55 protein-coding genes and 3 pseudogenes are annotated in these 54,378 nt (G+C 70.6%); 33 read left to right on the top strand and 25 right to left on the bottom strand.

Features of this window, described 5'->3' with window-relative positions; all coding sequences use genetic code 11:
- Window positions 1-91 precede the first annotated feature (91 nt).
- From AADR41_RS08620 to AADR41_RS08610, 3 genes are read left to right on the top strand one after another with little or no spacing between them, the layout of a single operon-like run.
- Window positions 92-1,084, top strand: a complete 993-nt coding sequence (locus AADR41_RS08620) for a carbohydrate ABC transporter permease (protein WP_342280717.1) — start codon at window positions 92-94, stop codon at window positions 1,082-1,084.
- A complete protein-coding gene (locus AADR41_RS08615; protein ID WP_342280716.1) occupies window positions 1,081-1,911 on the top strand; it encodes a carbohydrate ABC transporter permease in 831 nt (276 codons plus the stop codon). The genes AADR41_RS08620 and AADR41_RS08615 overlap by 4 nt, the downstream gene beginning before the upstream one ends.
- 8 nt (window positions 1,912-1,919) lie before the next feature.
- A complete protein-coding gene (locus tag AADR41_RS08610) occupies window positions 1,920-3,452 on the top strand; it encodes a glycoside hydrolase family 3 protein (RefSeq protein WP_342280715.1) in 1,533 nt (510 codons plus the stop codon).
- Between the two features lie 121 nt (window positions 3,453-3,573).
- Here AADR41_RS08610 and nagB read toward each other — a convergent pair whose 3' ends face one another.
- Window positions 3,574-4,359 carry a glucosamine-6-phosphate deaminase gene (gene nagB / locus AADR41_RS08605; RefSeq protein ID WP_342280714.1) on the bottom strand — a complete coding sequence of 262 codons (786 nt, stop codon included), beginning with the start codon at window positions 4,357-4,359 and terminating at the stop codon, window positions 3,574-3,576.
- Window positions 4,360-4,573: 214 nt separating this feature from the next.
- Here nagB and AADR41_RS08600 point away from each other — a divergent pair.
- Together AADR41_RS08600 and AADR41_RS08595 are read left to right on the top strand one after the other, a co-directional pair.
- Window positions 4,574-4,860, top strand: a pseudogene (locus AADR41_RS08600) (SIS domain-containing protein); the annotation flags it as partial.
- Window positions 4,861-5,215: 355 nt separating this feature from the next.
- On the top strand, window positions 5,216-6,682 hold the full coding sequence (locus AADR41_RS08595) for a PAS domain-containing sensor histidine kinase (protein ID WP_124717378.1): 1,467 nt from the start codon (window positions 5,216-5,218) through the stop codon (window positions 6,680-6,682).
- Window positions 6,683-6,870: 188 nt separating this feature from the next.
- Here the strand turns inward: AADR41_RS08595 and AADR41_RS08590 are convergent, their stop codons facing one another.
- Together AADR41_RS08590 and AADR41_RS08585 are read right to left on the bottom strand one after the other, a co-directional pair.
- Complete coding sequence (locus AADR41_RS08590) at window positions 6,871-7,128, bottom strand: WhiB family transcriptional regulator (protein WP_003953983.1); 258 nt, start codon at window positions 7,126-7,128, stop codon at window positions 6,871-6,873.
- A 319-nt stretch (window positions 7,129-7,447) separates the two neighbouring features.
- Entirely contained in the window at window positions 7,448-8,416 is a 969-nt protein-coding gene (locus AADR41_RS08585; protein WP_342280713.1) for a diacylglycerol/lipid kinase family protein, read from the bottom strand.
- A 130-nt stretch (window positions 8,417-8,546) separates the two neighbouring features.
- On the opposite strand from AADR41_RS08585, the gene AADR41_RS08580 reads away from it, so the two are divergent.
- On the top strand, window positions 8,547-9,002 hold the full coding sequence (locus tag AADR41_RS08580) for a hypothetical protein (RefSeq protein ID WP_342280712.1): 456 nt from the start codon (window positions 8,547-8,549) through the stop codon (window positions 9,000-9,002).
- A gap of 60 nt (window positions 9,003-9,062) precedes the next feature.
- Here the strand turns inward: AADR41_RS08580 and AADR41_RS08575 are convergent, their stop codons facing one another.
- The 3 genes from AADR41_RS08575 to AADR41_RS08565 form a co-directional block, all read right to left on the bottom strand.
- Window positions 9,063-10,016, bottom strand: coding sequence for an RNA polymerase sigma factor SigF (locus AADR41_RS08575; protein ID WP_392735056.1), 954 nt, complete (start codon window positions 10,014-10,016; stop codon window positions 9,063-9,065).
- Window positions 10,013-10,426, bottom strand: coding sequence for an anti-sigma regulatory factor (locus AADR41_RS08570; RefSeq protein WP_072483809.1), 414 nt, complete (start codon window positions 10,424-10,426; stop codon window positions 10,013-10,015). The genes AADR41_RS08575 and AADR41_RS08570 overlap by 4 nt, the downstream gene beginning before the upstream one ends.
- Before the next feature lie 230 nt (window positions 10,427-10,656).
- A complete protein-coding gene (locus AADR41_RS08565) occupies window positions 10,657-10,917 on the bottom strand; it encodes a UBP-type zinc finger domain-containing protein (RefSeq protein ID WP_342280710.1) in 261 nt (86 codons plus the stop codon).
- A gap of 57 nt (window positions 10,918-10,974) precedes the next feature.
- Between AADR41_RS08565 and AADR41_RS08560 the strand changes: the two genes are divergently transcribed.
- Entirely contained in the window at window positions 10,975-12,579 is a 1,605-nt protein-coding gene (locus tag AADR41_RS08560) for a Na+/H+ antiporter (protein ID WP_342280709.1), read from the top strand.
- Here the strand turns inward: AADR41_RS08560 and AADR41_RS08555 are convergent.
- The 4 genes from AADR41_RS08555 to AADR41_RS08540 all read right to left on the bottom strand — a co-directional run bounded on the left by AADR41_RS08555 (window position 12,552) and on the right by AADR41_RS08540 (window position 15,981).
- Complete coding sequence (locus AADR41_RS08555; RefSeq protein WP_342280707.1) at window positions 12,552-13,469, bottom strand: 1-aminocyclopropane-1-carboxylate deaminase/D-cysteine desulfhydrase; 918 nt, start codon at window positions 13,467-13,469, stop codon at window positions 12,552-12,554. The two genes, AADR41_RS08560 and AADR41_RS08555, sit on opposite strands and share 28 nt — an antisense overlap.
- A gap of 33 nt (window positions 13,470-13,502) precedes the next feature.
- Window positions 13,503-14,093 (bottom strand): N-acetylmuramoyl-L-alanine amidase, encoded by a 591-nt coding sequence (locus AADR41_RS08550; protein ID WP_342280705.1) that lies wholly within the window; start codon window positions 14,091-14,093, stop codon window positions 13,503-13,505.
- 136 nt (window positions 14,094-14,229) lie between these two features.
- Window positions 14,230-15,426: a globin domain-containing protein gene (locus AADR41_RS08545; RefSeq protein ID WP_342280704.1), complete on the bottom strand. Its 1,197-nt coding sequence runs from the start codon at window positions 15,424-15,426 to the stop codon at window positions 14,230-14,232.
- A 105-nt stretch (window positions 15,427-15,531) separates the two neighbouring features.
- Window positions 15,532-15,981, bottom strand: coding sequence for an RrF2 family transcriptional regulator (locus tag AADR41_RS08540; protein WP_342280703.1), 450 nt, complete (start codon window positions 15,979-15,981; stop codon window positions 15,532-15,534).
- A gap of 178 nt (window positions 15,982-16,159) precedes the next feature.
- Here AADR41_RS08540 and AADR41_RS08535 point away from each other — a divergent pair, with 178 nt between their 5' ends.
- From AADR41_RS08535 to AADR41_RS08525, 3 genes are all read left to right on the top strand, one after another.
- Window positions 16,160-17,566: a family 2B encapsulin nanocompartment shell protein gene (locus tag AADR41_RS08535; RefSeq protein WP_342280702.1), complete on the top strand. Its 1,407-nt coding sequence runs from the start codon at window positions 16,160-16,162 to the stop codon at window positions 17,564-17,566.
- 90 nt (window positions 17,567-17,656) lie between these two features.
- Window positions 17,657-18,796 carry a family 2 encapsulin nanocompartment cargo protein polyprenyl transferase gene (locus AADR41_RS08530; protein ID WP_342280701.1) on the top strand — a complete coding sequence of 380 codons (1,140 nt, stop codon included), beginning with the start codon at window positions 17,657-17,659 and terminating at the stop codon, window positions 18,794-18,796.
- A 199-nt stretch (window positions 18,797-18,995) separates the two neighbouring features.
- Window positions 18,996-19,670, top strand: coding sequence for a DUF6304 family protein (locus AADR41_RS08525; protein ID WP_342280700.1), 675 nt, complete (start codon window positions 18,996-18,998; stop codon window positions 19,668-19,670).
- Window positions 19,671-19,753: 83 nt separating this feature from the next.
- Here the strand turns inward: AADR41_RS08525 and AADR41_RS08520 are convergent, their stop codons facing one another.
- On the bottom strand, window positions 19,754-20,485 hold the full coding sequence (locus tag AADR41_RS08520; RefSeq protein WP_342280699.1) for a FadR/GntR family transcriptional regulator: 732 nt from the start codon (window positions 20,483-20,485) through the stop codon (window positions 19,754-19,756).
- Between the two features lie 205 nt (window positions 20,486-20,690).
- Between AADR41_RS08520 and AADR41_RS08515 the strand changes: the two genes are divergently transcribed.
- Complete coding sequence (locus AADR41_RS08515; protein ID WP_342280698.1) at window positions 20,691-21,869, top strand: MFS transporter; 1,179 nt, start codon at window positions 20,691-20,693, stop codon at window positions 21,867-21,869.
- Between the two features lie 151 nt (window positions 21,870-22,020).
- Here the strand turns inward: AADR41_RS08515 and snpA are convergent, their stop codons facing one another.
- A complete protein-coding gene (gene snpA, locus AADR41_RS08510) occupies window positions 22,021-22,701 on the bottom strand; it encodes a snapalysin (RefSeq protein ID WP_342280697.1) in 681 nt (226 codons plus the stop codon).
- A 245-nt stretch (window positions 22,702-22,946) separates the two neighbouring features.
- Here snpA and AADR41_RS08505 point away from each other — a divergent pair, with 245 nt between their 5' ends.
- The 6 genes from AADR41_RS08505 (at window position 22,947) to AADR41_RS08480 (ending at window position 28,546) form a co-directional block, all read left to right on the top strand.
- Window positions 22,947-23,900, top strand: a complete 954-nt coding sequence (locus AADR41_RS08505; protein ID WP_342280696.1) for a LysR family transcriptional regulator — start codon at window positions 22,947-22,949, stop codon at window positions 23,898-23,900.
- Between the two features lie 85 nt (window positions 23,901-23,985).
- The gene (locus AADR41_RS08500; protein ID WP_342280751.1) at window positions 23,986-24,993 is read left to right on the top strand and encodes an NAD-dependent epimerase/dehydratase family protein; all 1,008 of its coding nucleotides are present in this window, start codon (window positions 23,986-23,988) and stop codon (window positions 24,991-24,993) included.
- A 121-nt stretch (window positions 24,994-25,114) separates the two neighbouring features.
- Entirely contained in the window at window positions 25,115-26,503 is a 1,389-nt protein-coding gene (locus AADR41_RS08495; RefSeq protein WP_342280695.1) for a choice-of-anchor A family protein, read from the top strand.
- Between the two features lie 9 nt (window positions 26,504-26,512).
- Window positions 26,513-26,872 (top strand): DUF952 domain-containing protein, encoded by a 360-nt coding sequence (locus AADR41_RS08490; protein WP_342280694.1) that lies wholly within the window; start codon window positions 26,513-26,515, stop codon window positions 26,870-26,872.
- The gene (locus AADR41_RS08485; protein WP_342280693.1) at window positions 26,869-27,795 is read left to right on the top strand and encodes an NAD(P)H-binding protein; all 927 of its coding nucleotides are present in this window, start codon (window positions 26,869-26,871) and stop codon (window positions 27,793-27,795) included. The genes AADR41_RS08490 and AADR41_RS08485 overlap by 4 nt, the downstream gene beginning before the upstream one ends.
- A 127-nt stretch (window positions 27,796-27,922) precedes the next feature.
- Window positions 27,923-28,546: a nucleotidyltransferase domain-containing protein gene (locus tag AADR41_RS08480; protein ID WP_342280692.1), complete on the top strand. Its 624-nt coding sequence runs from the start codon at window positions 27,923-27,925 to the stop codon at window positions 28,544-28,546.
- A gap of 96 nt (window positions 28,547-28,642) precedes the next feature.
- Here AADR41_RS08480 and AADR41_RS08475 read toward each other — a convergent pair whose 3' ends face one another.
- On the bottom strand, window positions 28,643-29,368 hold the full coding sequence (locus AADR41_RS08475; RefSeq protein WP_446750995.1) for a TetR/AcrR family transcriptional regulator: 726 nt from the start codon (window positions 29,366-29,368) through the stop codon (window positions 28,643-28,645).
- A 100-nt stretch (window positions 29,369-29,468) separates the two neighbouring features.
- On the opposite strand from AADR41_RS08475, the gene AADR41_RS08470 reads away from it, so the two are divergent.
- Window positions 29,469-31,082 (top strand): MFS transporter, encoded by a 1,614-nt coding sequence (locus AADR41_RS08470; RefSeq protein ID WP_342280690.1) that lies wholly within the window; start codon window positions 29,469-29,471, stop codon window positions 31,080-31,082.
- Here AADR41_RS08470 and AADR41_RS08465 read toward each other — a convergent pair.
- Window positions 31,058-31,351 (bottom strand): annotated as a pseudogene (locus tag AADR41_RS08465) (VOC family protein); the annotation flags it as partial. The gene AADR41_RS08470 and the pseudogene AADR41_RS08465 sit on opposite strands and share 25 nt — an antisense overlap.
- A 277-nt stretch (window positions 31,352-31,628) precedes the next feature.
- Between AADR41_RS08465 and AADR41_RS08460 the strand changes: the two are divergent.
- Genes AADR41_RS08460 through AADR41_RS08450 form a run of 3 tightly spaced genes read left to right on the top strand, consistent with a single transcriptional unit; the run spans window position 31,629 to window position 34,384 of the window.
- Entirely contained in the window at window positions 31,629-32,417 is a 789-nt protein-coding gene (locus AADR41_RS08460) for a hypothetical protein (protein WP_342280689.1), read from the top strand.
- A 27-nt stretch (window positions 32,418-32,444) separates the two neighbouring features.
- A complete protein-coding gene (locus AADR41_RS08455) occupies window positions 32,445-33,668 on the top strand; it encodes a sensor histidine kinase (protein ID WP_342280688.1) in 1,224 nt (407 codons plus the stop codon).
- A complete protein-coding gene (locus AADR41_RS08450) occupies window positions 33,665-34,384 on the top strand; it encodes a response regulator transcription factor (protein WP_342280687.1) in 720 nt (239 codons plus the stop codon). The genes AADR41_RS08455 and AADR41_RS08450 overlap by 4 nt, the downstream gene beginning before the upstream one ends.
- A gap of 77 nt (window positions 34,385-34,461) precedes the next feature.
- On the opposite strand, the gene AADR41_RS08445 is transcribed toward AADR41_RS08450, so the two are convergent.
- Window positions 34,462-35,169, bottom strand: coding sequence for a B3/B4 domain-containing protein (locus AADR41_RS08445; RefSeq protein ID WP_342280686.1), 708 nt, complete (start codon window positions 35,167-35,169; stop codon window positions 34,462-34,464).
- 41 nt (window positions 35,170-35,210) lie between these two features.
- Window positions 35,211-36,047, bottom strand: a complete 837-nt coding sequence (locus tag AADR41_RS08440; protein ID WP_342280685.1) for an EamA family transporter — start codon at window positions 36,045-36,047, stop codon at window positions 35,211-35,213.
- A 115-nt stretch (window positions 36,048-36,162) separates the two neighbouring features.
- Here AADR41_RS08440 and AADR41_RS08435 point away from each other — a divergent pair, with 115 nt between their 5' ends.
- On the top strand, window positions 36,163-36,747 hold the full coding sequence (locus tag AADR41_RS08435) for a helix-turn-helix domain-containing protein (RefSeq protein WP_342280684.1): 585 nt from the start codon (window positions 36,163-36,165) through the stop codon (window positions 36,745-36,747).
- Between the two features lie 156 nt (window positions 36,748-36,903).
- Here the strand turns inward: AADR41_RS08435 and AADR41_RS08430 are convergent, their stop codons facing one another.
- The 4 genes from AADR41_RS08430 to AADR41_RS08415 form a co-directional block, all read right to left on the bottom strand.
- A complete protein-coding gene (locus tag AADR41_RS08430; protein ID WP_342280683.1) occupies window positions 36,904-37,428 on the bottom strand; it encodes a hypothetical protein in 525 nt (174 codons plus the stop codon).
- Between the two features lie 224 nt (window positions 37,429-37,652).
- Complete coding sequence (locus AADR41_RS08425) at window positions 37,653-38,756, bottom strand: hypothetical protein (RefSeq protein WP_342280682.1); 1,104 nt, start codon at window positions 38,754-38,756, stop codon at window positions 37,653-37,655.
- Between the two features lie 249 nt (window positions 38,757-39,005).
- Window positions 39,006-39,536 (bottom strand): NUDIX domain-containing protein, encoded by a 531-nt coding sequence (locus tag AADR41_RS08420; protein WP_342280681.1) that lies wholly within the window; start codon window positions 39,534-39,536, stop codon window positions 39,006-39,008.
- Window position 39,537: 1 nt separating this feature from the next.
- A complete protein-coding gene (locus AADR41_RS08415) occupies window positions 39,538-40,893 on the bottom strand; it encodes a tetratricopeptide repeat protein (RefSeq protein WP_342280680.1) in 1,356 nt (451 codons plus the stop codon).
- A gap of 202 nt (window positions 40,894-41,095) precedes the next feature.
- Here AADR41_RS08415 and AADR41_RS08410 point away from each other — a divergent pair, with 202 nt between their 5' ends.
- The 6 genes and pseudogenes from AADR41_RS08410 to AADR41_RS08385 form a co-directional block, all read left to right on the top strand.
- Window positions 41,096-41,845 carry a hypothetical protein gene (locus tag AADR41_RS08410; protein ID WP_342280679.1) on the top strand — a complete coding sequence of 250 codons (750 nt, stop codon included), beginning with the start codon at window positions 41,096-41,098 and terminating at the stop codon, window positions 41,843-41,845.
- Between the two features lie 77 nt (window positions 41,846-41,922).
- Window positions 41,923-42,834, top strand: a complete 912-nt coding sequence (locus AADR41_RS08405; protein ID WP_342280678.1) for an aminoglycoside phosphotransferase family protein — start codon at window positions 41,923-41,925, stop codon at window positions 42,832-42,834.
- Window position 42,835: 1 nt separating this feature from the next.
- Window positions 42,836-43,528: a class I SAM-dependent methyltransferase gene (locus AADR41_RS08400; protein WP_342280677.1), complete on the top strand. Its 693-nt coding sequence runs from the start codon at window positions 42,836-42,838 to the stop codon at window positions 43,526-43,528.
- A 35-nt stretch (window positions 43,529-43,563) separates the two neighbouring features.
- The gene (locus AADR41_RS08395) at window positions 43,564-44,109 is read left to right on the top strand and encodes an HAD domain-containing protein (protein WP_342280676.1); all 546 of its coding nucleotides are present in this window, start codon (window positions 43,564-43,566) and stop codon (window positions 44,107-44,109) included.
- A 254-nt stretch (window positions 44,110-44,363) separates the two neighbouring features.
- Window positions 44,364-45,665: a hypothetical protein gene (locus tag AADR41_RS08390; RefSeq protein WP_342280675.1), complete on the top strand. Its 1,302-nt coding sequence runs from the start codon at window positions 44,364-44,366 to the stop codon at window positions 45,663-45,665.
- Between the two features lie 166 nt (window positions 45,666-45,831).
- Window positions 45,832-45,975, top strand: a pseudogene (locus tag AADR41_RS08385) (tyrosine-type recombinase/integrase); the annotation flags it as partial.
- Between the two features lie 7 nt (window positions 45,976-45,982).
- Here the strand turns inward: AADR41_RS08385 and sodN are convergent.
- Window positions 45,983-46,378 (bottom strand): superoxide dismutase, Ni, encoded by a 396-nt coding sequence (sodN, locus tag AADR41_RS08380; protein WP_093899557.1) that lies wholly within the window; start codon window positions 46,376-46,378, stop codon window positions 45,983-45,985.
- A 179-nt stretch (window positions 46,379-46,557) separates the two neighbouring features.
- On the opposite strand from sodN, the gene sodX reads away from it, so the two are divergent.
- Window positions 46,558-47,016 carry a nickel-type superoxide dismutase maturation protease gene (sodX, locus tag AADR41_RS08375; RefSeq protein WP_342280674.1) on the top strand — a complete coding sequence of 153 codons (459 nt, stop codon included), beginning with the start codon at window positions 46,558-46,560 and terminating at the stop codon, window positions 47,014-47,016.
- Here the strand turns inward: sodX and AADR41_RS08370 are convergent.
- Window positions 46,920-47,549: a CGNR zinc finger domain-containing protein gene (locus tag AADR41_RS08370; protein WP_342280673.1), complete on the bottom strand. Its 630-nt coding sequence runs from the start codon at window positions 47,547-47,549 to the stop codon at window positions 46,920-46,922. The two genes, sodX and AADR41_RS08370, sit on opposite strands and share 97 nt — an antisense overlap.
- 89 nt (window positions 47,550-47,638) lie before the next feature.
- On the opposite strand from AADR41_RS08370, the gene AADR41_RS08365 reads away from it, so the two are divergent.
- From AADR41_RS08365 to AADR41_RS08355, 3 genes are all read left to right on the top strand, one after another.
- Window positions 47,639-48,400, top strand: coding sequence for a class I SAM-dependent methyltransferase (locus tag AADR41_RS08365; RefSeq protein ID WP_342280672.1), 762 nt, complete (start codon window positions 47,639-47,641; stop codon window positions 48,398-48,400).
- A gap of 216 nt (window positions 48,401-48,616) precedes the next feature.
- Window positions 48,617-49,105: a SigE family RNA polymerase sigma factor gene (locus AADR41_RS08360; RefSeq protein ID WP_342280671.1), complete on the top strand. Its 489-nt coding sequence runs from the start codon at window positions 48,617-48,619 to the stop codon at window positions 49,103-49,105.
- Window positions 49,102-49,863 carry a hypothetical protein gene (locus AADR41_RS08355; RefSeq protein ID WP_342280670.1) on the top strand — a complete coding sequence of 254 codons (762 nt, stop codon included), beginning with the start codon at window positions 49,102-49,104 and terminating at the stop codon, window positions 49,861-49,863. The genes AADR41_RS08360 and AADR41_RS08355 overlap by 4 nt, the downstream gene beginning before the upstream one ends.
- Window positions 49,864-49,951: 88 nt before the next feature.
- Here the strand turns inward: AADR41_RS08355 and AADR41_RS08350 are convergent, their stop codons facing one another.
- From AADR41_RS08350 to AADR41_RS08340, 3 genes are read right to left on the bottom strand one after another with little or no spacing between them, the layout of a single operon-like run.
- Entirely contained in the window at window positions 49,952-50,713 is a 762-nt protein-coding gene (locus AADR41_RS08350; protein ID WP_342280669.1) for an amino acid ABC transporter ATP-binding protein, read from the bottom strand.
- The gene (locus AADR41_RS08345) at window positions 50,710-51,660 is read right to left on the bottom strand and encodes an amino acid ABC transporter permease (protein ID WP_342280668.1); all 951 of its coding nucleotides are present in this window, start codon (window positions 51,658-51,660) and stop codon (window positions 50,710-50,712) included. Before AADR41_RS08345 ends, AADR41_RS08350 begins: the two co-directional genes overlap by 4 nt.
- Before the next feature lie 29 nt (window positions 51,661-51,689).
- Window positions 51,690-52,637, bottom strand: a complete 948-nt coding sequence (locus tag AADR41_RS08340; RefSeq protein WP_342280667.1) for an ABC transporter substrate-binding protein — start codon at window positions 52,635-52,637, stop codon at window positions 51,690-51,692.
- Window positions 52,638-53,159: 522 nt separating this feature from the next.
- Between AADR41_RS08340 and AADR41_RS08335 the strand changes: the two genes are divergently transcribed.
- Entirely contained in the window at window positions 53,160-54,371 is a 1,212-nt protein-coding gene (locus AADR41_RS08335) for an NAD(P)-dependent malic enzyme (RefSeq protein ID WP_259928693.1), read from the top strand.
- Window positions 54,372-54,378 lie beyond the last annotated feature (7 nt).

Genomic DNA, 54,378 nt, shown 5'->3' with positions numbered 1-54,378 from the left:
CGCGTCCCGCGCCGGGGGGGGGGGGCCCCACCCCCCCCCCCGGCTGTACGCACCCGTTCCGTGTAGGGCTTTGTTGGAAGAGATGGCGAGCATGGCAGTGCAGACCGAACCCTCGGATGTGGCCAAGACGGCCGCAGCCCGCGGGCAGGACGGGAAACCACCCGTCGGGCAGCACGGGGGCAGCAAGCGGAAACCGGGCATCGGCGCAGCGCCGTACCTGTTGATGGTCCCCGCACTCGCGGTGACGGCGCTCTTCCTCGGGTATCCCCTGGTGAAGAACGTCATGCTGTCGTTCCAGAACCTCAATATGGGACAGCTGATCCAGCATGTCACCGAGTGGAACGGCTTCAAGAACTACCAGGAGATCCTCACCGGTGAGGACTTCTGGAGAGTCACGCTCCGCACGATCGTGTTCACCGGCGTCAACGTCGTCCTGATCATGGTCTTCGGCACACTGATCGGTCTGCTGCTCGCCCGCCTCGGCAAGCGGATGCGGTTCACGCTGATGATCGGCCTGGTGCTCGCCTGGGCGATGCCGGTCGTGGCCGCCTCCACCGTGTTCCAGTGGCTGTTCGCCTCGCGCTTCGGCGTGGTCAACTACGTGCTGGACCACCTCGGCTGGCACTCGATGGCCGATTACAACTGGACCGGATCGCAGTTCTCCACGTTCTTCGTGGTCACCCTGCTGATCGTCTGGCAGTCCATCCCGTTCGTGGCGATCAACCTGTACGCGGCGACCACGACGATCGCCAAGGAGCTCTACGAGGCCGCCTCGCTCGACGGCGCCGGCGTCTGGAAGAGCTTCACCTCGGTGACGTTCCCGTTCCTGCGGCCCTTCCTCTACGCCACGACCTTCCTCGAAGTCATCTGGGTCTTCAAGGCGTTCCCGCAGATCTTCACCATCAGTGAGGGCGGCCCCAACCGCCTCACCGAGACGCTGCCGGTCTACGCCTTCGTCGAGGGCGTCGGCAACCAGCACTACGGCATGGGCGCGGCGATCTCGCTGCTGACCATCCTGATCATGCTGGGGCTCACCTCGTACTACCTCCGCATCGTTCTCAAGCAAGAGGAGGACGAGCTGTGAAGCGCTCACTGTTCGGCCGCATCTGGCCCAACGCGACGGCGATCATCCTCTTCGCCGGCCTGGTCTTCCCCGTCTACTGGATGTTCAGCACGGCGTTCAAGCCGACCGGCGACATCATCACCGAGAAGCCGGTCTGGTTCCCGACCGACGTCACGTTCGAGCACTTCAAGACGGCGTACCACGCGCCGAACTTCCTGAAGCTGGTCGGCAATTCGCTCACCGTCACGCTGCTCGCCGTGACCTTCTCGCTGATCATCGCGCTCTTCGCGTCGTTCGCGCTGGCCCGGATGCGGTTCAAGGGCCGCAAGGGCCTGATCCTGGTCTTCATGATCGCCCAGATGGCGCCGTGGGAAGTCATGGTCATCGCGATCTACATGCTGGTCCGCGACGCGGACATGCTCAACAGCCTGGTCCCGCTGACGCTCTTCTACATGGTGATGGTGCTCCCCTTCACGGTCCTGACGCTTCGCGGCTACGTTGCCGCGGTGCCCAAGGAACTGGAGGAGTCCGCCATGGTCGACGGCTGTACCCGCCCGCAGGCGTTCGTCAAGGTGATCCTGCCGCTGCTCGCGCCCGGCCTGATGGCCACCTCGCTCTTCGGCTTCATCACCGCGTGGAACGAATTCCCCCTGGTCCTGATCCTCAACAAGGACCCCGAGGCCAAGACGCTCCCGCTCTGGCTCTCCCAGTTCCAGAGCCAGTTCGGCGACGACTGGGGCGCCACCATGGCGGCGGCCTCGATCTTCGCCATCCCGATCCTCATCCTGTTCGTCTTCCTGCAGCGCAAGGCCGTCAGCGGCCTCACCGACGGTGCCGTGAAGGGATAACACAGCCCATGACCACCCTCATATCCGCCACGGACACCGTCACCCGCGACGCGCTCGCCGTCCTGCAGCCCGGATTCACCGGCACCACCGCCCCGGACTGGGTGCTGCGCCGGGTCGACGAAGGCCTCGCCTCCGTCGCCCTGTTCGGCCGCAACATCCGCACGCCCGAGCAGGTCACCGCGCTCACCGCCCAGCTCAGGGCCGAGCGCGAGGACCTCCTCGTCGCCATCGACGAGGAGGGCGGTGACGTCACCCGCCTGGAGGTGCGCACCGGCTCCTCGTTCCCCGGCAACCTCGCCCTCGGACACGTCGACGACCTCGCCCTGACCCGCGCGGTCGCCCAGGAACTCGGCCGCCGGCTCGCCGAGTGCGGCGTCAACCTCAACTGGGCGCCGTCCGCCGACGTCAACTCCAACCCGGGCAACCCGATCATCGGCGTACGGTCCTTCGGCGCCGACACCGAACTCGTGGCCCGGCACACCGCCGCGTACATCGAGGGCCTCCAGGCCGCCGGCGTCGCCGCCTGCACCAAGCACTTCCCGGGGCACGGCGACACCGCGATCGACTCGCACCACGCGATGCCGCGCATCGACGTGGACCTGGAGACCCTGCACGCCCGTGAGCTGGTGCCCTTCCGGGCCGCCATCGCGGCGGGCTCCAAGTGCGTGATGAGCGCGCACATCCTGCTGCCGGCGCTCGACCCGGACCGCCCCGCCACGGTGAGCCCGCGGATCCTCACCGGGCTGCTGCGCCAGGAGCTGGGCTACGACGGCCTGATCGTCACCGACGCCGTGGAGATGCAGGCCATCGCCGCGACGTACGGCATCGAGCAGGGCTCCGTCCTGGCGATCGCCGCGGGGGCCGACGCGCTCTGTGTCGGCGGCGGCCTGGAGGACGACGGCACGGTGCTCCGGCTGCGCGACGCGCTGGTCCGGGCGGTGCGCAGCGGCGAACTCCCCGAGGAGCGGCTCGCGGACGCCGCCGCACGGGTACGTGCCCTCGCGTCGTGGACGCGGGGGGCCGGTTCGGGGCCGGGCGCGGCAGCGCAGGAGGGGACCGCGCCCGGTACCGGAGTCGGTTCCGACATCGGTCTGGTCGCCGCCCGTCGGGCGGTCCTGACGACCGGTTCCGCCGCCCCGCTGACCGGGCCCGCGTACGTCGCCGCGTTCACCTCCGCGTCGAACATCGCCGTCGGCGACGAGACCCCCTGGGGTGTCGCCGCGGAGCTGGGCCGGCTGCTGCCGGGCACGGAGACCGACACCTACAGCAGCGAGACCGAGGCGCCCGCCGCCGCGGTGCTGCGGGCGGCGGGGGAGCGGCGCATCGTCGTCGTGGTCCGCGACGTCCACCGGCATGCCTGGATGGCCGAGGCGCTCGACGCCCTGGTGGCCGAGCGCCCCGGCACGGTCGTCGTCGAGATGGGCGTACCGCAGGCGGCCCCCAGGGGCGCCCTGCACATCGCCACCCACGGCGCGGCCCGCGTCTGCGGCCTCGCGGCGGCGGAGATCGTCGTCAGGGGCACGGAGGGCCCGGCGGTCTGAGCACCGGGTGTGATGCGGGCGGGGGGCCGCGTCACACCCGTCCGCAGTCCGTGCGAGGGCATACGGGAGAGCCGGGGCACCCACGGTGGGTGCCCCGGCCCTCCCGGTGTGTCCGGAAGCTCTACAGGCCCTGCCACGACGGCTTGGCCGCGTACGTGGCGCGGAAGTAGTCCGCCAGCTTCAGCTTCGACGCGGCGGCCTCGTCGACCACCACCGTCGCGTGCGGGTGCAGCTGGAGTGCGGAGGCGGGCACGACCGAGGCGACCGGCCCCTCCACCGTCAGCGCCACGGCGTCCGCCTTGCCCTCGCCGGTAGCGAGCAGGATCGGGTGGCGGGACTCCAGGATGGTGCCGATGCCCTGGGTGATCACGTGGTGCGGCACCTGCGAGATGTCGTTGTCGAAGAAGCGCGCGTTGTCGATCCGGGTCTGCTCGGTGAGCGTCTTGATCCGGGTACGGGAGGCGAGCGAGGAGCACGGCTCGTTGAAGCCGATGTGCCCGTCGGTGCCGATGCCGAGGAGCTGGAGGTCCACGCCGCCGGCCTCGGCCAGCGCGTTGTCGTACGCCAGGCAGGCAGCCCGGACGTCCTCGGCGGAGCCGTCGGGGCCCATGAAGGACGCCTCGGACAGGCCGAGCGGTTCGACGACCTCGCGCAGCACCACCGAGCGGTAGGACTCGGGGTGGCCCGCGGGCAGCCCGACGTACTCGTCGAGCTGGCAGATGCGCGCCCGCGAGGCGTCGACGGTGCCGGAGCGGACCTTGGCCGCCAGCGCCTGGTAGATGGGCAGCGGGGTCGAGCCGGTGGCAACGCCGAGAAGTGCGTCGGGCTTGCGGCTCAGCAGGGCACCGATGGCCTCCGCGATGAGTTCGCCGCCTGCCTTGGCGTCCGGGACGATGACAACTTCCACGCTGGGCCTGCCGATCTGAAGAGTGAAGTCAGGTGGTATAGACCAATAGGGTTCCAATCTAGCAGAACCCGGTAACGCGGGCACGGCCGGACGCACACCGGTCGGCCGCGGCCCGGCGTCGGCCGACCGGGGCCCGTGGCCGACCGGTCCGAACGGCGTTGCCGACGCACCGGAACCCCGTCGGCCACCAGGGCATGCACCGCCTCGCCACACCTCCCCGGTGATCGCCGTGGTCACCGACGGCCGGGTCGACGGGGCACTCCATCCGGCGCCGGACCGGCTGCGCGGCCGCGGGCGCGGACCTCTTCGTGGTCGGCCCGCAGGCCCGGGTCGACGCGGCCTCCGTGGGCCTCGTGCCGCGGGCCGCCGGGGTGGCCTGAGGAGGTCCGGCCGGTGCTGGAGATCCTGCCGCCGCGGATGCCGGCGTACGAGGTGATGACCGCCCGCCGTCAGGATCCGGACGCGCCGCGCGCGCCGGCCGAGGTCGCCGTGACCCGCTGACGGCCTCCGGGAACACCCACGGGCCACGGCGCCGGGACGGGACCCTCAGCCCGTCCGGCACCGCAGCCCGGAGTAAGACCGGCCGTCACGGCCGGTCGGGCCGGCCGGCGGTGTGCGGTGCCCCCGGCCGGGGGAGAGGTACCGACGCGGTCAGGGCAGAGAGCGCGGTACCTCGATCCGCCCTCCTGTGCGGGGAGAGCGGAAGCTCTGTCTTGAGCATTGTGGACTAGACCATTCTCCGTGTCCATCCATCGGAGCGCCGTAATTTTCCGGGCCCCTCACCTTGCACGTACGGTCCGGTCGTTCGGTTCGGAACCATTGACCGTCCGCGGGTACGCTCGCACACGTGCCCTCCATGAACGACCTCGTCCGCCAGCACACAGCCCTCGGTGACACCGACCTGGAGTGGCTGCACCTGCTGGTCTCGGAGTGGCAGCTGCTCTCCGACCTGTCCTTCGCCGACCTCGTGCTCTGGGTGCCCACCCGCGACGGCACCCGCTATGTGTCGGTGGCCCAGATGCGCCCCAACACCGGCCCCACCTCCTACCAGGACGACATGGTCGGGCACCTGGTGCCGCGCGGCCGCCGCCCGCTGCTGGACGCGGCGCTGGACGAGGGCCGGATCGTGCGCGAGGGCGACCCGGAGTGGCGCGAGGAGGTGCCGGTACGGGTCGAGTCGATCCCCGTGCGCAGGGAGGGCCGGGTCCTCGGGGTGATCGCCCGCAACACCAACCTGCTCACCGTCCGCACTCCGTCCAGGCTGGAGCTCACCTACCTCCAGTCGGCCTCCGACCTGGCCCAGATGATCGCCGCGGGGTCCTTCCCCTTCCCCGGCCAGCAGGTCGACATGGACGCGTCGCCGCGCGTCGGCGACGGGCTGATCAGGCTCGACGCCGACGGGGTCGTGCAGTACGCCAGCCCCAACGGCCTCTCCGCCTACCACCGCCTCGGCCTCGCCTCCGATCTGGTCGGCCAGCACCTGGGCGGCATCACCGCCGAACTCGCCCCCTCCCGGGGTCCGGTGGACGAGGCCCTGGAAAAGCTCGCCAGCGGCTACGCGCCCCGGGAGTTCGAAGTCGAATGCGCGGGCGGGGTGATCCAGCTCCGGGCGATCCCGCTCAAGCCCAAGGGGGTGCGCATCGGCTCCCTCGTGCTGCTCCGCGACGTCACCGAACTCCGCCGCCGCGAACGCGAGTTGATCACCAAGGACGCCACCATCCGGGAGATCCACCACCGGGTGAAGAACAACCTCCAGACCGTTGCCGCCCTGTTGCGGCTCCAGGCCCGGCGGATGGACTCGGTGCGCGGCCGCGAGGCGCTCAACGAGGCGGTACGGCGCGTCGGTTCGATCGCCATCGTCCATGAGACGCTGTCCCAGAATCTGGACGAGCGGGTGGAGTTCGACGAGATCGCCGACCGCGTCATCGCGATGGTCGCCGAGATCTCGCCGGGCAAGGTCACCTGCCGCCGGACGGGACGCTTCGGCATCCTCGACGCCGAAGTGGCCACCCCGCTGGCGATGGTGCTCACGGAAGTTCTGCAGAACGCCCTGGAACACGCCTTCACCCTCGCCGAGTCCGGCACCGTCGAGGTGTCCGCCGTGCGCGGCGGTTCCTCCGCCGGGACGCGGCTGCTGATCACGGTCCAGGACGACGGATGCGGTCTGCCGGAGGGCTTCGACCCGCAGCGCGCCGGCAATCTGGGGCTCCAGATCGTCAGGACGCTGGTGGAGGGCGAGTTGGGCGGGACCTTCGGCATGGTCCCGGCCCCCGAGCGCGGCACCCAGGTGGTGCTCGACATCCCGGTCCGGTCCGAGAAGTAGCCCCCGTCCCCCTCCCGGTACGGGCGGGGGCGCCCCGAACACAGCAGTGAGCCCGGACCGTTGTTCACGGTCCGGGCTCACTGGTCATGCATGCGCTTCGGGGGTACTGCGCGCTGCGACTCGGGGGGCGGGGTTGTGCGTACGCTCTGTACGCGCCGCCTGGCTGAGGCTCGTAGCGGTGGCGTCGGTCAGGCGCTGGCGTTACGCGCCCGGTTGCGAGCGGCGCGGCGCTTCATCGCGCGGCGCTCGTCCTCGCTGAGGCCACCCCAGACGCCGGAGTCCTGGCCGGACTCGAGCGCCCACTGCAGGCACTGCTCCATGACGGGGCAGCGACGGCAGACGGCCTTGGCTTCCTCGATCTGCAGCAGCGCAGGACCGGTGTTGCCGATGGGGAAGAACAGCTCGGGGTCTTCCTCACGACAAACGGCGTTGTGACGCCAGTCCATGGCTGCTACCTCTCCTTGGTATTACATACTGTTGCTTGTGAATGTGAACGCTTTCACGAATCCCCCCGCAGATGACGGGCCTACGCCCAGATGAACTGGTTGTGGTCCTGTGAAGTGAGGAGGGGTTCTGGCTCTCAGTGGAGGCCGGTGTTGCGGGCCGTCCCGATCGCCATGTAGAGATTCGCAAACCTCAGCGGCGGATACAACCCCTTCTGGAAACTTTTTTTTGATTCCTCGGTGTCGACTAGGTCACAGCCGTACTTCTATGGGGTGGAGCCCAGCCCAAACGTTCGAGTTAAAGGACTTTGGACCCTTCCACTCACACAATCACACGCAGTGCACGGCGTACGCCTGTGAACGTCACACTCGTGCGCACTCCCAGGTGGTCGCCGTCCATCTGGAAGGGCAGTGGAACCTTTGAATGCAAGGTGAAGTCCGTGAGGTCGTGAAGTGAAACGGCGTGCTTGCCGGACGGGCCCTTCTCCGGGCTCGAAGTGAGCAGCTGGGTGCCGTACCGGGCGACCGCCGGAGTGGAGAGCCGCTTCAGTCCGAGCACGTCCAGCCCGGTGTCGAAAGTGGCCTTCGGGGACGCGTACAACGGACGGTTGCCCAGGTAGGACCAGGGGGCGGTGTTGGAAATTATGGACAGCGCCAGATCGGTGACCGGATCCTGCCCCGGGGTTTCCAATGTCATCACGCCCTGCCTGCGGTGCGGCTCGTCGATGAACTGCCGGACCACCTGGCGTACATAAAGAGCGTGCGTCGAACGCTTTCCGCGTTCGCGTTGTTGTTCGACCCGGCCGACCACGCCCGCGTCGAATCCGAGTCCGGCGCAGAAGGTGAACCAGCGCTCCGGGACCGACTCGTCCTCCGTGCCGGGGGTGCCGGCCGCGAGTCCGAGGCCGACCGTGCGTTCGGTCCGGTTGGCGAGCGCGTCCAGGATCGCGCCGGTCGCCTCCACCGCGTCGTTGGGCAGCCCCAGGGCGCGCGCGAACACATTGGTGGAGCCGCCGGGAACCACGGCGAGGCTCGGCAGGCCCTCCGGGTCGGGGCCGTTGTGGAGCAGGCCGTTGACGACCTCGTTGACCGTGCCGTCGCCGCCCAGGGCGACCACCAGATCGATGTCGTCGGAGTCCGCGGCCCGCCGCCCCAGGTCCCGGGCGTGGCCGCGGTACTCCGTGGTCACGGCCTCCAGCTTCATCTCGCTGGCCAGCGCGTGGATGAGCACGTCACGGGTCCGCGCACTGGTGGTGGTAGCAGCTGGATTGACCACGAGGAGTGCGCGCATGACCGCCAGACTACCTACCGCGCGGTATCACTCTGAAGTCCTGCCCCATGACCTTTACGCACGGTGACGGTCCACTGCCGATTCCGACCCCGGCTTCGCTTTCGCGGTGCCGGGATGCCAACCTGCAAGGGTGAGTACTCAGCAGAACACGCCCGACTCGTCGCCCGCGCCGAGGCTCGAACCGGCGAAGCCGAGCAGGATCACTCTCGTTGCCGGACTCACCGCCCTGGAAGGGGCGGCGCTCGCCGTCGGCGGGATCTACATGCTGGTCATGGGGCTGCTCGGACGCCCCGAGAGCCCCCAGCAGGCGGAGATGGGCGGGCTGACGCTGCTCGCGCTCGCCGCGATCCCGCTGGCCGCCGCCCGCGGCCTGCTGCGGCGGCGCAGCTGGAGCCGGGGCCCCGCGCTCATCACACAGATCATCGCGCTCCCGGTGGCGTGGACGCTGCTGAGGTCGCAGGGCGTGCTGATCCCGGCCGGGATCGTCCTCGCCGCGGTGACCCTGACGGCGCTCTACCAGCTGGTCAGGCCGACGACGGTCGAGGCACTCGGCATCCGCCGGCCGGGCACCACGCCGGAGGGCTGAGCCGGCGGGCGTGGTGCGGGGACGGCGGATGCCGCGAGCGGCCCCGCCCGCCGCCCTCGGCTACTCCTCGACGAGCAGCCGCTCGCGCAGCTGCGCCAGTGTGCGGGCCAGCAGCCGCGAGACGTGCATCTGCGAGATGCCGACCTCCTGCGCGATCTGCGACTGGGTCATGTTGCCGAAGAAGCGCAGCAGCAGAATCCGCTTCTCGCGCGGCGGCAGATCCTCCAGCAGCGGCTTGAGCGACTCCCGGTACTCGACGCCCTCCAGCGCCTCGTCCTCGGAACCCAGCGTGTCCGCGACCGCGGGGGACTCGTCGTCCGTGTCCGGCACGTCCAGCGAGAGCGTGCTGTACGCATTGGCCGATTCCAGGCCCTCCAGGACCTCTTCCTCGGAGATGCCCAGCCGCTCCGCCAGCTCGTGGACCGTCGGCGAGCGGCCGTGCTGCTGGGACAGCTCGGCGGTCGCCGTGGTCAGCGAGAGCCGCAGCTCCTGGAGCCGGCGCGGCACCCGGACCGCCCAGCCCTTGTCGCGGAAGTGGCGCTTGATCTCGCCCACGACCGTGGGGGTCGCGTATGTCGAGAACTCCACGCCGCGGTCCGGGTCGAACCGGTCCACCGACTTGATCAGGCCGATCGTGGCGACCTGGGTCAGGTCGTCCAGCGGCTCGCCCCGGTTGCGGAACCGGCGGGCCAGGTGCTCCACGAGCGGCAGATGCATCCGCACCAGCCGATTGCGCAGCTCCGCCTTCTCGGGCGACCCGTCGGGAAGCGCACGCAGTTCGATGAACAGCGCCCGCGCCCCGCTGCGGTCGTGTGGATCGTGGTGCCCGTGCTCGCTCATCTGGCCTGCCCGCTCCGCCTGCGACTGCTTCACCGCGACCGTACGGCCCACCGGCCCGTCCGCCCCGTCCACCGGATGGGGCAGGGCCTGCTGTTCCGGGATGCCTGCTGCGCGCACCACCCCTGGTCGCATCGTTTCGTCCCGCACAGGACCGTCCCCGTTCCCGTTGCTCACGCCGGCCCGGGTCCCGCGCCGCGCTGTTTGTAGAGGCTGATGCTGACCGTACGGTCGTCGGCCACCGAGGAGTCGACCTTGCCGGCCAGTGCGGAGAGCACCGTCCAGGCGAAGGTGTCGCGCTCCGGCGCCCGGCCGTCCGTCGTCGGGGCGGCCACCGTCACCTCAAGGGAATCCTCGACGAGCCGGAAGACGCAGCTGAGGACGGAGCCCGGCACGGCCTGCTGAAGCAGGATCGCGCAGGCCTCGTCGACCGCGATGCGAAGATCTTCGATCTCGTCGAGAGTGAAGTCCAAGCGTGCTGCGAGACCGGCCGTGGCCGTACGCAGCACTGACAGGTAGGCACCCGCAGCGGGCAGCCGGACCTCTACGAAGTCCTGATTCCCGGGCTCGCCTGCGATCTGGGACACCCTCACCTCCAAGGTGGCACAAACTCTTTCGAGGATCCGGGAAGGGTGCCCCGGAGCCATGTGGTACGTCTTCGGTTCTGGTCCGCGACGCTATCGCGATCCATGATGCCGTGTCGCCAGAGCCCCAGCCCATGGCTGTCACTCATGGTAAGCCCATGAGTACGCACAGTGGCTAGGGGTCTGCGGCGGTCAATTACGAACAACCGGCGCCGGTTTGACGTACCCAGACGTCAGACGATCGAACCGTCCTGGAAGCACCAGCGCCAGCTTTCGCCCGGTTCGAAACTCCGCATCACCGGGTGACCGGTCTCCTTGAAGTGTTCCGTGGCGTGCTGGAGGGGTGACGAATCGCAGCAGCCGACGTTGCCGCAGACCAGGCAGAGCCGCAGCTGCACGGGGTGGGTGCCCGCGGCCAGACAGCCCGGACAGGTCACGTCCAGCGGGACCGGTTCGGGGCGCGGCAGTGCGGACAGGTGAGGGCAGTCGCTCATGATTGTCAGGTTACGACGGATACGTGGCCCGTGAATTGCGGATGTGAGGACCGTGGAATGGACGTATTGCCGCTGGTGGGACTGGTCGCGGCCAGTGCGGCGGTCGCGGGCGCCGCCCGCCGCACCCCCGTGCCAGCCCCCCTGCTGCTGGTCACGGTGGGGCTGATCGCCTCGTATGTGCCGGGGGTGCCCACGTACACCCTGGACGCGCACATCGTGCTGCCACTGCTGCTGCCGCCGTTGCTCTACACGGCGGCCGTCGACAGCTCGTACCTCGATCTGCGGGCCAACCTACGGCCGGTCGCGCTGCTGTCGATCGGCTACGTCCTGTTCGCGACCGTCGCGGTCGGCTGGCTGGCGTACCGCCTGGTGCCCGGCCTGCCGCTGACCGCCGCGCTGGTGCTCGGCGCGGTCGTGGCCCCGCCGGACGCGGTCACGGCCGCGGCGATCGCGCGCCGGGTCGGGCTGCCCGGCCGGGTCACGACGATCCTTCAGGGCGAGTCCCTGGTGAACGACGCCACGGCCATCACCGCCTACAAGGTGGCGATCGCCGCGGCCGTGGGCGAGGGCATGAGCTGGGGCGCGGGGATCGGCGAGTTCTTCCTGGCCGCCGTCGGCGGTGTGGTGGTCGGCCTGGCGCTGATGGTGCCGCTGCACTGGCTCCGTACCCATCTCAGGGAATCGCTGCTGCAGAACACGCTGTCGTTGCTGATTCCCTTCGTGGCGTACGCGGCGGCCGAGCGCGTGCACGCCTCCGGGGTGCTCGCCGTGGTCGTGGTGGCGCTCTACCTGGGCCACCGGTCCTGGCAGGTCGACTTCGCGACCCGGCTCCAGGAGGAGGCCGTCTGGAAGATGGTCGCGTTCATCCTGGAGTCCGCGGTCTTCGCGCTGATCGGGCTCCAGCTGCCCTTCGTGCTGAAGGGGCTCGGCGCGTACGCGGTCGGCGACGCGGCCCGGTACGCGGTGATCGTGTTCCTCGCCGTCGTCGTGGTCCGCTTCGTCTGGGTCTATCCGGCGACGTATCTGCCCCGGTGGCTGTCGCGCCGGATCAGGGAACGCGAGCCGGACACCAACTGGACCGCGCCGCTGATCGTCGGCTGGGCCGGGATGCGCGGGGTCGTCTCGCTCGCCATCGCCTTCTCCGTCCCGTTCGTGACCACCGACGGCAGCCCCTTCCCGGCCCGCAACCTGGTGCTCTTCCTGACGTTCACCACGGTCATCGGCACCCTGGTCGTGCAGGGGCTCAGCCTGCCGCTGCTGGTGCGGGTGCTGAAGCTCCCCGGCCGGGACGCGAAGGCCGAGACACTGGCCGAGGCGCAGGCCCAGAGCGAGGCCTCGGCGGCCGCCGAGGCGCGCCTGGAGGAACTCCTCGCCGACCGGCGCAATCGCCTGCCGGGCCCTCTCGCCGACCGGCTGCGCACCGTCCTGGAACGCCGCCGCAACGCCGTCTGGGAGCGGCTGGGCGCGGCCAATCCGGTGACCGGGGAGTCGGCGGACGACACCTACCGGCGCCTGGCCAGGGAGATGATCGAAGCCGAGCGGGAGGTCTTCGTGACGCTGCGGGACGAGCGGCGGATCGACGACGAGATGCTGCGGACGCTGCTCAGACGGCTCGACCTGGAGGAGGCGGCCGCCTACCGGGAGGAGTCGGACGCCCCCTGAGGGCTGCCCGTGACGACCGCGGCGACCGCGCTGCCCGCGGGGAACGCGCCCTCACCGGCCAGTTCGGTGAGCGCGTACAGCAGCTTGGCGACGTAGAGCCGCTCGACGGGCAGGCCGTGCCGCTGCTCGAAGTCGTCGGCGAAGGCGTGCAGCGCCGGGGTCGTACGGGCGTAGCCGCCGAAGTGGAAACGCTCGTCCAGCGACCACGCCCCGGCCGGACCGCCGAAGGCCTCCTCCTGGAGCCCCCGCACCGCGTCCCCCAGGAAGCCGCCGCGCAGCACCGGAACGCCGAGGGCGCGCTGCCCCGGCGCCAGCCCGGCCGCGAGGCCGGCGAGGGTGCCCCCGGTGCCGCAGGCCACCGCGACCGTGCCGGCCCGGCCGCGCAGCTCCCGCCCCAGCTCCGCGCACCCCTGTGCGGCCAGCGCGTTGCTGCCGCCCTCCGGGACGACACAGCACTCCCCGAAGAGGCGTCGCAGCCCCGCCAGGACCTCCGGACCGCCCTTCGCGCGGTAGGTCGCACGGTCCATGAAGTGCAGGGTCATCCCGTCGGCGGCGCACCGGGCGAGCGAGGGGTTCAGCGGCCGGTCGGCCAGCTCCTCCCCGCGCACCACCCCGACGGTGGGAAAGCCGAGCAGCCGCCCGGCGGCGGCGGTGGCCCGCAGATGGTTCGAGTAGGCACCGCCGAAGGTGAGCACGGTGCGCCCGGCGGCCGCCCGAAGGTTGGGGGAGAGCTTGCGCCATTTGTTGCCCGGCAGATCCGGGTGGATCAGATCGTCACGCTTGAGCAGCAGCCGGACGCCGTGGCGGGCGAAGCGCTCGTCGTCCACCGGTTGCAGGGGCGAGGGCAGCACCGGCTGCAGCCGGGAGAGGTCGGGCGCTTCTGAGGGCATGGCGCAATTGTCGCCGTACCGGAGCGGCGCCGGTCACTTGAGGCGGTCGTGGACGCGGGCCCGCATCGAGTCCATCGAGAAGCCCCGCGGGTCGATCTTGCCCGGCTGCCACTCCTTGTGGCCGATCACCGAGCGGGAGTTCCAGTCGTGGTGGCGGCAGATCGCGGCGGCGGCCTTCGCGACGGCTTCGAGCTGGGCGTCGGGCCAGGGGTCCTTGCCGTCGCCGAGGTTCTCGCACTCGAAGCCGTAGAAGTGCCTGTTCCCGTCGGTGTTGGACTCGTTGTCGCCCGGCAGGCGCTTCTCGGCGACGACGGCGCGCAGTACGTCGTCGTCGCCGAGTCCGGCGTGATTGGCGCGGCCGTGGCCGACCAGGTGGACCCGGCCGTCCTTGGCGATCACACCGTGGCAGAGCGGGCCGGGCAGATCCGGGTAACCGTCGCGGCAGATGCGCACGGTGGCCGCGGTGCCGCTGCTGACCGTGTGATGGATCATCACACCGTTGACGGGGCCCCAGGGGCCCTTGTGGTTGCGATTGTGGGTGCGCCAGTCGCCGACCTGGACGACGGTGAGCCCCTCGTTCATCAGGACTTCCAGGAACCTGCTCGCGGACATGGGCGAGGACATGGCCGTCTCCTTCGTACGTGGGGGAACGGGCCTTGATCCGCTTGTACCGGAATGCCGCTCTCCGGGCCATGCCTTCGGTGGCTGTTCGGACGGTGTGCGATCCGAACCGGTCACATCCGCGAGCAGGGGGCCGGATTCAGTCCTGCGCCAGCCACATGTCCGGGCCGAACACCTCGTAGTGGATGTCGGTCGCCGGGACACCCTTGGCCAGCAGCTGGGTGCGTACGGAGCGCATGAAGGGCAGCGGTCCGCAGAGGTAGGCGTGGGTGCCGGGGGCGACGGCGAGGCCGCTCAGGTCGACCCGGCCGGTGCGGTCGGCGGGGTGTCCGGGCTCGGGGTCCTCGTACCAGAAGTGGGCGGCGGCGTCGGGGAGCTTGCCGGTGAGCAGGGTGTGGTCGGTGCGCATCGCGTGGGTCGCGGGGGAGCGGTCGCCGTGCACGACGGTGACCGGGGCGCGGTGGCCGGTCGCCGCGAGGTCCTCCAGCATCGAGAGCATCGGGGTGCAGCCGATGCCCGCGGAGGCGAGCAGCAGCGGTGCGTCGGTGGAGTCGAGCACCAGGTCGCCGTACGGTGCGGAGACGCGCACAACGTCGCCGGCCTCCACCTCGGTGTGCAGGTGGCACGAGACCTCGCCGTCCGGCGAGCCGGCGCCTTGCACCCGCTTGACGGTGATCGAGCGGAGCCGCGAGCCGGGGGCGCGGGAGAGGCTGTACTGGCGTATCTGGCGGGCCCCGTCGGGGAGTTCCACCTGAACGGAGACGTACTGGCCGGGCCGGAAGGCGGGCGCGGGTGCGCCGTCGGCCGGGCGGAGCTGGAAGGTGGCGACGTCGGCGGTCTCCTCGATCCGGGTGACCACCTCCCAGTCGCGCCACACGTCACCGGCGACGACGCCCTGCTGCGCGTACAGCCGCTGCTCGATCGAGATCAGGGCGCCGGCCATCAGCCAGTAGACCTCGTCCCAGGCGGCGGCGACCTCCGGGGTGACCGCGTCGCCGAGCACCTCGGCGATGGCGGCGAAGAGATGGGTGTGCACGATCTCGTACTGGGCGGGAGTGACTCCGAGCGAGGCGTGCTTGTGGGCGATCCGGCCGAGCATCACGTCGGGCCGGGTGTCCGGGTGTTCGATCAGCTGGGTGGCGAAGGCGGCGATGGAGCCCGCGAGGGCCTGCCGCTGGACGCCGGACGCCTGGTTGCCGCGGTTGAAGAGGTCGCGCAGCAGCTCGGGGTGGGCCTCGAAGAGCTTGCGGTAGAAGAGATCGGCGATGTCCCCGATGGCCGCGCCCACGGCGGGGAGGGTGGCGCGGACGGTGGCGGTCGACGTCTCGGAGAGCATCGGGACTCCTTGCGGTTAAATTGGTATTTCAGATTCGTATTTTTGGGCAGCGCGAAGCCGGGCGGGTGGGCCCGTGGTGCGTCGCGTGGTGTGGTGTGCGGCGGCTCAGCCGGTGTCCGGGCGGCCGCTGCTGATGCCGATCAGCAGCGGTCCGGTGGGGGGCGCGACGAGTTCGGTGACGGTGAGCGGATCGAGCGAGGCGTAGAAGGCCTCTTCCGCGTGGCGCAGCGCGCCGCGCAGCCGGCAGGCCGAGCGCAGGGGGCACGGGGTGGCGCCCTCGCAGTCGACGACGTCGCCCGGGCCTTCGAGCTCCCGGACGAGCCCGCCGATCGAGGCGGAGCGGCCCGCTCCGGTGAGGCTGAGTCCGCCGCCGCGACCCCGTCGCGCCTCGATGAGCCCTAGGTGCTGGAGCTTGGCGACGACCTTCGCGGCGTGGGTGTACGGCACCTGCATGGTGGCCGCCACCTCCCGGGTGGTCGGCGGTTCCTCGTTCTCCACGACGGCGAGGCGCATCAGTACGCGCAGCGCCACGTCGGTGAATCTCGTCAGCCGCATGACAGTCACCGTAGATAAGTTGCATCGAAGATGCAACTTAAGGTGCGGGCGAAAAATCGCTGAGCGTTGTGCCCAGCCCAAAGCCGATTAGTCACACTCTTTTGTGTAATGGCGTGGCCGCTCTCCGTGCTGAAAGGCTTCTTCTCGAAGGTCAGCCGAAGAATCGAGAGGACGACAGATGTCCGTTGGCGAAGAGGTTCAGAACGCGTCGTTGCCGCCCCAGCAGAGTCTGGGGACGGCAGCGGCGCGGAACCTCGCGACGACCACCAAGTCCGCACCGCAGATGCAGGAGATCACCTCTCGGTGGCTGCTCAAGATGCTGCCGTGGGTGCAGGTGCAAGGTGGTACCTACCGGGTGAACCGCCGACTGAGCTACTCGGTCGGGGACGGCAGGGTGACCTTCGTGCAGACCGGTGACCGGGTCGCGGTCATCCCCGCCGAGCTCGGTGAGCTCCCCGCCCTGCGGGACTTCGGCGACGAGGAAGTGCTGAGCGAGCTCGCCCGGCGGTGCGAGCAGCGCGAGGTCGCGGCGGGACAGGTGCTGGCCGCGTCGGGGGACGCGGCGGACAGCGTCTACCTGCTGGCGCACGGCAAGGTCGAGAAGATCGGCACCGGCCCGTACGGGGACGAGACGGTGCTCGGGGTCCACGCCGACGGGGCCTACTTCGGGGACCAGGCACTGGTCGACGGCGAGGCCGTCTGGGAGTACACCGCCCGTGCCGTCACCGCCTGTACGGTGCTGACGCTGAGCCGGGCCGATGTGCTGAACCTGGCCGATCGCGCGGACTCGCTCCGCGAACACCTCGCCGGGCTGCTCGAAATCCCGCACCAGCGCACCAACAAGTACGGCGAGGCCGCGATCGATCTCTCCGCCGGCCATGTCGGCGAGGCCGTCGTCCCGCACACGTACGTGGACTACGACGCGGCACCCCGCGAGTACGAACTGAGCGTCGCCCAGACCGTGCTGAAGGTCCACAGCCGGGTCGCCGACCTCTACAACCAGCCGATGAACCAGACCGAGCAGCAGTTGCGGCTCACGGTCGAGGCGCTGCGCGAGCGCCAGGAGCACGAGCTGATCAACCACCGCGAGTTCGGGCTGCTCAACAACTGCGACTACGGGCAGCGCATCCAGCCGCACGACGGTGCGCCCAGCCCCGACGACATGGACGAACTGCTCTCGCGCCGCCGCGGTTCGAAGCTCTTCCTCGCCCACCCGAGGGCCATCGCCGCGTTCGGCCGCGAGTGCAACAAGCGCGGTCTGGTGGCGGAGAGCGTCGACGTCGGCGGACACCACGTGCCTGCCTGGCGCGGGGTGCCGATCTTCCCGTGCAACAAGATCCCGGTCACCGACGCGCAGACCACGTCGATCATCTGCATGAGGACGGGTGAGGCCGAGCAGGGCGTCATCGGACTCCAGCAGACCGGCATCCCCGACGAGATCGAGCCGAGCCTCTCGGTCCGCTTCATGGGGATCGACGAGCAGGCGATCATCTCCTACCTGGTGACGGCCTACTACTCCGCGGCGATCCTCGTGCCGGACGCCCTGGGCGTACTGGAAAACGTCGAGGTCAGCCGCCGGCGGTAGCCCCGCGGGGGCCCGGACGACGATGTCCGGGCCCCGTCAACCTCCGCCACCGGGCAGCCGTGCCCGGGGCGGCCTCGGGAGGACGCCCCAGTGAAGACCCACCACGCACCCCAACCACCCACACCCCGGCCCCCGGGCGACGACGCCCCCGCCACCCCCGCGACACCGGGTGCCGACGACCCGGGCACCCGCCCGGACACCCCTTCGGCGCAGGGCCGGGAGGCCGAGGTCCTTCTCGAAGCGACCCGGGCCCTCGTCGATCCTCAACTGCGCGCCGCCGTCGATTCCTTGCCGGGGTCGATCCGCCGCGTCGCGATGTACCACTTCGGCTGGCAGGAGGCCGACGGCACCCCGTCCTCGGGGCCGGCCGGCAAGGCGATCCGGCCCGCCCTGGTCCTCGCCGCCGCCCGCGCGCTGGGCGGCGATCCGGTACGGGCGGTGCGGGCGGCCGTCGCCGTGGAGCTGGCGCACAACTTCACGCTGCTGCACGACGACGTCATCGACGAGGACCGGACCCGTCGTCACCGGCCCACGGCCTGGGCGGTCTTCGGCATCCCCGACGCGGTCGTCGCGGGCGACGCCGTGCTCGCCCTCGCCCAGCGGCTGCTCGCCGAGGACCCGGACCCCGCCTCGGCCCGTGCCTCGGCGCGGCTCTCCACCTGCGTCATCGAGCTGTGCGCGGGCCAGCAGGCCGACTGCGCCTTCGAGGACCGGGGCCCGGAGGAGGTCACGCTCGACGAGTGCCTGACCATGGCCACCGCCAAGACCGGCGCACTGCTCGGCTGCGCCTGCGCGCTGGGGGCGCTGTACGCGGGCGCCGAGGAGCGGGCGGTCCGCGGGATGGACGGCTTCGGCCGGGAGGCGGGCCTCGCCTTCCAGCTCATCGACGACCTGATCGGCATCTGGGGAGACCCGGTACGGACCGGGAAGCCGGCCGGGGCGGATCTCGTCGCCCACAAGAAGTCCCTGCCCGTGGTCGCCGCGCTGACCTCCGGCACCCCGGCCGCGGCCGAACTCGCCGCGCTCTACCGGGGACCGATGAACACCCCGGGCGAGGTGAGCCGCGCCGCCGAGGCGGTCGAACGGGCCGGCGGCCGGGACTGGGCGCAGATCTGTGCGGCCGACCGGATGGCCCGCGCCGTCGACCACCTGTCCCGGGCGGTTCCCGACCTGGGGCGGGCGGGCGACCTCCTGACCCTGGCGGAGTTCGTCACCCGGCGCACGCACTGACCACGGACGACCGCGAACGGCGAAGGGGGAAGGGAAGGGGCGGAGGAAGGGAATCGGAACGAGGAAAACGGAACCAGGGAAACGGAACGAGGAGAACGGAACGAGGAGAACGGAACGAGGTGCCGAGGTCACAAGGCCCGTGGCAGGAAACGGAGGGCGACCGGGCGACTGTCGTGGGCAGGGGCTACAGTCCGTGCCCATGACAGATGAGTCATGGGCAGGGTGGTACCGGGACCGACAAGGTTCCGACGCCGTCGTCCTCACCACCGATGGACAGCAACTACGCCTCCGTACAAGGGGCATCGACTTCGAGGGCGCGAGCTTCGACGGCCTCACCCCGGCCGTCGGCACACCACCGGCCGACGACCGGTTCGTCCTGGTGGACGGGGCGCTGAGCGACTGCGTCCTGGAGTGGGACCTGCCGCTCCCGGTCGTCTGGGACGGATCCGTCCAACAGGCCACGCTCAGCTGCCTGTTGTCGCTGCGCCGGCCCGATTCGCATCTCAGCCTGGAGCTGCAGTTCGGCGGCGCGGCCTACGCGTCCCACCGCGCCGAGAGCGACTTCGCGTCCGCGCTCGCCACCATTCAGCGCGCGCTGCCGCCCGGCGTACGTCTCCAGACCTGCATCGCCTGCGCCTTCTCGGACTACTTCCCGGCCCCGGCCACGGTGCGCGGACTGTCCGGCGGCCTCGCCTGCTTCCGGGGTGCCAAGGACGCCTACCGCGGGGCGGCAGGCGAGGGTGATGTCCGGGAGCTGTGGGACCGGCGCACCGGATTCGTCCAGGAGATCTGGAGCTGCCGCGAGTACGAGCCCCGACCGGACACCGGCGCGGGCACCGGACACCGGGGCGCCTTCCCACTGGAACACGCCTGAGCCGACTGCCCGGGGAGCGTGCTTGGGCCACCCTGCCCGGGCAGCACGCCTGAGCGTTCTCCCTCGGCTTCCGTCCGCCCTGCTCAGCCCGGTTCCGGCAGGGAAGTTCCGGGCCGGGAGGTTCCGGGCCGGGAGGCCGGCGTGGTGGCGTGCCAGTCGCCGGTGGCGTCGATGTTGGAGGTGGCGCTGAGGGCGGCGCGGCCGGCGTCACCGGCGCGCAGTGCGTCGAGGAGGTCCTCGTGCCCGCGGGGGTCCGCGCCGTCGAAGCCGTGGTCCTCCCAGTGGGCCGCCATGGAACGGCGCAGGGCCGGACCGAGGGCGGCGTAGAGGTCGTTCAGCAGGCTGTTGCCGCCACCGGCGGCGACAGCCTGGTGGAAGCCGTGATCGGCCTCGATCCACGCCTCCCGGTCCCGCTGCCGCCAGGCGGTGGCGCGCTGCGCGAGCAGCGCGTCGAGAGCGTCCAGCCCTTCAGGGGTGATGCGGGCGGCGGCCAGCCGGGCGGCCTGGGCGTCCAGCCCTTGGCGGACCTCCAGGACCTCTTCCAGCTCGCTGCCGAGGCGCTGGATGGCGCCGGACAGCTCGCTGGTGGCGCGCACATAGGTGCCGTCGCCCTGCCGTGCCTGCAGAAGCCCCGCATGGATGAGTGCGCGAGTGGCCTCGCGGAGCGTTCCGCGGGCGATCCCGAGCTCTTCGATGAGTGCCGTCTCGGTCGGGATGCGGGCCCCCACCGGCCATCTTCCCGAGGTGATCTCGTCGCGCAGTCGCTGGATGACGTCGTCGACCAGCACCGAACGGCGAACGGAGGGGAGAGCCACGGATGGTCCTTCCTGATGGAGAGCGGGTCCGGTCCGAACAGCGAGCAGGAGGCAATCGTACCTTTAAAGGTTGGACGTTAAAGGTCAGACGTTTTATGTTTCCTCCATGCTGTTCACCCGCCGCCCTCCGAACACCGCCTCCCGTCCGGCCTCTGCCCGGCCGATGTCCCCTGGTGCCCGGCCCATGCCCCGTGGCGCCCGGCCCATGTCCCGTGCCGCCGCGACCTGGCTGACCGCCGTCGGTGTCGTCCTGATCGCCCTCAATCTGCGGCTCGGCATCAGCAGCACGTCCGCGTTGCTGGAGCAGCTCCGGGCCGAGCTGGGATTCGGACCGCTCGTCGCTTCGCTGGTCCCGGCGCTGCCCACGCTGTGTTTCGCGGCGGTCGGCGCGACCAGCGCCATGCTGGCCCGGCGCGTGGGCACCGAGCGTGCCGTCCTGCTGGCGCTGGTGGTGCTGTCCGCGGGCCTGGCCGTGCGCGCGGTGCCCCGGACGGGGGCGCTGCTGGCCGGCACCCTGCTGGGTGCGGCGGGGCCGGCTCTGTGCAACGTCCTGCTGCCCGCGGTGGTCAAGGCGCACTTTCCTGCCCGGGTCGCCCTGATGACCGGGGTGTACACCACCACGATGGCGCTCGGCTCGGCCGTCGCGGCGGCCGCTGCGGTCCCCGTCGCCGACCTGGCGGGGGGAGCCTCGGCGGGGCTGGCGGCCTGGGCGCTGCCCGCCGTGCTCGCCCTGGCCGTATGGGCGCTGCGGCCGGGCTCCTGGCGGGCCGCGGCGTGGCGTGCGGACCGCGGCACGGTCTCGGCGTGGAGCGCCGGGCGCACCCGCTTCGGGCTGCTGGTGACCGCGTTCTTCGCCCTGCAGTCCCTCAACAGCTACGCGGTCATCGGCTGGCTGCCCACCGTCCTGTCCGACCACGGGATGAGCCCCGACCGGGCCGGGGTCATGCTGGGGCTGGCGCTGATCGTGGGCGTCCCCTCGACCTTCGTCCTGATGCCGCTCACCAGGACGTCGGCGCGGCTGCGGTCGGCGTTCGTCATGGTCGGCGTCGCGCTGGCGGCCGGGTATCTCGGCCTGCTCTGCGCCCCGTTGGCCCTGCCCGTCCTCTGGGCCGTGCTGACCGGCTTCGGACTGGGCGCGTTTCCGCTGGTCCTGGCCATCATCGGGGCGAGCGGCCGTAGTGCGCAGGAGACCGCGGCGCTGTCGACCTTCTCGCAGAGCACCGGCTACCTTCTCGCCTCGGTGGGCCCCCTGGGCATCGGGCTGCTGCGCTCGGCCACCGGTGGCTGGGGGCTTCCCCTGGCCGTACTGCTCGCGCTCGCCGCACTCCAGCTGTTCGTCGGACTGCGCCTGACCCTGACCCGTACCGAACCGGTAGGCCGGTAGGCCGGTGGGTCCGTAAGCCGCTTCGAAGGCCCGAAGCCCGGAGGCCCGGAGGCCCGAAGCCCGATGGTTCGCAGCCCGCAGGTCGACCCGAAAGGGCCACCCCGTCCTACGAGGTGGCCCCTTCGGCGCGGTGCTTCCGGACCGTGGGGGGTCAGGAGGCGCTGTGCGCGAACTTGGCCGCGAAGCCGAACTGCCACAGGTAGTTGACCTGGCTGCGCTCGTTCGAGTCGGGGTACGGGTTGGTGCAGGACGGGCCGGGGCCGCCGCCCGACATCAGCTGGCTGCACGGGCCGGAGTAGGTGTCCGGAAGGCCGAGCACGTGCCCGGTCTCGTGCGTGGTGACGCGGGTCGAGTCGTACTGCTGGTTCTGCGCGTAGTCCAGGAAGATGTACCCGTTGCCGTGCCCGTCGGTGCTCGCGTACGAGCCCCTGGAGTCATTGCCCTCGTAGTAGGTGAAGTCGGCGTTCGAGCCCTCCTGCAGCCGGACGCTGGACACGGAGCTGTTCCAGATCTGCGCGCTGTTGGCTATCTGGGTACGGAAGCTCGGTGCGTTGGCCGAGCTGTAGACGACGGTGACCGACTGGGCGCCGGGGTTGGCCGCCCGCTTCTCCGCCACGGACTTGGCGACCGCTTCGAAGAACGCCTTGTTCGCGGCGGCGTTCTCGTGCGAGCCGGCGTAGGCGGTGTACCCCGCCCGCGCCTCGGAAGCCGTGCTGGCGGGTGCTGCGGCGGGGGCCGAGGAGGCGGCGATCGCGGGTGCTGTGCCGAGCGCGGCCGCGAGGCCGAAGCCGAGGCCGACCACGGCCGACATGACGGTCCTGGGGTGCTTCATGGGGGGTCTCCTGCCGGTAACCGTTCCGATGAACCCGTCCGATGATCGGACTCGGACGGGTGCGGTACGCAGAGAGTGTCGGGGAGCGGAAGCCGTGGCGGATGATGTCAACCGGCGATAACACCGCCCTATCGCCACGTTCGGTACAGTCGCCGAAGCATCCGCCAACTCCAGGTGAATTAACGGACTTTGATGCGATTGGGGAGTCTGGTGCGAAAGTCGCCCGCCGCCCTACGCTCGACCGCATGGAGCTTGAGGTGAGACACCTCAGGGCGCTGTGCGCCATCGCGGACTCGGGCAGCCTGCACCAAGCCGCCCGTCGACTGGGCGTGAGCCAGCCCTCCCTGACCACCCAGCTGCGCCGGATCGAGAACACCCTGGGCGCCGAACTGTTCAGCCGCGAACGGACCGGCTGCCGGCCGACGTTGCTCGGCCGCGCCGTCCTCAGCCGGGCCCGCCCCCTGGTCGACGGAATGACCGCGCTGGTCAGCGACGCGAAGGCGGAGGCCGACGCGGTCCGGGCCTCCGGGCCGCGGTTGCGCATCGGCTGCACCGCGAGCCGGGTCATCGGAGGCTGGCTGCGCAGGCTGCGGCTCCGGCTGCCCGGCACCGACATCTCGCTGCGGGTCGACGTCTCGGCCCGCGCCCTGCTGCGCGACATCGCGACGGGCGGGCTCGACGTCGCCTTCGTCCACGAGGTCGAGGGCTGCCCGCTGGCCGTCCCGGACGGTCTGGAACAGCGCGTACTCCTGGACCGTGAACCGCAGTTCATCTCCATGGCCAGGGATCATCCGGCCGCCGCCCGGCCCGTCGTCGACCTGGTCGATCTGGCCGGCGACCGGTGGATGGTCGACCCCACGGTGGACGGCGAATGGGACGGGCTGCGCCGGGTGTTCGGCGAGGCCGGCCTCGCGCCGACCGTCCTGCACGGCGACTACCTCACCGCCGCCTCCCTCGTCGTGCTCGGCGAGGCGGTCGCCCCCTGCCAGCCCACCTCCGGGCCGCGCGACGACATGGCGATCCGCCCGCTGCGCGACGACCCCCTGGCCGTACGGCTGCTGCTGGTGTCCCGGCCGGGCACCGACATGACGACGGTGTACGAGGAGCTGGAGGCGGCCTACCGGGAGGCGGCCCGGCGCGCGGCCGGGTATCACCAATGGCTGCTGCGCAACCGCAGCCCGCTCGCCCGCACCCCCTGAAGACCGGGTTCCCGATTCCGCCGAGAGCGAGTACCGGTTCCCAGCGGGCCGCCCGGCGGGCAGAGTCGGACGCATGAGGCTTCTGATGCTGGGCGGGACGGAGTTCGTGGGGCGTGCGGTCACCGAGGCGGCGCTGGCGCGGGGCTGGGAGGTCACGGTGTTCCACCGCGGCCGGCACGCCCCTCCGCCGGGGGTGGCGGAGCTCCTCGGCGACCGCACCGCCGAGGGCGGTCTCGCCGCGCTGGCCGACCCCGGTGAGGTCCCCGGCGGCGGGTACGCCTGGGACCTGGTGGTCGACACCTGGAGCGGTGCCCCCTCGGCCGTACGCGACGCGGCCCGTCTGCTGGCGGACCGGGCCGCCCGGTACGCGTACGTCTCCAGCCGCTCCGTGTACGACCACTCGGTCCCGGCCGGTGCCGCGGAGGAGGACCGGCTGGTGGCCGGTGCCTCGCCCGACGCGGGCGGGGAGGTCTCGTACCCGCTGGCCAAGCGCGGCGGTGAGCTGGCCGCGCTCGACGCCTTCGGCGACCGGGCCCTGTTCGCCCGCGCGGGGCTGATCCTGGGCCCCTGGGAGAACATCGGCAGGCTGCCCTGGTGGCTGGGGCGGATCGCCCGCGGCGGACCCGTACTCGCCCCGGGCACACCGGACGTGGCGATTCAGTACATCGACGCCCGCGACCTCGCGAACTGGCTGCTGGACGCGGCCGGCAGCGGTCTGCACGGGCCGTACGACCTGGTCGGCCGGGCGGGCCACGCCACCATGGGGCAACTGCTGGACGCCTGTGTGCGTGCCACCGGATCCGACGCCGAACTGCGCTGGACACCCGCGGAGAAGATCCTCGCGGCCGGCGTGGAGCCATGGACCGATCTGCCGGTCTGGCTGCCGCCGGGCGAGCTGTACGAGGCGATCCACGGGGGCGACGTCAGCAGGGCGTACGCGACCGGACTGCGCTGCCGCCCGGTCGAGGAGACCGTCGCCGACACCTGGAAGTGGCTGGAGGAGCTGGGCGGGGTGGCCCCGCATCGGCCGGACCGACCCGCGGTCGGCCTGGATCCGGCGAAGGAGGCGGAGCTGCTGGCGGGCGAGATCTGAGGCTCCGCCAGGGCCGTCGTCGACGCGCCGCCCCGGTGCCGCCCCGAGTGTTCGGGGCCATCGGGGTGGTTCGGGCGTGGCATTCATGTCATTTGGTAGGCAAAGCTGCATATTGCCCTTTATGGCAACACGTGCGCGTAAGCGCGGAAACGGTATCCGGGCGACGGTGGCGATGACGGCCGCCGCGGCGATGGTGGGCACGATGGCGTCCATCGCTCTCGCCGACCCACTGCCCGGCGGGCTCGGCCCGTGTCTGGGCGGCGACTGCCCGACGACCTGGCCCGATCTGAACAACGGGCCGGTGACTCATCACGACAGCAACATCAATGTCTTCGTCGGCGGCGACTTCCTGGTCCGGGAGGCCGCTGCCGAGGCCGAGGGGAAGATCGTCACCCTCGGACGGTTCGACATGAACAAGCGCGAGGGTGCCTCGCAGATCTACAACGTCGGCGTGGCGGGCGTGGGTTCACGGGTGCCGCCTCCCGACGAATCCGACTACCTGACCGTGGGCGGACCCCTGACCGTCGCGAACGGACAGCGGCTGCTCGCCGAGGAGGGGACGAACCACGGTGTGGTCAAGTACGCCGGGACCGTCGGCGGAACGGTGATCCCGGCGCCGGTCCACGCCCCGGACGCCACCGACCCGTACACGGCACTGCGCGACGAACTGACCGCGGCCAGCCACTGCTACGCGTACGACGACAACCAGGACCACCGCCGCCCCGCCACGGGCACCGTGGCCGACTCCGGTTTCGGCACCGTCTTCACCGGTGACGGCACCTCGCCGCTCCAGGTGTTCGCCGTGGACGCCGATCTGGTCTCGGCCCGGGGCGGCCAGCAGGACATCACGTTCCACGCGATTCCGGACGGCGCGACGGTGCTCGTCAACGTCTACGGGAGCAGCCGCGAGATCAGCACGCTGATGGGTTCGCTGCCGCAGGCCGGACTCCGCGAGCGCCTGCTGTGGAACTTCCCGGACGCCACCGAGGTCGGGCTGCACGGCACCGGGCAGTTCCAGGGCAGCGTGCTGATCGGCCGGCAGTCCAGTACCGCCACCCTGGACATGAGCGGCACCAACGGCCGTTTCTACACGGCCGGTTCGCTGACCCACACCTCGGCGGGCCAGTCGGGCGGCCAGGAGCTGCACGCATACCCCTTCGACGGTGACCTGCCGACCTGCGGCGAGGAGCCGACGCCGACGCCGACTCCGACTCCGACGGACACCCCGACCCCGACCCCGACGGACACGCCCACGCCGACGCCGACTCCGACGGACACGCCGACCCCGACCCCGACTCCGACGGACACGCCGGACCCCAGCCCGAGCCACTCGCCGGGACCGAAGCCCACACCGACCCACAGCCGGCCGGACAAGCCCCATCCCGGAGGGGAGCTCCCGCACACGGGCGCGCGCGGCGGTGAGTGGATTCTCGGCGGTATCGCCGCCACTCTGCTCGTGGTCGGAGCGGCGGCCACGCTGATGGCCCGGAGGGCCCGCCGGCGCGGTTAGTTTTGGCCCATGGCCGAACTGCTGCTGCACCTCACCGAAGGCCCCCTGTGGGAGGCGGCCCGCGGGATCGGGACGTACGAGATGTCCACCCGCGGCCGCACCCTGCACGAAGAGGGCTTCATCCACTGCTCGCTGCCGCACCAGCTCCCCGGCGTGGCCGAGATGCTGTACGGCGCCGGGAGCGGGGCCGGGACCGGCGACCAGGAACTCGTGGTCCTCGTCATCGATCCCGGCCGGCTCCCGGTGCCCGTACGGTACGAGCCCGTCGCGCCCGGTGGCGAGGAGTTCCCGCACATCTACGGCCCCGTCCCGGTGGACGCGGTCGTGGAAGTACGCCCCTGGCCGCGCAAGGAAGGCGATCCCGCATGAACAACCCACCCCCCACCGGCCCGGAGCACCCGGACGCCCCCATCGTCGCCGTCACCGGTGCGAGCGGCGCCGTCGGCGGCCGGGTCGCGCAGCGTCTGGCACGGGCCGGCGTGCCCGTGCGGCTCCTCGGCCGCGACCCGTCCCGGCTGCCCGAACTGCCCGGCGCCGTCGCCGCACCGCCGGCCCCGTACGGCGACGGCGAGGCGATGCGCCGCGCCCTGGCCGGGGCGCACACGCTGTTCCTCGTCTCGGCGCACGAGAGCCCGTACCGGGTGCGTGAGCACACGACGGCCGTGGACGCGGCGGTCGCCGTGGGCGTCGAACGCATCGTGTACGTCTCGTTCCAGGGCGCCGCGCCGGACGCCACGTTCACCTTCGCCCGGGACCACTGGCACACCGAGGCGCACATCCGTGCCGCCGATGTCCGGTACACCTTCCTGCGCGACAGCCTGTACCTGGCCGGGATCCCGGCGATGACCGGTGCCGACGGGGTGCTGCGCGGCCCCGGTGGCGACGGCCGGGTGGCGGCGGTGGCGCACGACGACATCGCGGACGCCGCGGTCGCCGTCCTGCTGGCCGACACCGAGAGCGCCGACACCCGCTACGACGGGATCACCTACGACCTCACCGGTCCCGAGGCGTTCACCCTCGCCGAGGCCGCCGAGGAGCTCGGCCGGGTCACCGGCCGGACCATCGGCTACGTGGCGGAGACCCGGGAGGAGGCCTACGCCTCCCGGGCCCAGTACGGTGCCGAGGACTGGGAGGTGGCGGGCTGGGTGACGTCGTACGAGGCCATTGCTGCCGGCGAGATGGCCACGGTCTCGGACGCCGTACCGGACCTCACCGGGCATCCGGCGACGAGCCTGGCCACGTTCCTGCGGGAACACCCGGACTGCTACCGACATCTGCTGACGACCGGCTGACCCCGACGGGCCGGCTTCGGCGGACCGATCCCGGCGGGCCGCCTTCGACCGGCCGACCCCGGTGGGCCGGCTTCGATGGACCGACCCCGTGGCGGGTGGCGACGGGGAGGAAGAGAGGCTCGCGGTCATGCGTACCCGGACTCCGTGGGGCCCCTGGGATCCGGCCCCGCCGGGCGAGGTCGCCCGCCTCTTCGCGTCGCTGCGTGTCCCCTGGTGGATCGCCGGGGGGCACGCCGTCGAGTTCGCCGTGGGGCATGCCTTCCGGGACCACGCCGACATCGACGTGCTGCTGCTCCGCCGCGACCAGCTCGCCGCCCAACGAATCCTGGCGGGCTGGGAGTGGTGGGCCGCGGACCCGCCGGGCACCCTGCGCCCCTGGCTCCGGGGCGAGGTCCTGCCGCCGCACGTGCACGACATCTGGTGCCGCCCCGGCCCCGCCGAGCCCTGGCGCGTCCAGCTCATGCTCGACGACACGGAGGGCGGCGACTGGCTGTTCCGCCGCGATCCCCGCATCCGCCTGCCGCTGGACCGGCTCGGCCGCCTCACCGCGGACGGCGTTCCGTACCTCTGCCCCGAGGTGCAGCTCCTGTACAAGGCGGGGACTCCGCGCCCCAAGGACGAGCAGGACTTCGCCGAGGCGCTGCCGGTCCTCGACGCGGACCAGCGCGCCTGGCTGACCGGGGCCCTCGCCCTGGCCGAGGGCGCCGGGCACCCGTGGGCGGTCCGCCTGCGCGCCCGCCCGGCGGGTTGACGGGGCGCGAACCGCGGGGCGCGAACCGTCGGGCGCGAACCGCCGGGCGGGGGCGGCCGGGAACGAACCGTCGGGCGGGGAAGGCCGGTTCGCGCGTCAGTTCACGTACGCGCCCGCGCGTGCCGCCGCCTCGGCGGCCCCCGCGGCCCGGTCCGCCGCCGCCTCGTCGACCGGGTCGCCGCTGGCCAGCAGCCGGTAGTAGAGCGGCGCCGACACGGCGCGGATCACCTCGTCGGCGTCGGTGCCCGCGGGCAGTTCGCCCCGCTCGACGGCCTCGGTGACGCAGCCGGACCACTCCTTGATGCGGATCGCGTAGAACCGGTGCAGTGCCTCGGCGGTACGCGGATCGCAGGTGGCCGCGGCGATCACGGACCTGAAGAGCGCGCCCTGCCGCGGATCGGAGAGGGTCGTGGCCACCAGCCGGGCATTGGCCCTGAGGTCCTCGGGCAGCGAGCCCGTTTCGGTACGGGGCGAGGACTGTTCGGCCATGTCGTCGAGCAGGTCCGCGATCAGGCCGGTGGGGGTGGACCAGCGTCGGTAGACGGTCGTCTTGCCGACCTCCGCGCGGCGCGCGACATCGGTGAGGTCCAGCCGGTCGAAGCCGTGCTCGGCCAGGGCGTCGCCCGCCGCCCGGAGGACCGATTCACGGACCCGGGCGGTACGGCCACCGGGCCGCACGCGGCCGGGCTCTACGCTGCCGGCTTCCGCGCGGCTGGTCTCCACACGGCTGGTCTCCACGCGGGGAGGCCCGGCAGGGCCGGGCCCCGCGTTGCCGGGCTCCACACCCGCAGAACCCTCAGAAGCAGAACCCTCAGAAGTCATAACGGGCCTCCAGTTCCATTAATAACCCTTCCCCTGCTACGGTGACTCCACCCTAACGGAACCGCAGTCCCGTTAGAACCTCTCCGTGGAGGACCCCATCATGTCCGCACCCAGCCAGGCCCCCGCTCCGAGCGGCACGGCCGCCGCTCCCGCCGCTCCCGCCGCCACCTCGTCCGGAATCCGTATGACCGGGCGGCAGAAACTTGTCCTGACGCTCCTCCTCGGCGCCCAGTTCATGATCGCCGTGGACTTCTCGATCCTGAACGTCGCACTGCCGGTCGTCGGTGCGGGGCTCGGCTTCTCCCTCTCCCATCTCCAGTGGATCGCCACCGCGTTCGCGCTCGCCGCCGCCGGCTTCACGCTGCTCTTCGGCCGCATCGCGGATCTCGTCGGCCGCAAGCGGCTCTTCCTCGCCGGCATGGTCGTCCTCGGTCTTTCCTCCGCCCTCGGCGGTCTCGCCGCCTCGCCCGAAGTGCTGTTGGTGGCAAGAGTGTTGCAGGGACTCGCGACGGCGGCCGTCACTCCGGCCGGGCTCGCGCTGCTGACCACCGCCTTCAAGGAGGGCCCCCTGCGGGAACGCGCCCTGGGGCTCAACGGGGCACTGATGTCCGCCGGATTCACCGCCGGGGCCATCCTCGGCGGCCTGCTCACCGATCTGCTCTCCTGGCGCTGGGCGTTCTTCATCAACGTGCCGGTGGCCGCCCTGGTCGTCTTCCTCGCCCCGGCCGTCATCACCGACTCGCGGCCCGCCGAGCGCCCCCGGCTCGACGTCCCCGGAGCCGTGACCGTCACCGGCGGTCTGCTCCTCCTCGTCTACGGGCTGACGCAGGCCGGCGAGTCCGGCTGGACCGGGCCCACCACCCTGGCGGCGCTCCTCGCCGGGCTCGTGCTCCTCGTCGCCTTCCTGGCGGTCGAGAAGCGGGCCGCGGCACCGCTGGTCCCCGTGCACATCCTGAAGCGGCGCAGCGTCATCTGGGGCAACACCGCCGGTCTGATCGCCTTCGTCACCGAGACCTCGCTGGTCTTCCTGCTCACCCTCTACCTTCAGGAAGTCCTCGGCTACTCGCCGCTCGCCACCGGTCTCGCCTTCGGAGTCCTCGGCATCGGCACCGTGGTCGGCGGCACCCTCGGCGGCCGTGCCGTCGGGCGGTTCGGGAACCGTAGGACCATCGTCGCCGGCGGGGTAGTCCAGGCCGTCGCCACCTTGTCCCTGGTGGCGCTCGGAACGTCGGGGGAGTGGATCGCGCTCCTGCTGGTCGCCACCTTCGTCGGAGGCATCGGCAACATGCTGATGATCGTCGGCTTCATGGTCACCGCGACCTCCGGCCTTCCCGACGAGGAGCAGGGCCTGGCCACCGGCCTCGCCACCATGACCCAGCAGGTCGGCATCACCGTTGCCTGCGTCCTGCGTCCTGCGTCCTGCGTCCTGCGTCCTGCGTCCCGTGTCCCCGTGTCCCCGTGTCCCCGTGACACCGTTTTCCGTTTCCCGTTTCCCGGCGTGTCTCAGCCCTCGTCGTGGGCCCTGCGCAGCGCGGCGATGTCCAGCTTCTTCATGGTCAGCATCGCCCGCGTGGTCCTGGCGGCCTTCGCCCCGTCCGGATCGGTGGCCAGTGCCAGCAGCACCTCGGGCACGACCTGCCAGGAGAGGCCGTACCGGTCCTTCACCCAGCCGCAGGGCCCCTCCTCGCCCCCGTCGGTGAGGGCGCCCCAGTAGTAGTCCACCTCGGCCTGGTCCGCGCAGCGGATCTGGAACGAGACGGCCTCGTCGAACGTGAACTCCGGACCGCCGTTCAGCCCGACGAACTTCTGGCCGTTCAGCTCGAACTCGACCGTCATCACCGATCCGGCGGGCCCCGGCCCCGCCTCGTTGTAGCGGGCGATCCCGCCGAGGCGGGAGTTCTTGAAGACCGAGACGTAGTACTCCGCCGCCTCCTCTGCCTGCCCGTCGAACCACAGACATGTGGTGAAGCCCTCGGTGGTCATCGCTGTCTCCCCTCGTGTACGCAGCCCCGTCGCCTGCGCAGGTCCACACATACCGACCGGCCCCGTCCCGAAAAATCATCGCTGTACTGGAGGTAACCCAAGGGGGACAGGTGTCGGCCGACTTCATATGGTCCCTGGGCATGGCTCGAAATCGCCTCGGCGACACGGCTGCACCGCACACCTGGGTCTTTCGTCCGGATGTCATACCCAGGTCCGACCCCGAGGTCCGGGTCCTGGTCCGATGCCCCCACCGGGGGAGCGGCGGCATCGTCGGGGCATGACGAACCGAACGGCCCCCAGGGGCACCCCCGCAACCGCCGTCGACGCCCGGCTGCGCGCCCTGCTGCCGGTGGAGCCGATGGGCACAGCCGGATTCACCGGACGCTGGACGGGCGGCGCCGCCATGGTGCTCGGCCCGGTCCTGCTGCTGGCCGGAGCGCTGCTGCGCGTCCGCTTCCACTTCTTCTACCCCGACCAACTCGCCGCGTACGAACGGCACCCCACGCTGGTGGCCACGGCGTACGGGCTGTTCGCCGCCGGGAGTGTGCTGCTCTGGCCCGCCGTGGCCGTGCTCGCCACCCGGATCGGGAGCCGCAGCCCGGGATGGGGTCTGTGGGGCGGGGTCCTGGCCGTCCTCGGGCTGTTCGCCCGTGCCTTCCACGCGGGGGTGGACCACCTGGCCTTCCAGCTGGTGCGGTCCCGTGGCGCCGATGCCGCCACCGAGGCCGTGACCGCCGGCTACGGCGCCTTCCATGTCTTCGCCGCGCTGAACCTCGCCGTTCTCGCTGGCTGGGTCGTACTCGCGCTCGGCGCGTGGCGCACCGGGGTGCTCGGGCCGGTGCGGGCGGTCGCCCTCGGCCTGACGGCGGCGCTGCCCCTGGGCGTTCTCAAGGGCACCACGCCGATGTCGCTGGTGGCCCTGGCCGGGCTGTGCGTCGCGCTGGTGCCGTCCGGTCTCGGCCTGCTGCGCGAGGCGCCGCGGCCCGGCCGGGCGGTCGTGCTGCGCTGGGCCGGGCTGACGGCGGTGACGATCGTGTCCATGGCGCTGATCGGGCAGGCCGGCTGAGTGCGCCCGTACGGATATCGTCGAACCATGGTCCCCACGGCCGGCCACCGCCGTCTGCAACTCCAACTCTTCGACCTCGCGGTGGCGTTGTCGCTGACCGCCGTCTATGCCGGCTTCGTGCGGATGGGCCCCGGCGACGGCCAGGCGCACTACGCCGGGCCGCTCTGGACGGGGTACCTGATCGCCGCCGCGGTGGGCCTGCCCGTAGCCGTACGCCGTCGCCGCCCGCTTCTCGTGCTGGCGGTCGTCGTCGCCGCGCTGGCCGCCGCCTCGCTCCTGGACATCGTCCGGGAGCCGTACGCGGCGGCCGGATTCGCCGCCTACCTGGTCGGCCTCGCCGAACCCGCCCGGCGCTCCGTACCCGCGCTGGCCGTCGCGCTGACGGTGGCGGGCGGCGCCGTCTACCTCGGCGAAGCGGTGGTCACCCCGGCCGAGGACCCGTGGGGGGCCGTGGGAGTGGCCGGGCTGGTGGTGCTGGTGATCGGCGGTTCCTGGGGCGCGGGCTCCACGATGCGCGGGCGCCGGGCGGCGGCCCTGCGGCACGAGCGGCGCCGCTCGGAGCGCGCTGTGGAGGAGGAACGGCTCAGGATCGCCCGCGAGTTGCACGACATCGTCTCGCACAACCTGAGCCTCATAGCCGTCAAGGCGGGGGTCGCCGGACATGTCGCGGACGCCGATCCGCAGGAGGCGAAGGACGCGCTGAAGATCATCGAGGAGACGAGCCGGTCCGCGCTGGCCGAGATGCGGCGCACACTCGGCGTACTGCGCGGCCAGGGAGCGTCCTTCGGAGCGGATGCGCCTGCCGGCCGGGGCGCGTCACCGGGGCCGGACGCGCCGCTCGGCCCGGTTCCGGACCTCGGCAGCCTGGACGAGCTGGGCGTCGAGGCCGGGCGGGCGGGGACGGACATCCGCTTCGCGGTCCACGGTACCCAGGGGCTGGCCGAGGGGGTGCGGCTGACCGTCCACCGGATCGTCCAGGAATCCGTCACCAACGTCGTACGGCACGCCTCCCCGACCCGCTGCCGGGTCACGGTCGCGGCGGACGCGCGCGAGATCCGTATCGATGTCGTCGACGAGGGCCCACCGGCGGGCCGCAGCCGGCCCGGCAGCGAACTGCCCGGTGGACACGGCCTGTTGGGGATGCGGGAACGGGCCATGATGTACGGGGGCAGCTTCGAGGCGGGCCCCCGTCCGGAGGGCGGCTTCGCGGTGTCCGCCCGGCTGCCGATCGACGGGGAGCGGAACACATGACCGACGAGGCGCCGGCCCGGGGGCCGGCCGCGGAGGACCCGCCGCCGGTCCGGGTGCTGGTCGCGGACGACCAGGCCATGGTGCGCGGCAGTTTCCGCGTACTGGTCGACCACACGCCGGGCATGACGGCGGTGGGGGAGGCGGCGACCGGCGCGGAAGCCGTCGAACTGGCCCGCCGCGAACGGCCGGACGTGGTGCTCATGGACATCCGGATGCCGGAACTCGACGGCATCGAGGCCACCCGCCGCATCTGCGCGGACCCCGGCACATCCGGCGTCCGCGTCCTGGTCCTCACCACCTTCGACCTGGACGAGTACGTCTACGCCGCGCTGCGCGCCGGAGCCACCGGCTTCCTGTTGAAGGACACCCCGCCGGCCGACGTCCTCACCGCCATCGGGGTGGTCGCCGCGGGTGAGTCACTGCTCGCGCCCTCGGTGACGAGCCGCCTGATCGCGGAATTCGCCCGCCGTCCGGAGCCGGGCCGGCCACCGGCCCGTTCCCTGGACGGGGTCACGGACCGGGAGCTGGAGGTGCTCGGCCTGATCGCGCGCGGCCTGTCCAACACGGAGATCGCGCAGCACCTCCATCTGAGCCAGGCCACGGTCAAGACACACATCGGCCGCCTGCTCGCCAAGCTTCGGGCGCGCGACCGCGCCCAGCTCGTCATCGTCGCCTACGAGACCGGACTGGTCGACGCCCGGAGGCGTCACGCATGACGCATGACGCGCTCAGCCGATTCCACCGACCACACCGACCACACCGACCACAACAACTCCATCGATTCCGGTGAGTCTCAGATATCGGCCTTGGGGTCCGCCGGACCGAGGTATCGCACGGCGGTCCGTTCGGCATGCGGACCGAGCAGCCCCCGCAGCTCCTCCGCCGCGTCCCTGACGAGGTCGCCGTCGTGGTCGGCGCGGAGGGTTTCGAGTACGAAGACGACGCGGTCGGAGTCCTCGGTGACCCGGGTGCGGTGGGCGTCGCGGTGGTTCCAGTGCCGGGTCAGGACCCCGGTGGCGTCCGCGTAGACGATCTCGCCGGGCTTGGGGTTCTCCACGGTGCCGGGCTCGCCGAGCGGGGTGAACTCCTCGCCGCCGTCCGCGTACCGGATGTCGACGTCACCGTCGACGTGGGCCAGGTCGAAGGCCCCGGCGGGCAGACCGTGACGGACGGAGACGGCGTTGTAGGAGTCGACGGCCGGGTTGATGCGGGGCAGGGTGCCCCGCTTGGCGAAGCGGCGGCCGAGCGCGTCGACGCTGGGCCGGATGCGGCGCGGGTTGGTACCGAAGGAACGGTAGGCGGTGTGCCACGCCTCGATGCGCGGGTCGGTCTCGTTGGCGGGCTGCCAGACACCGTCGGCGAGCCGCTGCTCCAGATCCTCCAGGGCGGCGGCGGTGTCGGGCCAGGGCTCGCGGCCGCGCAGGCCGGTGGCGGTGACCAGGGCGATGAGGGCGCCGGGGAAGGCGTCGGTGACGGCGGGGGCGATGCGGAAGGCGGGCATGGGAGGAGTTTCCGTTTCTCGGGTACGCGGGTGCTTCGGGATCAGGTCAGGGCAAGGAGGCCGACGGCGACGGCGGCGGTGCCCAGGCCGACGAGCTGGCCGCGGTGGATGCGCTCGGCGAGCACCCCGCGGGCGAGCAGGACCGTGCCGGCCGGGTAGAGCGCCGTTATCACTGCGACGACGGTCAGGTCCCCGCTGCGGGCGGCGAGCAGGAACATCAGGTTCGCCAGCGAGTCCAGGACACCTGCGGCGGCCGACATCGCGTAGGCGGGCCGCTCGGAGCCGAGCCTGCGGTACAGCAGCCCGGCGGCGGCCAGGGTGACGGTGGAGGAGACCGCCCGGCCGATGATCAGCGGAGCCACGCCGCTGTCGGAGGGCGCCTGGTGCAGGAAGATCAGCTGGAGGGCTATGGCGGCGCCCGCGCCGAGGGCCAGCAGCAGCGCGGTACGGGACGGGCGCGCGGACCCGGCGCCGTGCCCGGCGCTGACCAGTACCACCGCGAACAGCGCCAGGGGCAGGCCCACCAGCCCGGCGGCCCCCAGATGCTCGCCCTGGAGCAGCCCCACGCCGACCGGCAGCGCGGCGGAGACCAGCGCGGTCACCGGCGAGAGCACGTTCATCGGGCCGATCGCCAGGGTGCGGTAGAGCAGCGCGAACGCGGCGGCGGAGACGACCCCCGACGCCGCACCCCAGCCGAGGGCGCCGACGCTGAACGAGGCCCCGAGCACCGGCCACAGCAGCAGCTCGACCGCGAGCGAGGCCGGGGCGGCGATCATCACGGTACGCAGAACGTGGGCCTTGCGGGCACCGAGACCGCCGAGGAAGTCGGCGCACCCGTATGCGAGTGAGCTGCCCAGAGCCAGAAGCAGAGCGATCACGGCACATCCCTTACCATCATTGGAACGACCGCACCGTACAACGGATCGACCGGTCGGTGTCAACCAAACGACCGCACGGTTCAATCCAGTAGTCCGTGGCGGGGATGGAGATCAGATGGCCGAGACGGCCGCAGCCCTGCGGACGGTCGCCCACAACGTCAGGGCGGCCCGGACCCGCGCGGGCCTTTCCCTGGACGAGCTCGGCCGGCGCGCCCAGGTCAGCAAGGGGGCCCTGGTGGCGCTGGAGAGAGCCCAGGGCAACCCCAACCTGGCCACCCTGGTCCGGCTGGCCGACACCCTCGGCATCTCGGTCTCCGCGCTGATGCAGGGCCCGTCCGAAGGCCGCGTCCGTGTCGTGGCCGCCGAATCCGTCACGCCCCTGTGGACCGGAGCGCGGGGCGGCGAGGCCCGGCTCATGCTCACGACCTCGGGCCCGGCCCCGGTGGAGATCTGGCGCTGGCGACTGGAACCGGGCGAGGAATACCCCAGCCACCCCCACCAGGCCGGGGTCACCGAGACCATCAGCGTCACCGCCGGCCGGATGACCCTGATCGTCGACGGCACGGAGCACCCCGTCGAGGCCGGACAGACCGCCACTTTCGACGGCGACCTGTCCCACACGTACCGCGGCTCCGGCTCCGGCACCTGCCACCTGATCATGACGGTCCACCTGCCGTCGGGCCCCAACCCTGCAGCCTGATCGAACGCGACGCGACAGCCGGTTCAGGCGCGTGCCGCTCCGCCGCGGCGCCCCAACGGCAGATGTGCTCGCTGGGATGGGTCCGGGCGGAGACGATGGTGTGATCGAGCAGCTCGTGGAGGTGCTGCGGGTACGCCGCGCGTGCGGTGGGAAGGTTCAGCAGGACCCGAAGACGGGTCTGCGGATCGGTGCTCCGGGCAAAGACCCGCATCGATTCCTCCAGCCATGAATCCACCACGTCCCGACACTCGTCCAGGGCGGGATCACGGCTTCCGCTCGGCTCGTACGCCGGAGACCGGTCCGCGCTGAGCGGCAGTGGGCGCAGTACCAGGCCCGCACGGCCCCCGCCCGTTCGGCGTCCGAGCCCGTCCGCAGGCGGTCGACCAGCGCCGCCAGCACCCTGCGGCGTCCGAACACGTAGAGCGCCGGCTCGACGAACCAGCGGCAGAAGCTCGGAACCGTCCCCGGCGCCGCCATCAGCGCGGCGAAGGCCTCCTTGGGCAGCACGACACGTTCGAGCAGCGGCTTTCGCACCGCATGGGCCAGGTACCGGGCACGCCGCTCCTCCGGCTCTTCCGGCACCGGGGCGGTGTTCTCGATGCCGAGCAACCGCGCCACCTCCGCCGCGCAGGCCAGGAATGAGCGGGCTTCCGTACTGCTTCGGTCTTCTTCAACAGCCACCGCAGAATTCTGAACCGCCCGCGACCTGACCGGCAGACACGGAAAAGCCCGCACCCGGACCGCCACGGGCGCCGGGTTCGGCGGCCTGCGGGCCGGGTGCGGGTGGGGAGACCGAGCGGTCGAAACGAGTGCCGGTCAAGGAAGCGTGACCGAGGGTCAGGCCTTCTTGGTCTCTAGCAGTGTCCCGGATCGGTGACCTGCGGCAATGTTCCTTCACGGCGCACTTAATTTCGCTCCCACTCATCGAGAAGCATTGCCAAACGCGTTGTGTGCTCGCAGAGCTCTTGGCCCAGCGTAGTGAAGTCGTGCGCCGGGTAATATTCCTCGACCAGCCCGTAATACGGCAAGGTCAAAGACAGCCGGGGTGTAACCCGTTCCTCGGGGGTGTAGTGAACGAGCGTGTTACGGAAGCCTCGCCCCTCTGCGTGCAGGACAGTGGCGCTCGACTTATGACTCAGGATGGCGTTCAAGAGGACTAGGGATCTGCTGTTCAGTTTGCTGCTGTACTCGGCCTTAAGTTCAGTGAGACTTGAGAGCACGTGGTAAAGCGTAATGAACCTGAGTTTGAGCATGGTTTCGGCCGAAGCGGCTGTCCGGTCAGCCGACAGCATTACGTCGAGAAAGTTAAGCGAGCATTGAAATGCAGATAGTGATGCCGTTAGTTCATCTGACAGGGCCGGATCGAAGAGGCGCTTGAAGTATCGCTCAGACCGCCGGTCCCTGCTCTTGAGCTCTCCGAATCTCATGGTTGTCATGAACGACGGTCCGTGCCACGGCAGTAACTCGGTTGCCTGGTCCACATAGCGCGCTTGGGACTCGGCCACGGTCATGAGAGCGCGGCCGATGGCAGGGATGTCGGACGTAGCAATGGTGGGGATGCCCATGAAGAAACTGGCCACCTGATTTGTCGTTACTAGCCGACCTCTGTACCGCCACTCACCAAGGTCGGTTTCCAGCACTCTGGCCGGTGGAAACCAGGTGTTGTTGAGGAACCTCTTTCGACCGGCGGAGATGATCGCTGCGAAGTCACCGAGGACGCCGGAGTGGCCAACCTTGGATCCATCGAACAGCTTGACGCTGTGTCGCGCTTTCTCGATCACGGCTTCGTTGTTGTAAGCCAAGAGCGCTGCTCGCTGCGGGTCGATGACCTTTAGGGTCCTATGCGACTCGTAGATGAAGAGCGAGAGGTAGTTATTCATGCAGAATGCCGGAATGGCCGAGTTTTTCTGGTCTGCAAGTATGCTCCCGAGGAAGCGGCGAGCGAACATGAGGTCGCTTTCGAGGAGCTTGGTGGCTATAACGTTCTTAAGGCTGGCACTCGTGCTCATTCAAGGTCCTTTTGGCGATACTTGTTGATCGGGTTGGGCTGCCCGCTAGTTGGTTCGCGGATGAACCTAAATCGGCTGCGAGGAGCAGGTGTCCAAACCGTGTATCCGCCGTTTCGGCTGACTGTTTTGAGCCACTGGGGGGGCTGGGGTAGCGCGCGGTGACGGACCACTGTGTGTCGCCGTCTCTCACGAAACGTCCAGTTTGAACCTTTTATCTCAAGCTCCACCCGGGCGCACGAACTGGACTTCCTATCCCCATCCGTCGAGAGACACTTCCGGGCCATCTGCGAGGTAATGGTGTAGGGCGCTGGAGGTTGTTCCCACGAAGGCGTCAGGGATGGCGTCGGCGTCGACCCAGCGAACCTGGGAGTGCTTGTGAGGTTCGCGGTTTTCGGGTTCGCCGGTCCATTCGTGGGTGGCGAACACGACCGTGAGGAATCCATTGGGGGACTCAACGCCCCAGGCTCCGTGAATGACGTGCGCGACCTTGAGGGACTCGGGCTTCACCGTGAGGCCGGTCTCCTCGTAGAGCTCGCGGACTGCCGTCTCGGTGATGGGCTCGCCCGGTTCGCTCTTGCCGACGGGCAGGTCCCACATCCCTTGGGCGAACTTCGCATTCTCGCTGCGCTGGAGAAGCACGACGCGGTTGGTGGCCTTGTCGTAGACGATGACGGCCGCAACCAGCAGCGTCATCGAGTCGAGCGCCGGATCGAGGGCTGGAGGGCGATTGTCGGTCTGCTGAGCCACGGGGTTCCCTTCGTCGGGCGGGTTGTTGGGCATGTTAGGCGAGGGCCTCGCGGGCTCGGCGGGCGAGATCTGTGGCTCCGGGGACGCGGCGACGCTGGTAGATCGCGAGCGTCGAGCGGATCGAGGTGATCGCCTTACGGGTGCGGTCGGAGGTCATGCCCTCCATGAGGACCAGGGCCTGGGTCCAGGCCGCGACCGCTTCGTCCGCTCGGGCCTGGGAGGCGAGGCTGTCGCCGAGGTCGGCGTGGGTGAGGGCGTGGACGCGCTTGTACTTCTCCGGGTCCCAGCGGGTGAGGGCGTCGCGGTGCTGCTGTTCTGTTCCGATGTGGTCGGCGAGGTCGGTCAGGGTGCGTGCGGTGTGGCTGGCCACGGTGCCAGCGGCGGGGCCGCTGACGCGGGAGAAGCTGGGCTGGGGACCGTCCTTGCGCAGGAGGGCGTCTTCGGCGGCGAGGAGAGCACGCGCGGCCAATGGGTTCTCGCCGACCGCTGCGTAGGCGCGGGCGTGCGTGATGTGGAGGAGCGCTTCCGTCTGACCGTCGACGTGGCCGAGGCCGCGGGCGAGCGCGCCTTTGACGAGGTCCACGCAGTGGTGGGGTTGCTTGAGGCTGAGGGACTGATGGGCGAGGGCGCGCATCATCCAGGCGGCATGGCCGTGGGGGTCGGCTTCGCAGGCGAGCTGGTAGCCGACCTGGTAGTAGCGCTGGGCGGCGCCTTCGTGGCCGAGGTCGTGGTGCTTCCACCCTGCGAGGTAGGCGAGTTCGGCGACGGCGCCGAAGGCGGCCTGGCGTAGAACTTCTGTGGCAAAGCGGCCGCGCAGCATGGGGGCTGCTGTGTCGGCGAGGTACGCGGTGACTGTGGTCAGGCCGTGCCCGCCGCCGAGCCGTTCGTCGGCGGCGCTGAAGGCTGCCGTGATCTGTCGTACGACGTCGATGTCGTCGCTGCCGACGAGGGAGCGGGCGGTGCGGGCGCGGAGCATCCGCGAGGTGGCTTCGTGGTCGTGGAGGAGCGGCATGGCCACGCCGGCCGTGGTGAAGGCGGCGATGGCGAGGAAGCGGCGGCGCTCGACGTCCGCGCGGCCGAGATCGGTGACCGCGGTGACGGGGTCGGTGTCCGGTGGCGACTCCGTGTCGGGTGAGTGGAGGCCGAGCTCGGTTCGGGTGACGACGCGGCCCAGCCGCCGTGAGAGGGCTTCGGCGAGGTACTGGCCTGCCTGGCCGGACGGCGTGCGGGCACCGCCCACCCAGTGGGAGATGGCCGACTTGTTGGTCTGGAGCAGTTCGCCGTTCTCGGCAGCGATGCGGCGTACGTCCTTGGCGAGCGCGTCGTACGTGCACCCGGCGGCGTTGATCGTGTCGCGCAGGCGGGAGTTGGCGCTGGTCGGTGTCGGCACGATCGCCTCCGCTCCGGATCCGTAAACCGTGTATACCGCTTGACCTCGGTCACACCGTACCCACTCTGCGTAGCGGGCGGTTCACTTGTCGACAGCCGCCCCACTCACGGCATCGCCGGCCGGGCGGCTCCCAAGTTCCGTACGCACTAACGGGTTCGGGCATTCCTATGCCTCGGCCCGGACGATCAGAGACGGAGACACGGTGACCACCATCGACACCGCGACCATCACGGTCGAGCTGCCCGACGCTTTCGACCCGCGCTGGAATCGCCTGCCCGGCATCCAGGTGGACGGCCGGCGTATCACCATCGATCCGGCCGAGTATTTCTTCCGCTTCGAGTCCAGCACCTGGCTCGTCGCCGACTGGGAGTTGGTGAAGGCTCAGCTCCTGGACGTGGACGAGACGACCGAGAGCGCGGTGGAGCAGCTCGCGCTCGACTTCATCAAGAACCGCGGCGAGTCCACCTCCGACGCGGCCCGCGTGCTGGCCACCGCGTACGAGGTGTACGCGCACCTGTTCCGGGAGGAGCACCTCGCTGGCCTCGGTCTGCCGCAGATCACCGCCGACCACCTGCGGATGCTCCGCGAGGCGGCCACGCTGATGGCGCTCAACAAGGTCGAGCTGGACGGGCACATCTCCAACGTCGGCCCGTGCTGGTTCTTCCCCGCCGCCACCTCCGTCGTCTTCGACCTGGATGACGAGATGGGCGGGATGCTCGACGAGGTCTACCACGGTGGCTGGTTCAACGAGCACCGCCGGATCGAGTCCATCAAGGCCCACGCGGCGCTCGGCGGCCGACTCGTGCACGGCTGCCAGTCCGTGCCGGACCAGTCCGGCGGCGTCGTCGCGCCCTACGGTGCCTCGATGGCCAACTTCCGTGACGACCTGGCCGAGTTCAAGGCGGGCTGGATCGAGCAGGTCTACGCCCACCGCGTGACCACAGCCGAGTAACCCTGCCCCCAGTGCGGCTCCGGGGCGGGCCAGCTCGCGCGCCCGCCCCGGAGCCCACCAGCCCCCTGGAGACCCCCATGGCCCAGAGCCCGTCCGCCACCCTGCTGAACGACCTGTGCGCTCTCGTCGGCAAGCCCCTCCCCGAACGCACCGAGATTCGCGTCTGGGGCATGTCCGGCGTCGAACGCGTCACCTTCCCCGACAGCACCACGGCCGTCTTCAAATACGCCAAGGAACCCTTCGACCGCGAGGCCCAGGCCCTGCGATTGGCCTACCAGCGACGGCTCCCGGCCCCCGCGCTCCACGCAACCGCCGTGCAGGACAAGTGGCTCGGGATGCTCATGGACGACCTCGGCACCCCCGTACGGGACGCAGACGACCTCGACGGCGTCGCCGCCGCCGTCATGCTCCACGCTGCACGCCCGGCAGGCGGTCTGCCCCTCCTCGACGGAGCGGGCCTCGCAGCCCTGCCCGACCGATCCCTCGATCACCTCCAGCGGCTGCGGAAGGCCGACCGATGGACGGACTGCGACGACATCGAGATCGCCCTGAGGAAGATCTCCGCAGCGGCCGAGGCCCGTGTCCAGGGTGCAACACTCGACCCGTTCGGATGGGTCCACTCCGAGTTCCACCCCACGAGCGTCCACATCGGGGAGAACGGCTGGCACCTTCTCGACTTCGCACGCGCCTTCACCGGACCCTGCTTGATCGACCTCGCTTCGTACCACGGCACCACCGACGTACCGAGCCCCTTCCGCATGCGGGTGTTCCTGGAGCAGTACGTCACCGCAGGCGGTCATGAAGACGCCCTCGCCTCCCGAGGGGGCCTCGCCGCAGAGGCATGGGCCCTTGGCTGGCACCGCATGTGGGCCGTGGAGTGGTTCATGGAGCAGTCCATCCGCTGGATCAACGACCCGGCCACCGACCCCGCCTACGCCAAGGTCGTCCGCCGCCACCTCACCGACGTCCTCCACCTCCTGGAGACCTGACGTGCTCACCCAGGCATCTCCCTGGCACGCCCACGCTCTCCAACGCACCGCCGCCGGACTCGCCGAACCCCTCTCCGTACCCGCACGGATGGAATGGACCACGAGACCCGGCCAAGGGCCCGGCGCCGAGATCCTCGGCCCCGACCTGCGCGGCAAGCGACTCCTGGAACTCGGCTGCGGCCCCGGCCACAACGCCGCCCACCTCGCCACCCGCCACAGCGCCCACGTCACCGGCATCGACCTGGTCGGCCTCCAGGTCCGCCGCGCCCGCTCCCACTACGGACGGCTGAACAACCTCACCTTCGTCGCCGGCCACGCCCTGCACTACCTGCACGCCTCCACCGAGCAGTTCGACGCGATCTACTCCGTCTTCGGAGCCATCGGCCTCGTCGCCCCCGAGCATTTGCTCCCGGCCATCGCCCAACGCCTCACCCCCGGACGAGTGCTCGCCTTCTCCGTCCCGCACCCGCAGCGCGGCGGCCGCAGCCCGTCGGGCGACGACCGGCCTCGCCGCGACCACGTCACTCTTCCCGACCGCACCCAGCTCCCCATCGCCCGCTGGGAGTTCGACACCGACCGCTGGGAGAAGCACCTCAGCCAGGCCGGCTTCCGGCTCACCTCGGCCCACGAGTTCCACGACCCTCGCATGGGCTACCTGCCCACCACCCTGCTGATCCGCGCCCGCAAGCTCTGACCAGCCATTTGCCCCGGCTTCCCCTGGAGGAACCGATGCGCCCGCCCTACCTGCTCCTCGACATCGACGGCGTCCTCATACCCTTCCCCAACGCGGACGGCTCGACCCCGCCCACCCACGCCCGCCACGACGTCCTCCCCACCGGCCGGAGCGCCGACAACCCGGTCACCGTCTGGCTCGACCCTGCCCACGGCCCCATGCTCATGGACGTGATCCGCACCGGCCTGGTCACCCCGGTCTGGTGCACCAGCTGGCGCCAGGACGCCACTGCCCTCATCGGCCCGCTCCTCGGCCTTCCAACCCTGCCGTACGTCAATCTCCCGCGTCCGCAGATCACCACCAGCCACCCCAACGGCTACCTGTGGAAGCGCGACCACGTCGACGCCTGGCTGGGCGACGCCCCCGCCGTCTGGATCGACGACGACTTCACTGATCTCGACCATGCCTGGGCGGAGGAGCGCACCGCCCGCGGAACAGCGACCCTCCTCGTGCAGCCCGACCCACACCTCGGGCTGCAGCCCGACCAACTGACCGAGGTGACGAAGTGGGTCGCGCAGTTACCGGCGGCCGGTGCCGCCTGACGACTGATGTCCTCGCCGCCACCAGCAGCGAGGGCGCCAGAGAGCATTGTGTGAGCGTGAGCCGTCTGCAGTCCGTGGCACGCATCGGCCCCGCTGATGTCGGAGTCGGCTGGGACACTTCGGCCGTGATCAACGAGCTGACCCCAGCCCTTCTTCCTGATTCTCCCGCAGGCTCCCTGCCCCCCAGAGCACAGGCAGAACTCGCCGACACCGCGTGGGGAGAGCTGCCGCACGTCTGCACGGGTCGGCACGGCGTGCCTGACACACCGGACATTCTCGCCATGGTGTTCGCCGCCGATCCGGGCCGCCGGGTACGGGCGGTGGGTGATCTGTATCGGCTGCTCCTAAATCAGGAAAAGATGTTTCCGGCGACCGCTCCGGCGGCCCTGGTCCTCGCTCGTCTTCTCGATGATCCGCGTGCCCTCGCCGAAGACCGGTGGGAGCGCAGGGCCGGTCGGCGGTCGCTTCGCGCCGAACTACTGAACTGGCTGGCTTCGTTCGCCGACATCGCCCGCCTGGAGGTCGAGGACGGCGTTGGCAGGGCGCAGGATCTGGCCGCCGCCCGTGCGGCACGGCCAATACTCCACGACCGCATCGCGGATTTCTGCGATGCGGACGATCCCCTGGTGAGGGAGGCCGCACTCGCGGCCACCGCCCTGCTCCTGGCCGACCCCGCCCTCGCCTCGTCCGTACCCCGGTACGCGCCCGCCGTTCGCGAGGTCCTTGCCGTGAGCGCAGACTCGTGCTACCGGTGGATCGCCCGGGAACGGCTGGCAGCCTGGGGCGAGGATGTCACCGGTCTCGTCACTGCCGAGGAGGAGCGCCGCGCGGCCCTGGACCGGGCACACGCTCTGGCGGATGACCCGTTCGGCCAGGACCAGGAGCGGGCGATTCGCTGGCTGGAAGAGCAACCCGAGGACACCGCGGCTCCGGAACGACTCGGCCACCGGCGTGAGGTCCGGACCGCGCCCATACCGGCCGCCCCGCATGAGCCTGCACCCGAGCCGCCCGTGGCCGCCCCGGGGAGCGAGGCGGCGTACTGCGGCCCGTGGCGGATCGCGCGCGAGGAGGAGCGTCCCGAATGGACGTTCACGCCGTATGCAGGAGTCGGCCCATTGCACTTCGGGATGACCTTGGAGGAGATCGCAAGTGCCCTCGGTGAAGGACCGGCCGTCTCGTCCTGCTCCCCTCAGGGCGAAGAACAGCAGCTCAACTACGCCGACTTCACTGAGAGCGGGATCAGGGCCCTCTTCCACGACGGCCGCCTCGGGTGTGTCGCCGTAGACGCACTTGCCGGCCCCCAGGTGAGGCTGGACGCAGCTCCGTTGACCGGCTGCACGCCTTCCCACGTCGAGGACTGGCTCGTCCACCGCACGGCACTGCGGCCCGGCAGCTTGGCGTACAGCCCCGCCGCCGATCCGGTCTTCGTCGACCTCGGCCTGGCGATCCGGCCCCAAAGAGCCGGCGACGTCGTACTGACTCGACCGCTCTTCCTGCTCCATGACTGGCTTGACCTATGGCACTCGCTGCCCAGCGAAGAGTGGAACTGTTCCTGAAGCGTGGATCGCGGGCCGGTCCCACCCGAGTGCGTGGCCGACCGGAGCGACACACCGTCCACTGGAGCGGGTGGGGAATCAACGCGAGCAGCTTCGAGTTCCCGCTGAGTGTTCATTTCGGCCAGGAGGCTTCGGGGTGTGGCCGTCGATTTCGCCTCGGTTGTTCATCACGCTGCGGCTGTACGCGCACCTGTGGTCGGGCAAAGAAGACCGCACCCGGGCCGTCATGGACGCCGTGCTCGGCGGCCTGCGGACCGGGTGCGGACAGGTTGACCGAGCGATCGGCGAATTCGCAGGTCAAGCGGCTTGATCGAAGATCAGGCCTTCTTCGTCTCCCAGAAGATCTTGTCGATCTGGGCGATGTAGTCCAGCGCCTTCTGGCCCGTCGCCGGGTCCGTGGAGGCCTTCGCGGCCGACAGCGCCTTCAGGGCGTCGTTGACCAGCTGGTGCAGCTCCGGGTACTTCTCGAAGTGCGGGGGCTTGAAGTAGTCGCTCCACAGCACCGAGACGTGGTGCTTGGCGAGCTCGGCGCGCTGCTCCTTGATGACCACCGCGCGGGCCCGGAAGTGCGGGTCCTCGTTGGCCTGGTACTTCTCCTGGACGGCCTTGACGGACTCCGCCTCGATGCGGGCCTGGGCCGGGTCGTACACGCCGCAGGGCAGGTCGCAGTGGGCGCTGACCTTCACCTTGGGGGCAAACAGGCGGGAAAGCATTGAGCTGTCCTTCCTCGTGATCGTCTTCTCAGGTGGGACATTACTCCGTGAGAGACGTGTTTTCGTGGGTGCCCCCGTGGGCTTAGGCCAAAAGTCCAGGCGAGGATGGGACCAGTGGCCGAATGTACGCAACGCTGTACGGGACGGTGTACTGGACGGATCGGGGAGGTGCCGGAGAGATGCGGGAGGTGCCGGAGGTGCCTGAGCTGACGCAGGAGCAGCCCGGGCGAGGGCTGGCTGCGCGTGTGCCGTTCCAGGTGGTGGAGGTGACCGGGCCGTCGATGGTGCCCACGCTCCATCACGGGGACTGGCTGCTGGTGCAGTACGGGGCGGCGGTGCGCCCCGGTGACGTGGTGATTCTGCGGCATCCGTTCCAGCAGGACCTGCTGGTGGTCAAGCGGGCGGCCGAACGCCGCCGGGGCGGCTGGTGGGTGCTGGCCGACAACACCTTCGCGGGCGGGGACAGCACGGACTACGGGACGGTGCCCGAGGACTTCGTACTGGCCAGGGTCCGGGCGCGCTACCGGCCGCTGAAGAAGGATCAGCGCTCGGTGCTGGGCGTGCTGACCTGGGCGGTCTCCGCGCTGCGGCCGGTGTCGGCCGCCCGTTCCGTCTCCAGGCGCTTGCGGGCCCGGTAGGCGGCCACATTGGCGCGGGTCGCGCAGCGGTCCGAGCAGTAGCGGCGGGACCGGTTGGTCGAGGTGTCGAGGTAGGCGTTGCGGCACGGCGATGCCTCGCACAGGCCGAGCCGGTCGACCCCGTACGAGGTGAGGTGGAAGGCGAGGCCCATCGTCGCGATGGCGGCGTACCCGGCCGTAGCGTTCGACGGATGGTCGGCCAGGTGCATGTGCCAGTCCGGCTTCCCGTCCTCGTCCCGGGTCTCGTGGCCGGAGATCTGCGGGCTGACCGGGAACTCCAGCAGCAGTGAGTTGAGCAGGTCGACGGCGAGTGTCTCGTCCCCGCCGTCGGCCGCCTCGAAGACCGAACGCAGCCGTGCCCGCACCGACCTGAAGCGGGTCACGTCCGCGTCGGTCGCGCGCCGGGCCGCCTGGCCGTTGGCGCCGAACAGTTCGCGGACCGCCTCCACGGAGGTGAGGGAGTCCTTGTTGCGGGCCGGCTCCTCGGTGTTGACCAGACGCAGGGCGTAGTCCGAGTAATAGGCCAGTTCCACTTGTAGTCCTTACGGCGTCGGTCTATGGTCATTGCAGCGAACGGTGTAATGGGCCTTTTCGGGTCCAGGGTATTACATGGAGGTTCCTGGTGGCTGAGACATCGACAGAAACGGACTGGCGGGCCTGGCAGGAGAGCTGGGACCGGCAGCAGGAGTGGTACATGCCCGACCGCGAGGAGCGGTTCCGGGTGATGCTGGACATGGTCGAGGCCCTGGTGGGACCGCGGCCGAGGGTGCTCGATCTCGCTTGCGGTACGGGAAGTATTACGGACCGGCTGCTCAAGCGGTTCCCGGAAGCCACCAGTACCGGTGTGGATCTCGACCCGGCGCTGCTCGCCATCGCGCGCGGCTACTTCGACGGCGACGAGCGCGTCACCTTCGTCACCGCCGACCTCAAGGACCCTGAATGGGCCGGGCGGTTGCCGTACGACTCCTACGACGCCGTCCTCACCGCCACCGCTCTGCACTGGCTGCACAGCGAACCCCTCACCGCGCTCTACGGGCACATCGGCGGGCTCGTCCGCGACGGCGGGGTGTTCATGAACGCGGACCACATGATCGACACCGGGACGCCCCGGATCAACGCCGCCGAACGCGCCCACCGGCACGCCACCATGGACCGGGCCAAGGCCGCCGGCGCGGTCGACTGGGCCGACTGGTGGGCGCTGGCCGCCAAGGACCCGGTCCTCGCCGGCCCGACCGCCGAGCGGTACGAGATCTACGGCGAGCACGCGGACGGCGACATGCCCCCGGTGCGGTGGCACATCGACACCCTGCGCGAGGCGGGGTTCGAGGAGGCGCGCAGCGTCTGGGCGTCGCCCTCGGACACCCTGGTGCTCGCCGTGAAGTAGGAGTCTCGCCGTGAAGTACGTGAAGTACGTGAAGTAGGAGTCTCGCCGTGAAGCACATGAAGTAGAGGCAGCGGCACGGAGGGAACGACGGGCGGTACGGCCGGTGGCCGTGCCGCCCGTGATTTATTTCCGGCGATGCCGCAACCCGCCGTGCTCCCCACCGCACTGGAAGGGTGAGACGGTCCGCACCCGCGGACCCGGAGAGGGGCGCCGACGATGCGGATCGACGACGATGCCGCGCTGCACGCCTTCGTCGAGAGCAGACGTACCGCGCTGTTCCGCAGCGCGTATCTGCTCTGCGGTGACCGGCACGAGGCCGAGGACCTGGTCCAGACGACCCTGGTCAAAGTAGTGCTCGGCGGGCGGCGGCACGGGCGGCTCGACAACATCGAGGCGTACGCGCGCAAGACGCTGGTCAACACGTTCATCGCGGCCCGCCGCCGGTTCTGGCGGCGGGAGCAGTCGTACGGGGAACTGCCCGACCGGGTGGATCACGTGCCCGACACGGAGACCGGCCTGGCGGTACGGGCGGCACTCGCCCGGCTCACGCCCAGGCAGCGGGCCGTGCTGGTGCTGCGCTACTGGGAGGACCTGAGCGTGGAGGCCACGGCCGAAATGCTCGGGATGCGGGAGAACACGGTGAAGAGCCACGCGGCTCGGGGGCTGGCGGCGCTGCGCGCCGAGATGGCGGAGGAATTGGTATGAACGACGTGCGTGAGCTGCTGGGGCGGGCCGCGGAGGACGCGGGGCAGCCGGACATCTCGACCCGGGCGGTGTACGCCAAGGCGGCCCGGGTGCGAATGCGGCGCCGGGGTGTCGTCTCGGCCGCGGCGTTCGCCGCGGTCGCGGCCGGAGTGGTCGTGGTGCCGGGCCTGTCGTCCGGGGACGAGCAGCAGCAGGAGGCGCAGGTGGCGGCCCCCGTCGAGCTGGTTGGGAACAGCGGCCGGGCCAAGCAGCTGACCGAGGTGCTGCCGAAGGGCGTGGGCAAGATCGAGCAGGTCTCGCTGCCCGTGATCATCAACGGCGAGAAGCACGAGCGGAAGATGGAAGGTCTGTACGGACCGCTGGACGGGCAGTTCTCCGTCCGCAAGGACGGTGGCGTCGGCTACCTCGTCATCGGCTTCATGAAGGGCGGCCCGGGCGGCGCGCAGGGACCGGGCAGCGACCCGTGCGAGCCCGCCGCCGGGCAGCCGGGGCCGGCGGACTGTGTGAACGAGAAGCTCCCGGACGGCAGGGTGCTGACGACCTGGAGCGACGACATGAACATCTCCGACAAGCCCGTGTGGGGGCGGGAGCTCACCGGCCGGCTCGTACTGAAGGACGGCGGGGTGCTGGCCGTCCGGGCCAGCACCGGCCTGCGCAGTGAGCGGGCGCAGGGCCCGCTCCTCAAGAACCCGCCGCTGACCCCCGAACAGCTGCGGACGCTGCTGCTCAGCCCTGAGCTGCTGCCGAAGAAGAAGTAGCGGCCGGGACGAAGCGAAGCGGGGAGGGGGTACGGACGCTCGCGTCCGTACCCCCTCCCCGCTTCGTGATTCCCGAAAGAGCCCGCTGCTACAGCACCTTCGAAAGGAACGACTTCGTCCGGTCGTGCTGCGGGTTGGTCAGCACGTCGCGCGGGTGGCCCGACTCGACCACCACGCCGTCGTCCATGAAGACCAGCGCGTCGCCGACCTCACGGGCGAAGCCCATCTCGTGGGTCACCACGATCATCGTCATGCCGTCCTCGGCGAGGCCGCGCATGACGTCCAGGACGTCGCCGACCAGCTCCGGGTCGAGCGCCGACGTCGGCTCGTCGAAGAGCATCAGCTTCGGCTCCATGGCCAGGGCGCGGGCGATGGCCACCCGCTGCTGCTGGCCGCCGGAGAGCTGGGAGGGGTAGTTCTTCGCCTTGTCACCGAGGCCGACCCGGTCCAGCAGCCGTACGGCGCGGGCCCTCGCGACCGCCTTGGACTCGCGCCTGACCTGGACGGGGGCCTCCATGACGTTCTCGATCGCCGTCATGTGCGGGAAGAGGTTGAAGCGCTGGAAGACCATGCCGATGTCCCGGCGCTTGAGTGCGACCTCGCTGTCCTTGAGCTCGTAGAGCCTGTCGCCCTTCTGGCGGTAGCCCACCAGCTCGCCGTCGACGTACAGCCGCCCGGCGTTGATCTGCTCCAGGTGGTTGATGCACCTCAGGAACGTCGACTTGCCGGAACCGGACGGGCCGATCAGGCAGAAGACCTCCTGCGGGGCGACCTCCAGGTCGATGCCCTTGAGGATGTGCGCGGCGCCGAAGGACTTGTGTACGCCCTCGGCCTTCACCATGGCGGTCATGCCATGCCTCCCTTGGGGCGGCCGAGGGACAGGAGGTTCGCCCTGACCTTCTGGAACGGGGTGGGCGGCAGGCTGCGGCTCGAACCGCGCGCGTAGTACCGCTCCAGGTAGTACTGGCCGACGCTCAGCACCGAGGTCATGATCAAGTACCAGGCCGCGGCCAGGAAGTACATCTCGACCGGGGCACCGGACCCCTGCCCGATGTCCTGGGCGTACTTGAACAGCTCGTAGAACTGCACGGCCGCCACCAGCGACGTGGTCTTGAGCATGTTGATCACTTCGTTGCCCGTCGGCGGCACGATCACCCGCATCGCCTGCGGGATCACGACGCGGCGCAGGGTCTTGCCGTGGCTCATGCCCAGCGCGTGCGACGCCTCGGTCTGGCCCTCGTCGACCGAGAGCAGACCCGCGCGGCAGATCTCGGCCATGTAGGCGGCCTCGTTCAGACCCAGGCCGAGCAGCGCCGTCAGCAGCGGCGTCATGAAGCTCGACCAGTAGTCCTTGTAGATCGGCATCAGGTTGATGTACTCGAACACCAGGCCCAGGTTGAACCAGACGAACAGCTGGACCAGGACCGGGGTGCCGCGGAAGAACCAGATGTAGAACCAGGCGATCGACGAGGTCACCGGGTTCTTCGACAGCCGCATCACGGCCAGCAGGACACCGCCGACGATGCCGATGACCATGGACAGCGCGGTCAGCAGCAGCGTCTGGGTGACGCCCTTGAGGATGCGGTCGTCGAAGAAGTAGTCCGGGACCGCACCCCAGTTGATCTTGCCCTGGCTGAAGGCGTAGACGATCGCGGCCAGTGCCGCGATGGCGATGACGGCCGAGACGTACCGGCCGTAGTGCCGGACCGGAATGGCCCGGATCGTCTCGGGTGCGGACGATGGGGTGCGAGGTATGGGCGGCTGGTCGGCCGGGCCCGTCTTCTCGATGTCAGTCACAGGAAGAACCTTTCAGCGCCGGTGCCTGCTCAGGATCCGCCGTTCAGCTCGGCTTCGGTGACCGCGCCGGCCTCCACGCCCCACTTCGAGATGATCTTGTCGTACTCGCCGTTCTTGATGATCGCGTTCAGGGCCGCCTGGACGGCCTTGGTCAGCTGGTCGTTGCCCTTGGCCACAGCGATGCCGTACGGGGCGGCCTCGACCTGCTCGCCGACGATCTGGAAGTCCTTGCCGCCGCCCGAGGTCTTCACCGCGTACGCGGCCACCGGGAAGTCGGAGGAGCCGGCGTCGGCGCCACCGCTGCGCAGCCGGGTCTGGGCCTCCAGGTCGTTGTCGAAGGTCTCGATCGCGATCGACTTGCCGGCCGGGCACTTCTTCGACTCGGTCTTGGCGAGGTCGTGCGAGACGGTGCCGCGCTGGACGGCGATCTTCTTGCCGCAGAGGTCGGCCCAGTTCTTGATCCCCTGGTCGTCGCCCTTCCGGGTGTAGATCGAGACTCCGGCGCTGAAGTAGTCGACGAAGTCGACGCCCTCGCCCACCTTCTTCTTCGTCTCGGAGTCGATGCCCTCCTGGCGGTCCTTGGTGTCGGTCATCGAGGACATCGCCAGGTCGTAGCGCTTGGAGCGCAGACCGGTGATCAGCGTGTCGAACGTGCCGTTCTGGAACTCGAAGGTCACGCCGAGCTGCTTGCCGAGCGCGGCGCCGATGTCGGGGTCGATGCCGACGGTCCTGCCGGACTTGTCCTTGAACTCGACCGGCGGATACGCGATGTCCGAACCGACCTTGATGACGCCCTTGTCCTTGATTTCCTTGGGCAGGAGGCCGGCGAGCGGGGCCTGGGCCGACGCCGAGTTCCGCGGACCGTTCTTGGTCTGGTCGCCGCAGGCGGCCAGCAGCATCGTGCCGGCGACCGCGATGGCGCAAACCGCTGCGATCCTGGACTTCGCGGCCGTGCGACGAGTGGAGCTTGCGGTCATGATCGGGTTGCCTCCGGCAGGTGAGGGGTGGTGTTGCCAGGCGGTATGGACACACGACTTCGGATGTCGCCCCCCTGTGGGATTAGGGCATCTTGCCACTCGGACTGGCCAAATCTGGGCGCTGATCATGTCAAAATCGGATAACGGGCGATCCCCGAACCTCACGAGGCCGATGCACGGGGCCGGACCATCTGTGGGGGTTCCATCATCACGCCGGAAGATCTGCGGCGCGTCTCGACTGGTGGACGCTTTCGTCGCTTGGCGGACTTGTCCAGATATTCGACTATGAGTCACGTCACCGAACCGATATGGACTCGTCCATGAAGCGGTTCGTCCGGTAAGAAAGACCTTTACACCCCTCATCCGGGGCTCAGGGCGCGTGTGCGGCGCGCCCGCGCGTATGTAGTTCCCCCTGCCGGTGCGGGCCAACCGCCGACGCAGGGAACGTACGCGGTGCCCGCCCACCCCTCCTCAACCAGGAGTGGCCACCCTCAAACGATGAAGACTTAAGGGGTCAACACCATGGCAGCGGAGATCGTCAATCCTCGCAGCGACAGCACCACCGACAGCACCACCGACGAGCCGTTCGATCCGGCCTTCGCTCTTCACCGCGGGGGGAAGATGGCCGTGCAGGCCACCGTTCCCATCCGCGACAAGGACGACCTTTCCCTCGCGTACACGCCCGGCGTCGCCAAGGTGTGCAGCGCCATCGCGGAGAACCCCGAGCTGGTCCACGACTACACCTGGAAGTCGCAGGTCGTCGCGGTCGTGACGGACGGCACCGCGGTCCTCGGCCTCGGTGACATCGGACCCGAGGCCTCCCTCCCGGTGATGGAGGGCAAGGCGATCCTCTTCAAGCAGTTCGGCGGCGTCGACGCGGTGCCGATCGCGCTCGCGACCACCGATGCGGACGAGATCGTCGAGACCGTCGTCCGGCTCGCGCCGTCCTTCGGGGGCGTGAACCTGGAGGACATCTCGGCGCCGCGCTGCTTCGAGATCGAGCGCAAGCTCCAGGAGCGGCTCGACATCCCGGTCTTCCACGACGACCAGCACGGCACCGCCGTCGTGACGCTCGCGGCCCTGCGGAACGCCGCGAAGCTCTCCGGCCGCGAGCTCGGCGACCTGCGCGCCGTCATCTCCGGCGCCGGCGCCGCGGGCGTCGCCATCGCGAAGTTCCTGCTGGAGGCGGGGCTCGGCGATGTCGCCGTGGCCGACCGCAAGGGCATTGTGAGCCGGGACCGCGAGGACCTGACCGAGGTCAAGCGCGAGCTGGCCGAGCTCACCAACCGGGCCGGGATCTCCGGCCCGCTGGAGAGCGCGCTGGCGGGCGCCGACGTCTTCATCGGAGTCTCCGGCGGTACGGTGCCCGAGGCCGCCGTCGCCTCGATGGCACCCGGCGCGTTCGTCTTCGCCATGGCGAACCCGAACCCCGAGGTCCACCCCGACATCGCGCACAAGTACGCGGCCGTCGTGGCGACCGGGCGGTCCGACTACCCGAACCAGATCAACAACGTGCTGGCCTTCCCCGGCATCTTCGCGGGCGCCCTCCAGGTCCGGGCCTCCCGGATCACCGAGGGCATGAAGATCGCCGCGGCGAACGCGCTGGCCGATGTCGTGGGCGAGGAGCTCGCGGCGGACTACGTGATCCCGTCGCCGTTCGACGAGCGGGTGGCGCCTGCGGTCACGGCCGCGGTGGCGGCTGCCGCGCGGGCGGAGGGTGTGGCCCGGCGCTGAGCCGGTG

The organism is Streptomyces sp. CLV115 (assembly GCF_038448545.1).
GTDB lineage: Bacteria > Actinomycetota > Actinomycetes > Streptomycetales > Streptomycetaceae > Streptomyces > Streptomyces sanglieri.
The sequence above is the reverse complement of the archived record's forward strand: the minus strand, read 5'-3'. Positions and strand labels throughout refer to the sequence as shown.

What these genes read in the sequence shown, in the direction of transcription:
- AADR41_RS08535 (WP_342280702.1), top strand. Translation starts at nt 16,160, where the DNA reads ATGTCCGTTGGCGAAGAGGTTCAGAACGCGTCGTTGCCGCCCCAGCAG.
- AADR41_RS08405 (WP_342280678.1), top strand. Translation starts at nt 41,923, where the DNA reads ATGGCCCAGAGCCCGTCCGCCACCCTGCTGAACGACCTGTGCGCTCTC.
- AADR41_RS08620 (WP_342280717.1), top strand. Translation starts at nt 92, where the DNA reads ATGGCAGTGCAGACCGAACCCTCGGATGTGGCCAAGACGGCCGCAGCC.
- AADR41_RS08435 (WP_342280684.1), top strand. Translation starts at nt 36,163, where the DNA reads ATGGCCGAGACGGCCGCAGCCCTGCGGACGGTCGCCCACAACGTCAGG.
- AADR41_RS08515 (WP_342280698.1), top strand. Translation starts at nt 20,691, where the DNA reads ATGTCCCGTGCCGCCGCGACCTGGCTGACCGCCGTCGGTGTCGTCCTG.
- sodN (WP_093899557.1), bottom strand. Translation starts at nt 46,378, where the DNA reads ATGCTTTCCCGCCTGTTTGCCCCCAAGGTGAAGGTCAGCGCCCACTGC.
- AADR41_RS08500 (WP_342280751.1), top strand. Translation starts at nt 23,986, where the DNA reads ATGCTGGGCGGGACGGAGTTCGTGGGGCGTGCGGTCACCGAGGCGGCG.
- AADR41_RS08525 (WP_342280700.1), top strand. Translation starts at nt 18,996, where the DNA reads ATGACAGATGAGTCATGGGCAGGGTGGTACCGGGACCGACAAGGTTCC.
- AADR41_RS08450 (WP_342280687.1), top strand. Translation starts at nt 33,665, where the DNA reads ATGACCGACGAGGCGCCGGCCCGGGGGCCGGCCGCGGAGGACCCGCCG.
- AADR41_RS08425 (WP_342280682.1), bottom strand. Translation starts at nt 38,756, where the DNA reads ATGAGCACGAGTGCCAGCCTTAAGAACGTTATAGCCACCAAGCTCCTC.
- AADR41_RS08540 (WP_342280703.1), bottom strand. Translation starts at nt 15,981, where the DNA reads ATGCGGCTGACGAGATTCACCGACGTGGCGCTGCGCGTACTGATGCGC.
- AADR41_RS08550 (WP_342280705.1), bottom strand. Translation starts at nt 14,093, where the DNA reads ATGTCCTCGCCCATGTCCGCGAGCAGGTTCCTGGAAGTCCTGATGAAC.
- snpA (WP_342280697.1), bottom strand. Translation starts at nt 22,701, where the DNA reads ATGAAGCACCCCAGGACCGTCATGTCGGCCGTGGTCGGCCTCGGCTTC.
- AADR41_RS08505 (WP_342280696.1), top strand. Translation starts at nt 22,947, where the DNA reads ATGGAGCTTGAGGTGAGACACCTCAGGGCGCTGTGCGCCATCGCGGAC.
- sodX (WP_342280674.1), top strand. Translation starts at nt 46,558, where the DNA reads ATGCGGGAGGTGCCGGAGGTGCCTGAGCTGACGCAGGAGCAGCCCGGG.
- AADR41_RS08480 (WP_342280692.1), top strand. Translation starts at nt 27,923, where the DNA reads ATGCGTACCCGGACTCCGTGGGGCCCCTGGGATCCGGCCCCGCCGGGC.
- AADR41_RS08470 (WP_342280690.1), top strand. Translation starts at nt 29,469, where the DNA reads ATGTCCGCACCCAGCCAGGCCCCCGCTCCGAGCGGCACGGCCGCCGCT.
- AADR41_RS08460 (WP_342280689.1), top strand. Translation starts at nt 31,629, where the DNA reads ATGACGAACCGAACGGCCCCCAGGGGCACCCCCGCAACCGCCGTCGAC.
- AADR41_RS08590 (WP_003953983.1), bottom strand. Translation starts at nt 7,128, where the DNA reads ATGGACTGGCGTCACAACGCCGTTTGTCGTGAGGAAGACCCCGAGCTG.
- AADR41_RS08560 (WP_342280709.1), top strand. Translation starts at nt 10,975, where the DNA reads ATGGACGTATTGCCGCTGGTGGGACTGGTCGCGGCCAGTGCGGCGGTC.
- AADR41_RS08485 (WP_342280693.1), top strand. Translation starts at nt 26,869, where the DNA reads ATGAACAACCCACCCCCCACCGGCCCGGAGCACCCGGACGCCCCCATC.
- AADR41_RS08445 (WP_342280686.1), bottom strand. Translation starts at nt 35,169, where the DNA reads ATGCCCGCCTTCCGCATCGCCCCCGCCGTCACCGACGCCTTCCCCGGC.
- AADR41_RS08555 (WP_342280707.1), bottom strand. Translation starts at nt 13,469, where the DNA reads ATGCCCTCAGAAGCGCCCGACCTCTCCCGGCTGCAGCCGGTGCTGCCC.
- AADR41_RS08475 (WP_446750995.1), bottom strand. Translation starts at nt 29,368, where the DNA reads ATGACTTCTGAGGGTTCTGCTTCTGAGGGTTCTGCGGGTGTGGAGCCC.
- AADR41_RS08335 (WP_259928693.1), top strand. Translation starts at nt 53,160, where the DNA reads ATGGCAGCGGAGATCGTCAATCCTCGCAGCGACAGCACCACCGACAGC.
- AADR41_RS08360 (WP_342280671.1), top strand. Translation starts at nt 48,617, where the DNA reads ATGCGGATCGACGACGATGCCGCGCTGCACGCCTTCGTCGAGAGCAGA.
- AADR41_RS08610 (WP_342280715.1), top strand. Translation starts at nt 1,920, where the DNA reads ATGACCACCCTCATATCCGCCACGGACACCGTCACCCGCGACGCGCTC.
- AADR41_RS08350 (WP_342280669.1), bottom strand. Translation starts at nt 50,713, where the DNA reads ATGACCGCCATGGTGAAGGCCGAGGGCGTACACAAGTCCTTCGGCGCC.
- AADR41_RS08420 (WP_342280681.1), bottom strand. Translation starts at nt 39,536, where the DNA reads ATGCCCAACAACCCGCCCGACGAAGGGAACCCCGTGGCTCAGCAGACC.
- AADR41_RS08545 (WP_342280704.1), bottom strand. Translation starts at nt 15,426, where the DNA reads ATGCTCTCCGAGACGTCGACCGCCACCGTCCGCGCCACCCTCCCCGCC.
- AADR41_RS08395 (WP_342280676.1), top strand. Translation starts at nt 43,564, where the DNA reads ATGCGCCCGCCCTACCTGCTCCTCGACATCGACGGCGTCCTCATACCC.
- AADR41_RS08355 (WP_342280670.1), top strand. Translation starts at nt 49,102, where the DNA reads ATGAACGACGTGCGTGAGCTGCTGGGGCGGGCCGCGGAGGACGCGGGG.
- AADR41_RS08495 (WP_342280695.1), top strand. Translation starts at nt 25,115, where the DNA reads ATGGCAACACGTGCGCGTAAGCGCGGAAACGGTATCCGGGCGACGGTG.
- AADR41_RS08455 (WP_342280688.1), top strand. Translation starts at nt 32,445, where the DNA reads ATGGTCCCCACGGCCGGCCACCGCCGTCTGCAACTCCAACTCTTCGAC.
- AADR41_RS08340 (WP_342280667.1), bottom strand. Translation starts at nt 52,637, where the DNA reads ATGACCGCAAGCTCCACTCGTCGCACGGCCGCGAAGTCCAGGATCGCA.
- AADR41_RS08490 (WP_342280694.1), top strand. Translation starts at nt 26,513, where the DNA reads ATGGCCGAACTGCTGCTGCACCTCACCGAAGGCCCCCTGTGGGAGGCG.
- AADR41_RS08565 (WP_342280710.1), bottom strand. Translation starts at nt 10,917, where the DNA reads ATGAGCGACTGCCCTCACCTGTCCGCACTGCCGCGCCCCGAACCGGTC.
- AADR41_RS08595 (WP_124717378.1), top strand. Translation starts at nt 5,216, where the DNA reads ATGAACGACCTCGTCCGCCAGCACACAGCCCTCGGTGACACCGACCTG.
- AADR41_RS08585 (WP_342280713.1), bottom strand. Translation starts at nt 8,416, where the DNA reads ATGCGCGCACTCCTCGTGGTCAATCCAGCTGCTACCACCACCAGTGCG.